The following is a 56,411-nucleotide window of genomic DNA, read 5'->3' on the forward strand; positions in this document are numbered from 1 at the left end:
GCAGGGGGGACCCTGTGGGAGAGTAGGACGCCGCCGAACAATTATTCCGGGAAAGCCCCGTGCCCTTGTGGCACGGGGCTTTTCTGCGTTCCGGGACCGCCCGTCCGTACCCCTGTGCACCGGCGCTCGGATGCTGAGGGTAGGGTCAGGGGGCATCATCGGCACGTTCTTCACATGGAGGCCCCCGGGTGGAGGTCCAGGAGACTCGAGTTCAGACGGACCGAGTACTCACCATCCCCAACATCCTCAGCATGGCTCGTCTCGTCGGCGTACCGCTCTTCCTGTGGCTGATTCTTCGCCCCGTGTTCGGTGGGCCCAACAGTGATGGCTGGGCCCTGCTGGTTCTGATGCTGAGTGGAGTCAGTGACTACCTCGACGGCAAGCTCGCGCGTCGATGGAACCAGATCAGCAGCCTCGGCCGGCTCCTGGACCCGGCCGCCGACCGGCTCTACATTCTGTCGACCCTCGTCGGGCTCACCTGGCGGGAGGTCCTGCCTCTCTGGCTCACCGCGGCGCTCCTGGCCCGTGAGCTGATGCTGCTCGTCATGGTAGGAATCCTGCGCCGGCACGGCTATCCGCCGCCGCAGGTGAACTTCCTCGGGAAAGCTGCAACCTTCAATCTGATGTACGCCTTCCCCTTGTTGCTGCTCAGCGACGGAAGTGGTTGGCTGGCTTCGCTGGGCACCATTTTCGGATGGGCGTTCGCTGGATGGGGTACAACCCTCTATTGGTGGGCAGGGATCCTCTACGTGGTCCAAGTCCGCCGTCTGGTCAAGGCGGATGAAGTAGCCGATTAGCTCGTTGTTGTGGAGCCGTGCAGTGTCGCCGGCCCGCACCGGATGCTGTAGTTTGCCCCGACGGGTGAAGTCGGCTAGACCGTCGTCTCTCAAGGAGGACGTTTCCGACATGAAGGCCGTCGTGATGGCAGGCGGTGAAGGCACCCGCCTTCGCCCCATGACCTCAAGCATGCCCAAGCCGCTCCTGCCCGTGGCCAATCGGCCGATCATGGAGCATGTGCTGAGGCTGCTCAAACGGCATGGGCTCAACGAGACAGTCGTTACCGTCCAGTTCCTCGCCTCCCTCGTCAAGAATTACTTCGGCGACGGCGAAGAACTCGGGATGGAGCTCAGCTATGCCAACGAGGAGAAGCCACTCGGTACCGCGGGAAGCGTCAAGAACGCCGAAGAAGCCCTGAAGGACGACACCTTCCTGGTCATTTCCGGCGACGCCCTCACCGACTTCGATCTCACGGATCTCATCGCCTTCCACAAGGAGAAGGGCGCACTCGTCACGGTGTGCCTGACCCGGGTCCCGAATCCCCTTGAGTTCGGGATCACGATCGTGGACGAAGAAGGAAAGGTGGAGCGCTTCCTGGAGAAGCCCACCTGGGGCCAGGTCTTCTCGGACACGGTGAACACGGGCATCTACGTCATGGAGCCCGAGGTCTTCGACTACGTCCAGGCCGACACCTCCGTGGACTGGTCCGGTGACGTGTTCCCCCAGCTCATGAAGGAAGGCAAGCTGATCTGCGGCTATATCGCAGAGGGCTACTGGGAGGACGTGGGCACGCACGAGAGCTACGTGAAGGCCCAGGCCGACGTCCTCGAGCGCAAGGTCGACGTGGAGCTGGACGGCTTCGAGATCTCGCCCGGCGTCTGGGTGGCCGAAGGAGCCGAGGTCCATCCCGACGCGGTTCTGCGGGGGCCGCTCTACATCGGTGACTACGCGAAGATCGAGGCCGGCGCCGAGATCCGCGAGCACACCGTGATCGGTTCCAACGTCGTCGTGAAGTCCGGTGCCTTCCTGCACCGTGCAGTCGTGCACGACAACGTGTACATCGGCGAGCACAGCAACCTCCGCGGCTGCGTGATCGGCAAGAACACCGACATCATGCGGGCGTCGCGCATCGAGGACGGCGCCGTGATCGGCGACGAGTGCCTGGTCGGCGAAGAATCGATCATCCAGGGCAACGTCCGGGTCTACCCGTTCAAGACCATCGAAGCCGGCGCGTTCGTGAACACCTCGGTCATCTGGGAGTCGCGCGGACAGGCGCATCTCTTCGGTGCCCGCGGCGTCACGGGGATCCTGAACGTCGAGATCACCCCGGAGCTCGCCGTCCGGCTCGCCGGCGCCTACGCGACGACGCTGAAGAAGGGCGCGACGGTCACGACCGCCCGTGACCACTCCCGTGGTGCACGTGCCCTCAAGAGAGCCGTCATCTCGGCGCTCCAGGCCAGCGCCATCGACGTCCGCGACCTGGAGAACGTGCCGCTGCCGGTCGCACGTCAGCAGACGGCGCGCGGCAGCGCCGGCGGCATCATGATCCGTACGTCTCCGGGAGTGCCCGACTCGGTCGACATCATGTTCTTCGACGAACGGGGAGCCGATCTCTCCCAGGCACGTCAGAAGAAGCTGGACCGCGTCTACGCCCGGCAGGAGTTCCGCAGGGCCTTCCCCGGCGAGATCGGGGACCTCCACTTCCCGTCGAGTGTCTTCGACTCCTACACGGGCTCCCTGCTGCGCAACGTCGACACGAGCGGCATCGCCGACGCGGGCCTCAAGGTGGTCGTGGACGCCTCCAACGGCAGTGCCGGGCTCGTACTGCCGAGCCTGCTCGGACGCCTCGGTGTGGACGCCCTGACGATCAATCCCGGGCTCGACGAGTCCCGGCCCACCGAGTCCGCCGAGTCGCGGCGGGCAGGCCTGGTGCGCCTCGGCGAGATCGTGTCGTCCGCGCGGGCGGCCTTCGGTGTGCGGTTCGACCCGGTCGGCGAACGGCTGTCCCTGGTCGACGAGCGGGGCCGCATCATCGAGGACGACAGGGCCCTGCTGGTCATGCTCGACCTCGTGGCCGCCGAGCGCAGGAGCGGACGGGTCGCCCTGCCGGTGACGACGACCCGGGTCGCCGAACAGGTCGCGGCCTACCACGGCACGCAGGTGGAGTGGACGACCACGTCCCCCGACGACCTGACACGGGTCGGGCGCGAGGACGCAACCATCTTCGGCGGCGACGGCCGCGGCGGATTCATCGTCCCCGAGTTCAGCAGCGTCTTCGACGGTGCGGCGGCCTTCGTGAGGCTCATCGGCCTTGTGGCCAGGACACAGCTCACCCTCAGCCAGATCGACGCCCGTATCCCGCGCGCCCATGTGCTGCGCCGCGACCTCGCCACCCCGTGGGCGGTCAAGGGGCTCGTCATGCGCCGCGTCGTGGAGGCGGCGGGCGACCGCAGCGTGGACACCACGGACGGAGTCCGCGTGGTCGAGACGGACGGCCGCTGGGTCATGGTGCTGCCGGACCGGGCGGAGGCGGTCACCCACCTGTGGGCGGAGGGACCCGACGACGCCTCGGCACAGGCGCTGCTCGACGAGTGGGCGGCGGTCGTGGACAGCGCGGGGGACTGAGCAGGTGACCGCTGTCCCGGAAGCCGTGTTCCGCGGGCTTCCGGGACAGCGGTGGGCCCATTCGGCGGCAGCAGGCATGACGTGCGACGATGTGCGGCATGTCGCAGCCGCCCCCCGATCGGAGTAGCGCTCCGCCGCGTCCTCGCCCCGACGCGTCCATGTCGCTGCTGACCACGGTGATGGAACACAGCCTCGACGAGGGATACGCCGAGGCCTCGGCGCGCCGCAGGTCCGAAGGCAGCGAGGGACTGCCACGCACCCTGAAGGCGAAGCTGGGCCTTGCCGCAGGTCTGGTGCTGGCCGCGCTCGTCGTGACGCTCGGCGCGGCGGAGGCGCAGGTGGCTGCCCCGGTCGTCGCCAAGGAGCGCGAGGAGCTCATCGACCGCGTGAACGCGGAGACCTCCACGGCGGACACGCTCCAGGCCGAGGTCGACGCACTGCGCAAGGACGTCGGCGAGCGGCAGCTCAAGGCTCTGGAGAAGCACGGCGGGGATCAGGGCGCCTTGGTGGCCCTGCTGTCCGGTGCGACCCCCGTCGAGGGTCCCGGCATCAAGCTCGTGGTGGACGACGCGGAGGACACCGACCAGGGCGGTGGCGGGCCGCGTGAGTCCACCGGCTTCGCCGACACCGGGCGGGTGCGCGACCGGGACATGCAGCGCGTGGTCAACGGTCTGTGGCAGTCGGGAGCCGAGGCCGTGGCCATCAACGGGCAGCGGCTGACGGCTCTCTCGGCGATCCGCGCCGCGGGCGACGCCATACTGGTCGACAACAGACCGCTCGTGCCGCCGTACACGGTGCTTGCGGTGGGGGACGGGAAAAGGCTCGCCACGGCGTTCGAGGACAGTGCGGACGGCCAGTACCTCCAGGCGCTGCACGAGAGCTTCGACATCCGCACCAGCATCTCCGAGCAGGAGAAGGTGCGCCTTCCGGCCGCGCCCAGCCTGATCGTACGTACAGCAGAGCCTCAGGCCGCAGACACGGGCAGTGGTGCGGCAGACACAGGGAAGGGCACATCGTGATCGCCGTACTGGGCCTCGTCGTGGGAGTCGTGGTCGGACTGTTGGTCCGGCCCGAAGTGCCGGCGGTGGTCGAGCCCTACCTGCCGATCGCCGTGGTGGCCGCGCTGGACGCCGTCTTCGGCGGTCTGCGGGCCATGCTCGACGGGATCTTCGTGGACAAGGTGTTCGTCGTGTCGTTCCTGTCGAACGTCGTGGTGGCCGCCCTCATCGTCTTCCTCGGCGACAAGCTGGGCGTCGGAGCCCAGCTCTCCACCGGTGTGGTGGTCGTGCTCGGCATCCGGATCTTCTCCAACGCGGCAGCCATCCGGCGCCACGTCTTCCGGGCGTGAGGCCGATGAACAACGGACCGAACCCGAGCAGCGGACACGGCCCCGGCAACGGGGAGCGCCCCGGTGCGCTCCCCGCCGAGGCGCCCGTACCGGCGCCGCCCCCTCCCGCCCCGGACGAGAGGGTCTCCGGCCGTCAGAGGCTGCGTGCCGGCCTGTGGCCCCCGAGGGTGAGCAGAGCTCAACTCATCGTGGCGCTCCTGCTGTTCGTCCTCGGCCTGGGGCTGGCGATCCAGGTCAGGTCGAACAGCGACAACAGCGCCCTACGCGGTGCCCGCCAGGAGGACCTGGTCCGCATCCTCGACGAACTCGACAACCGCACCGAGCGTCTCGAGGACGAGAAGCAGCGCCTCGACGACCAGCGCACGGAGCTGGAGAACAGCTCCGACCAGGCCGAGGAGGCCCGGAAACAGACGCTCGAGAAGGAGCGCCAGCTCGGTATCCTTGCAGGAACCGTCGCGGCGCACGGTCCGGGTATCACGCTGACCATCAGTGACCCGGGCGGTGCCGTCGAGGCCGACATGCTCCTCGACACCATCCAGGAGCTTCGGGCCGCGGGCGCGGAGGCGATCGAGGTCGACGGCGTACGTGTCGTGGCCGACACGTACTTCTCCGGAGACGGGGGAGAGTTGAGAGTGGACGGCCGGAAGATCGAGGCTCCGTACGAGTTCAAGGTCATCGGCAAGCCGCAGGACCTGGAACCGGCTCTGAACATCCCGGGCGGGGTGGTGCAGACGCTGGAGAAGGAGCAGGCCACGGCGGAGGTGGCGCGTGCCGACGACATCGTCGTGGACGCCTTGCGGCCGGCGGAACAGCCTGATTACGCTCGGTCGTCGTCGCGGTGAGACGGCGGTGTGAAGGGCTCGCAGGACACGGGCACCGGGTTGCGGGGGGTCGGCGCAACGGATCGGTGACGCGTGGTGGAAACTGTCGGGTGGATACGGACGTTGTGAGGATGTCCGGGTCGGCAGGTGTGTTCGTTCAGGGTTCGTCCTGCCCCACGGGCGGGTCTATTTCGGTCAAGGGGAAACGCCCGTGAAGTTGTTTGCGAAGTTGTTCGGAAAGAGCGCCCGCGAGGACAGCAACAGCGCTGCCCGCCACCGCGCCCCGCGTCAGGGCCAGGGTGTCGACGAGCAGGGCTCGGAGCGCCCGCTCTTCCGCGATGAGGTGCAGGGATCCGCCGGTGGGACCGGCGCGTCGTCTGTTGACCCTGGAGGTGCAGGCCGCATAGGTTTCGAGGAACCATCGACCTCGAGTACGGGTGGAGGGTTCGCCCCCGCTCCGGAGGGCTCGTCCATGCCGGTTTGTACGAGGTGCGGGCATCAGAATGCCGAGGCCAGCCGCTTCTGCTCCAACTGCGGCGCGCCGCTGAGGGGCGGAGTTCCCGAGCGTGCCGCGGAGACGACCTCGACCATCTCGATCTCCGGTATCGAGGCGTACGAGGCCGAGGCGACCGGCCAGACGGCCGTCCCGTCGCTCTCCCCGGAGGCACAGGCCGCGGTCGACGCCCTGCCCGCCGGGTCCGCACTGCTGGTGGTCCGCCGCGGCCCGAACTCCGGCAGCCGATTCCTGCTCGACGGCGACCTGACGACGGCCGGCCGTCACCCGCAGAGCGACATCTTCCTCGACGACGTGACCGTGTCGCGGCGTCATGTGGAGTTCCACAGGGGCCCGGACGGTAGTTTCACCGTGGGTGATGTCGGCAGCCTCAACGGAACCTACGTCAACCGCGAGCGCATCGATTCCGTCGCGCTGACCAACGGCGACGAAGTCCAGATCGGGAAGTACCGACTGGTCTTCTACGCGAGCCAGCGGGGCGTGTGACCCTTCCCCGGACTCGTCCGGGGGGACCCCCAGGAAGGTCCATGCTGCGAACACCGACAGGCGGTGCCGGTCACGGCACCGCCGCCGCGGGCGAGCGCGCGATGAGCATCGGCACGGTGCTGCTCGAGCTGCGCGACGAGTTTCCCGAAGTGACGATCTCCAAGATCCGTTTCCTGGAGGCGGAGGGGCTCATCGAGCCCCAGCGGACGCCCTCGGGATACCGCAAGTTCAGCCCTGCCGACGTCGAGCGGCTGGCGCAGGTGCTGCGCATGCAGCGGGACCACTACCTGCCGCTCAAGGTCATCCGTGAGCACCTCGAGGCGCTGGCGCGCGGTGAGCAGGCGGCCCTGCCGTCCGCAGGCGGGCAGGGCGACCCGGCCGATCCTCACCGGGACCAGGAGCCCGGTGGGGCCACAGCGGCCCGTATCGGGCGCTCCGAGCTCCTCGCCGCCACCGAGGCGACGGAGGAGCAGCTCGACGAGTGGGAGTCGTACGGGCTGATCGTGCCCGCCGCCGGGGGCAGCTACGACGCCGAGGCCGTGACGGTGGCGCGGCTCGTGGCGGACCTGGGCCGTTTCGGCCTGGAGCCCCGGCACCTGCGCGCGGTCAAGGCGGCCGCGGAGCGGGAGGCAGGGCTGGTCGAGCAGGTGGTCGCGCCCTTGCGGCGGCACCGGAACCCGCAGACCAGAGCCCATGCGGAGGCCACTGCGAAGGAGCTCGCGGAGCTGTCCGTCCGCCTCCATGCCGCACTCGTCCAGACGGCCCTGAAGGTCAGTTTCCACTGACCTTGGAGGAGCCCGACTATCCAAACATGGCGGGCACGTCCTAGGGTTGCTGTGTGAACGAGCTCGACGTTGTGGGTGTCCGGGTGGAAATGCCCTCCAACCAACCGATCGTGCTCCTGCGTGAAGTGGGAGGCGACCGGTACCTCCCTATTTGGATCGGTCCTGGCGAGGCGACCGCGATCGCCTTCGCCCAGCAGGGCATGGCTCCGGCCAGGCCGCTGACCCATGATCTCTTCAAGGATGTGCTCGAGGCCGTCGGCCAGGAGCTCACCGAGGTCCGGATCACGGACCTCAGAGAAGGGGTTTTCTACGCGGAGCTGGTCTTCGCCAGCGGGGTCGAGGTGAGCGCGAGGCCGTCCGACGCCATAGCGCTCGCCCTGCGCACCGGCACGCCGATCTACGGCAGTGACGGGGTGCTCGACGACGCCGGTATCGCCATCCCGGACGAGCAGGAGGACGAGGTGGAGAAGTTCCGCGAGTTCCTCGACCAGATCTCGCCGGAGGACTTCGGCACGAACAGCCAGTGACCGCCGTGGGGGCGGTGTCAGCGCATCCGACAAGCCGTTCCCGGATTTCAGTCACGGGAAACCACCCTCAGGGTGATTATCACTCGGCGTGCCGAGTGTGGCGATCGTTGACGCACCCCTGGTGACTGCCTACCTTCGAGATGGCAGGTCAAGGACGGAGGTCGGCGTGAGAATCAGCGGCGACGGTACGGCTGCGGGTGGGCCGTACCGGCAGCACGGCAGTGCGGCCGACCACTCCATCAGACAGCCGGTTCAGCCGGCGGTGGTGGCAGCGGACGGTGCGGCAGAGTCAGGGGACATCGGCTACCGGGGGCCCACCGCGTGCGCGGCTGCCGGTATCACCTACCGACAGCTCGACTACTGGGCGCGTACGGGGCTGGTGGAGCCGAGCGTACGTCCCGCCTACGGGTCGGGCACGCAGCGTCTCTACAGCTTCCGGGACGTGGTTCTGCTCAAGATCGTCAAGCGGTTCCTGGACACGGGGGTCGCCCTCCAGAACATCCGCACGACGGTGCAGCACCTCAGGGCCCGTGGCTTCACGGATCTGGAGCGGATGACCCTGATGAGTGACGGGGCGACGGTCTACGAGTGCTCCTCGCCGGACGAGGTCGTGAGTCTGCTCCAGGGCGGCCAAGGCGTCTTCGGCATCGCGGTGGGGGTCGTCTGGCGCGACGTCGACGCCGCGCTGTCCCAGCTCCACGGAGAGCGTGTCGACACGGGGGAGACGCTGATCGGTCACAACCCCGCGGACGAACTGGCGCGACGACGCAATCGGGCGGGCTGAGCCCCCGGCGGAGCGGTGCGGCGCGGGCGCCGGGCGGGCCGGATGTCAGTGGCATGAGGCACCATCGGTCCGTGTGAGAGCCGCGCCCACCATTCTGCATCTGGACATGGATGCCTTCTACGCCTCTGCAGAGCAGGCGGCGAAGCCCAGCCTGCGTGGCAAACCCGTGGTGGTGGGCGGCCTGGGCATGCGCGGAGTGGTCGCCACCGCGTCGTACGAGGCGAGGCGGCTGGGTGTGCATTCGGCGATGCCGATGGGTCAGGCGCGGCGTCTCGCGCCCAACGCCGCGTACCTGGTCCCGCGTTTCGCGCTCTACCGCACGGTGAGCGACCAGGTGATGGAGCTCCTGGGGCGGCTCTCACCCCTCGTCGAGCCGCTCAGCCTGGACGAGGCGTTCGTCGATCTGGAGGCCGGCGGGGTCGCCGACGACGCCGAGTCCGCCCGCGCCGTCGGCGGGCAGCTGCGCACCGTGATCAGAGCCGTCACCGGCCTCAGCGGCTCCGTCGGGCTGGCCGGCTCCAAGATGCTGGCCAAGATCGCCTCCGAGGAGGCCAAGCCGGACGGCCTGCTGCTGATCGAACCCGGTACCGAGCGGGAGCTCCTGGCGCCCATGCCGGTGCGGATCCTCCCGGGTGTGGGGCCGGCCACCGGCGACCACCTGCGGCGTGCGGGCATGACCCTCGTCAGTCACCTGGCGGAGGCGGGCGAGGCCGAGCTGGTGCGGCTGCTGGGCAAGGCGCACGGCGTCGCGCTGCACCGCATGGCGCGGGGCTACGACGACCGTCCCGTGGTCGCCGAGAGGGACGCCAAGTCCGTGTCGGTCGAGGACACCTTCGACGTGGACCTGCACGACCGTGTGCGGGTCAGGTCGGAGGTCGAGCGGCTCGCGGACCGGTGCGTGCGGCGGCTGCGGGACGCGGGACGGTCCGGGCGCACCGTGGTCCTCAAGGTGCGCCGCTACGACTTCTCGACGCTCACCAGGTCGGAGACCCTGCGCGGCCCCACCGACGACCCCGCGGTGGTCCGGGAGGCCGCCGCACGGCTCCTGGAGGCCGTGGACACGACCGGCGGGGTCCGGCTGCTCGGAGTGGGCGTCACGGGGCTGGCGGACTTCACGCAGGAGGACCTGTTCGCACAGGCCGCCGAAGCCGAGCACGCCGCGGAGGAGTCCGCGGCCGACGCCCCGGACGAACACGACGACACGGCGGAGAAGGCCGCCGACCGGGGCCCACGGGAGAGCGGCGAGCCGCCGTCGTCGCGGCGCTGGCCGGCCGGGCACGACGTACGGCACGAGGTCCACGGGCACGGCTGGGTGCAGGGCAGCGGTGTCGGCCGGGTCACCGTGCGCTTCGAGGAACCGTGGACGGGCCCCGGCCGGGTGCGTACGTTCCGCATCGACGACCCGCAGCTGCGGCCGGCCGACCCGCTTCCCCTGGTGCGGGATCCGGTGGACTACTCCTCGTGGCCGGCCAGCTTGCCGAAGTCCCTGTCGGGGGCGGGACCGGCGGAGGGGGAGGAGTCCAGTCCGTAGTGCCGGTAGAGCTGCAGCTCCTGCTCGGGCGAGAGGTGGCGGCCCACCCCGAAGTCCGGTGCGTCCTTGATCAGGCCGCGGTCGAAGGGGATCCGCAGCGCCCCGTCCACGAATTCGCTCGGCTCCAGCGGGACGAACGCGTCCCGGGTGAAGAGTCCGGTACGCACGGCGGCCCATTCGGGAACCCCGGTCGCATCGTCGAGATAGACCTCGTCGACCGTACCGATCTTGGCACCACGACGGTCGAAGGCCTTGCGGCCGATCAGGCTGCGCGGATCGATGTCGGTCTGCACGGTGCCTCCCACTGGTCACAACTGCATCAGGTGGTCGCGACTGCTCCACAGGGTCTACGAAAGGCCAGATCCGGACCGTCGGCCACTCGAGAAGGCCCGCGGTGACCCCGCTGGTAGGCTGGAACCGGCTGCTGACCCTGTGCGGGAGAGTCCTCCGGAGAGATCCGGGGGCGCCGAAGGAGCAACTCCTCCCCGGAATCTCTCAGGCCCCCGTACCGCACGGACGAGGTCACTCTGGAAAGCAGGTCGGGATCCGTACGGCACAGGTCGTCGCGGGTACCGCCCTCACCGACGGTGAAAGCCGGTACGCCCGAGGGCGCGCCGGTGAAGCTCTCAGGTCGAGATGACAGAGGGGGAGGCCGTTCGGGCAGCCACGCCGTGGCGCCCCTCGCAGGTCGTGGCAGACCAGGAGGCCTCCATCATGACCCCCCGTCGCACTCCGCTCTCCCAGCTGGAGCAGGGCATTCCGTTCGAGCAGCGCCACATCGGTCCCGACGCCGGGGCGCAGGCCAAGATGCTCGCCCAGGTCGGTTACGGCTCCCTCGACGAGCTCACCGCCGCCGCGGTGCCCGACGTGATCAGGAGCGCCGAGGCGCTGAACCTGCCCGAGGCGCGCACCGAGGCCGAGGTGCTGGCCGAGCTGCGGAGCCTCGCCGACCGCAACCAGGTGCTCGCACCGATGATCGGCCTGGGCTACTACGGCACGTTCACGCCGCCGGTGATCCTGCGCAACGTCATGGAGAACCCCGCCTGGTACACGGCCTACACGCCGTACCAGCCGGAGATCTCCCAGGGGCGGCTCGAGGCCCTCCTGAACTTCCAGACGATGGTCGCCGACCTCACCGGGCTGCCCACCTCGGGCGCCTCGCTCCTCGACGAGGGCACGGCCGCCGCCGAGGCCATGGCGCTGGCGCGCCGCGTCGGCAAGGTGAAGAACGGTGTCTTCCTCGTCGACGCCGACACCCTGCCGCAGACCATCGCCGTGATCGAGACCCGCGCCGAGCCGACCGGTGTCGAGGTGGTCGTCGCCGACCTCTCCGAGGGCATCCCGGCCGAGATCGCCGGACGCGGCGTCTTCGGAGTGCTGCTCCAGTACCCCGGCGCCTCCGGCGCCGTGCGCGACATCAGGCCCGTCATCGAGCAGGCGCACGAGCTGGGCGCGATCGTCTCCGTCGCGGCCGACCTGCTGGCCCTGACGCTGCTGACCTCGCCCGGCGAGCTGGGCGCGGACATCGCCGTCGGCACGACGCAGCGCTTCGGCGTCCCGATGGGCTTCGGCGGGCCGCACGCCGGCTTCATGGCCGTGCGCGAGAAGTTCGCCCGCAGCCTGCCCGGCCGGCTCGTCGGCGTGTCCGTCGACGCCGACGGCAACAAGGCCTACCGTCTGGCGCTGCAGACCCGTGAGCAGCACATCCGCCGCGAGAAGGCCACCAGCAACATCTGCACCGCCCAGGTGCTGCTCGCCGTCATGGCCGGCATGTACGCCGTCTACCACGGCCCCGACGGGCTGCGGACGATCGCCGGGCGCACCCACCGGTTCGCCGCCCTCCTCGCCGAGGGGCTGCGGGCCTCCGGCGCCGAGGTCGTGCACGGCGCGTACTTCGACACCCTCACCGTCCGTGTGCCGGGCAAGGCCGCGCAGGTGGTCGCCGACGCACGCGAGCGCGGGGTGAACCTCCGCCTCGTCGACGCCGACCAGGTCTCCGTCGCCTGTGACGAGACCACGACCCGTGCCCGGATCGCGGCCGTCTGGGCGGCCTTCGGGGCCGGCGGCGACATCGAGGCGCTGGACGCCGAGACCGCCGACGCGCTGCCCGAGGGACTGCTGCGCACCGACATGGTCCTCACCCACCCGGTCTTCCACCAGCACCGTTCCGAGACGGCGATGCTCCGCTACCTGCGCAAGCTCGCCGACCGTGACTACGCGCTGGACCGCGGCATGATCCCCCTCGGCTCCTGCACCATGAAGCTCAACGCGACCGCCGAGATGGAATCGATCACCTGGCCCGAATTCGGCGCCCTGCACCCCTTCGCGCCCGCCGAGCAGGCACAGGGCTTCCTCACCCTCATCCGTGAGCTGGAGGAGCGCCTCGCCGAGGTCACCGGCTACGACGCCGTCTCCATCCAGCCCAACGCCGGCTCGCAGGGCGAGTTCGCCGGGCTGCTGGCCGTGCGCGCCTACCACCGGGCGAACGGCGACCACGGCCGCACCGTCTGCCTGATCCCGTCCTCCGCGCACGGCACCAACGCCGCCAGCGCGGTGATGGCCGGCATGAAGGTCGTCGTCGTGCAGACCGCTGACGACGGCGAGGTCGACATCGAGGATCTCCGGGCCAAGATCGCGAAGCACCGCGACGAGCTCGCGGTCCTCATGATCACCTACCCCTCGACGCACGGTGTCTTCGAGGAGCACGTCGCCGACATCTGCGGTGAGGTGCACGAGGCCGGCGGCCAGGTGTACGTGGACGGTGCCAACCTCAACGCGCTGGTCGGTCTCGCCAAGCCGGGTCACTTCGGCGGCGACGTCTCCCACCTGAACCTGCACAAGACCTTCTGCATCCCGCACGGCGGCGGCGGGCCCGGCGTCGGCCCGGTCGGTGTGCGCGCCCACCTGGCGCCGTACCTCCCCAACCACCCGCTCCAGCCCGCGGCTGGCCCGGAGACGGGTGTCGGCCCGATCTCGGCCGCCCCGTGGGGTTCGGCAGGCATCCTGCCGATCTCGTGGGCCTACGTACGCCTGATGGGTGGCGAGGGCCTGAAGCGCGCGACGCAGGTCGCCGTACTCGCGGCCAACTACATCGCCAAGCGCCTCGAACCGCACTTCCCGATCCTGTACAACGGCCCGGCCGGTCTGGTCGCGCACGAGTGCATCGTGGACCTGCGGCCGATCTCGAAGGCGACCGGCGTCAGCATCGACGACATCGCCAAGCGGCTGATCGACTACGGCTTCCACTCACCGACCATGTCCTTCCCGGTCGCGGGGACGCTGATGATCGAGCCGACCGAGAGCGAGGACCTCGCCGAGCTGGACCGGTTCTGCGACACGATGATCGCCATCCGCGGCGAGATCGACAAGGTCGCCTCAGGCGAGTGGGGCGCGGACGACAACCCACTGCGCAACGCCCCGCACACGGCCGCAGCCCTCGGCGGCGAGTGGACCCACGCCTACAGCCGTGAAGAGGCGGTCTTCCCGGCCGGTGTCACGCCCTCGGACAAGTACTGGCCGCCGGTGCGCCGCATCGACGGTGCGTTCGGCGACCGCAACCTGGTCTGCTCCTGCCCCCCGCTGGACGCGTACGACCAGTAGGCACGCGCAGACGCGTCGGGGCCGGTGCGGAGAAGCTCTCCGGGCCGGCCCCCGTGTTCCGTCCGACGTGGTCAGGCGGCCTTCATCACCAGACCGCTCTTCAGCGGGCGGTGCGGGGCGATGATCTGCCCGTTCGGGAGCAGCTCGCCGGTGTCCTCGAAGAGCAGGACACCGTTGCACAGGAGGCTCCAGCCCTGTTCCGGGTGGTGAGCCGTCAGGCGTGCGGCCTCCCGGTCGTTGGAGTCGGCGGTCGGGCAGGGTGGCTGGTGCTGGCACATGGATGGGTTCTTTCGCTGCGTCGAGTCGAGTGTCCTGCGGTCGGACGGGGTGTTCATGGCCGCCCCCGTATCAGTCGGTCCGTTCCCAGTGTTGCCCTACGGGCGTCTCTCCGCAGGGATTTCGCGGCAGCTGCTGTTCCTCTCCCATGACGCATCACCCGGCCGGACGGTTCGATCCAACTGCACTGTCCGTTCGGATGGTTAGGGGTGACCTGACCGGACTAGTCCGGACGGGTAAGGACGCGCCCCCGCCGAGGAGCTCGGCGGGGGCGGTGGGAGCGGAGGCGTCAGGCGGGCGACCCGAGGAGCCCCGGGACCTCGGGGAGGTCCGGAAGGGGCGCCGGGGTGAGACGCAGGTTCATGACCGGGAGCAGGTCCGCGACCCGGTGGGGCCGGTGGGCCGTGATGCCCGGAGGGGCCGGCGCCAGAGGCACCAGGACGTCCGTCGGCGCGAGCGCCCCGCCGCCGGCGTCGGCCTCGGTGTCGTGGTGCAGCCACAGGGTGAGCATGTACAGCCCGGGCACGGACAGCAGCCGCGGCTGGTAGGGCGTCGTCGTCGACTCCGCCTGACGCAGGGCCAGTTCGGTGGAGATGATGTACGGACCCTCGAAGAAGTGCGAGAAGGTCCAGCCGTCCGCGGTGAGCATGGTGTCCGCGGCGGCCACGGCGCGTTCGCCGCTGCGGATCAGGAAGCGCCAGCCGGCGAGGCGGGTGCGGGGTGCGGCGTCGTTCGGCACGATCCGGTCCAGTACATGGACGGGAAGCGGGAGTTCGGGGCTCAGCGATCCCTGGACGGACCGGAGGGCGGGCGTATGGGCCTCGCGGACTGCGGTGGGAGAACCGAGTGCCGCGAGAACGCTGCGCAGTGCGGGCGCGGGGGCCGGAGAAACATGCAGCGGCATGGTGGGTTGCCTCTCACTTCGGAGACACGGTGGTGCGTGGGCGGGTGCAGACGGCGCTGTCGGCGTGCGGGGCCAGAGGAAGGCCGGTGACGGGGCGGACGGGCCGATGCGTCAACTCTCTGCCTCGTTCGCAGAGTTTATACGACAAATGTTCACACGGTGTTTCGGCTAGCCGTCCCGCGTATTGCGCACAAGGTGGATCTGAGCCTTTGAATTGCGAGGTTCCTGTGGATTCGGGCCGCTCGCAACCCCTGTCGCCAGGAACTTTCCCGATGCGGCGGTAGGCTCAAACGCATCGGTGTTTCCGCGGCGCAACTCCGTCATGCAAACTGCATATGCCCCATGCCTTCGGAATGTGCCTCCGGCGTCGGTCGTCAGACTACTGGGTATCCGAGGGGTGCGGGGGCGTTACGGATCATCTCGTCGGGGCATTATCGATCGTGATACGAGCGGCCTGGGCCGCGGGCCGCCCACTCGAGGAGGGACCCTTCGATGGGCGAGAAGATCGTGGCGGGTGCGTTCGCCCCGTCCGATCGGCAGGCGTACCGCGAGAAGCTGACCCGGTGCCTGACCGGGCTGGAGAGGCTCCTGTCGGAGCGGAGGTTCGATCGGCCCAGAAATCTCATGGGCCTCGAGATCGAGCTGAATCTCGCGGGTTCGGACGGCATGCCGAGGATGCGGAATGCGGAGGTGCTCCAGCGCATCGCCAGCCGGGATTTCCAGACGGAACTGGGGATGTTCAACCTGGAGGTAAACATTCTTCCTCACCGGCTGAGCGGCCGGGTATTCGATCAGCTGGCGGAGGAGCTCCGCACCGGGCTCGCCTATGCCCACCGGAAGGCTGCGGAGGTCGACGCGGGGATCGTGATGATCGGCATCCTGCCGACCCTCGGGCGGGACGACGTGGTTTCGGCGAACCTGTCGGACGTCGATCGATACACGCTCCTCAACGATCAAATGGCCGCCGAGCGCGGCGAGGAATTCGCCCTTGATATCGAAGGCGTCGAGCGACTGGTCTCGACCTCTGCCTCCATTGCCCCGGAATCAGCGTGCACGTCGGTCCAGTTGCACCTTCAGGTGACGCCCGACCGGTTCGCCGACGTCTGGAACGCCGCGCAGGCCATCGCCTCCGTGCAGATCGCCCTCGGGGCCAACTCCCCCTTCCTGTTCGGCAAGGAGTTGTGGCGCGAGTCGAGGCCACCGCTGTTCCAGCAGGCCACCGACGTACGCCCGCCCGAGCTGCGGAATCAGGGGGTTCGTCCCCGGACGTGGTTCGGGGAGCGGTGGATCGGTTCGGCGTACGAGCTCTTCGAGGAGAACCTGCGCTACTACCCGCCCCTGCTGCCGATCTGCGACGAGGAGGACCCCCTGCGGGTCCTCGACGAGGGCGGGGTGCCGTCCCTGGCGGAGCTCGTCCTGCACAACGGCACGGTCTACCGGTGGAACCGGCCGGTCTACGGGCTGGCCGACGGCGTCCCCCACCTGCGGGTGGAGAACCGGGTCCTGCCGGCCGGTCCCACGGTCGTCGACGTCATCGCCAACGCCGCCTTCTACTACGGGCTGGTCCGCGCGCTCGCCGACGATTCCCGGCCGGTGTGGTCGAAACTGCCCTTCGAGGCGGCGGAGGAGAACTTCGACGCCGCCTGTCGCCACGGGATCGAGGCCGAGCTGCTCTGGCCGCGCCCCGGCCGGTCGGGCGGTGTGGCGAAGGTGCCCGCCGTCAAGCTCGTACGGGACGAACTGCTCCCACTCGCGGCGGCGGGGCTCGACGCATGGAACATCGAGCCCTCGGACCGCGACCGCTACCTCGGCGTCATCGAGGAGCGCTGCAGGCTCCGGGTGAACGGCGCCTCCTGGCAGGTCGACACCTATCACCGGGCCCTGGAGGCGGGCCTCGAGCGGGAGGGCGCGCTTGCGGCCACCACACGGCGCTACGGCGAACTGATGCAGGTGGGTGAACCGGTGCACACCTGGCCGGTGGGCTTCCCCGCGCCCTGAGGGGGAGATCCGCCCGGTGTCCCGCCTCCCCGACGCCGTCAGGCAAGCTATGACGACGCATGGCTGACGGCAGAAGTACAGGTGGAGGCGGGGCGCGTGGCTGAATCCATTCCTCACGAGGGGGTGCCCCGGCGGATCCTCCGCTCGGAGACGCTGCTCGTACTGGCTCTCTCGCTCGGAGCCAGCGGGGTGTCCGCCCTGATCAGCTTCATCGGGTCGCTGACGAAACCGGGGGGCCTCAAGGACCAGGCCGCGACGCTGAACGGGTCGTACGCCCCCGGGCGCCCGTGGCTGGACCTGGCGTGGCAGCTGTTCGGCATCGCCACGGCGCTCGTGCCGGTCGCGCTGGTGGCCCACCTGCTCCTCCGGGAGGGAGCCGGCCTGCGGACCCTCGGTCTCGACCGCACCCGGCCGTGGCCCGACCTCGGCCGGGGCGCCCTGGTGGCGGCGGGGATCGGCAGCGCGGGACTGGCGTTCTACCTCGCGGCGCGCGGCGGGGGATTCAACCTGACGGTCGTTCCCGAGTCGCTGCCCGAGGTGTGGTGGAAGTTCCCCGTCCTGATCCTCTCCGCGTTGCAGAACTCGCTCGTCGAGGAAGTCATCGTCGTGGGCTACCTGCTGCGACGGCTGGGGCAGCTGGGGTGGACGCCGATGGCCGCCCTGGTCGCCAGCTCCGTGCTGCGGGGCTCCTACCACCTGTACCAGGGGATCGGCGGTTTCCTCGGGAACATGGTCATGGGCGTCGTCTTCGTGCTGCTGTACAGGCGCTGGGGGCGGGTCGGACCACTGGTCGTCGCGCACGCCCTGCTCGACATCGGGGCGTTCGTCGGCTACGCGCTGCTCGCCGGGAAGGTGGGCTGGCTGCCCACCCCGTGAGGCCGCAGCCCCGTGCCGCCGCCCCGTGCGGGCCCCGCCCACGGGGCGGTCCGCGCCGTATACCCCCCGCGGGGTGGCGGCTCCCGCGCGCTCAGAGCCCCGCGAGCAGCTCTCCGTCGATGACCGTGACGGCACTGCCGGCCAACAGCGTGCGCTCGCCGCGCAGCTCGACACGGACCAGGCCCGAGCGGGCCGAGGCCTGGAGGCCGGTGAGGCTCTCGCGGCCGGATCTGGCGGCCCAGAAGGGGGCCAGCGCGGTGTGGGCGCTGCCGGTCACGGGGTCCTCGTCGATGCCGACTCCGGGGAAGAAGCCCCGCGAGACGAAGTCGTACCCGCAGGCGGGGTCCGCGGCAGCCGCCGTGGCGATCACGCCACGGCGGGAGCAGGCGGTGAGCGCGCGGAAGTCCGGCCGGAGGGCACGCACGGTGGCCTCGTCGGGCAGCTCCACGAGCAGGTCGCCGAGCCGTTCTCCCGTGTCGTGGACGGAGAGGGGCGACGCGCCGAGTGCTTCCGCCAGCCCGGCCGGGGCCGTGACGGGTGTCAGCGGGGCTGTCGGGAAGTCCAGCGTCAGGGTGCCGTCCTCGTGCGCCGTGGTGCGCAGGACGCCGGACCGGCTCGCGAACCGCACCGTGCCGCTCGCGACGCCCGTGGTGTGAAGGACATGGGCGGTGGCCAGGGTCGCGTGCCCGCAGAGGTCGACCTCGGTGGCCGGGGTGAACCAGCGCAGAGCCCAGTCGGCCTCACCGCCCGGCGGCAGTGGATGCGCGAAGGCGGTCTCCGCGAGGTTGACCTCGGAGGCGATGAGCTGGAGGCGGTCCGCTCCGGGGAAGCCGCCGGAGTCCAGCAGCACGACTCCGGCGGGGTTGCCTGAGAAGGGGCGGTCGGTGAACGCGTCGACGATACGGATCTTCATGGGCCGACCGTAGGCGGGCGGTCCCGCGCGGTCCAAGGCCAATTCCGCATGGGCGGCCCCGAGCGGGAGAAGCCCCGTACGCGCCGCGGCCACGGGTACGGGAACGGGTGTCCTGTGCCGACGGCCCCTGACCGGTGGCCGGCGAAGTCCGGTCGCGGGGTGGCCGCTGCCCAGTCCCTCGACCAGGCTTCCTGTTCAGCGTGCTCCAGCCCGCCTGTCGAGACGATGGGCCAGGCTGCGACCATCCTCGGATGCGAGAGATCGACGAACTTGTCCACGTGGACGATCCGGCGTGGCCGGAGCTTCGAGAGATGGTTTCGGCGGGTCCTGCCCCCGTTCAGGTGCTGCCTGCCGATGTCGACGAGGGCCGCCGGAGTCTTCTGCAGATGCAGGTCACGGCGCGATCGACGCTGGGGGCCCTGGCGTTGAACACCGGCGGCCTGCTCGTGGACAACGGGTGGGTACGTGTGTTCGGCGGGGTTCGGTCATGGACGGAGGCCTCCCGAGTCTGGCGCAGGTCAACCGTTTCCCCGCAGACTTCGACCCCGCCTGGCATCCCGGGGCAGGTCTGATCGTCGGCCACGACGTCGTCGGCGGGGTCTTCGCGCTGAACGCCGGCGATCCTGCGGCCGCGGGCCGGCCGGGGGCACCTGGGCAGATGACGTACTTCGCTCCCGACACCCTTGAGTGGGAAGCCATGGAAACGGGCCACTCCGGATGGGTCTCCTGGCTGCTCTCGGGCCGGTCGGAGACCTTCTACGAAGGGCTGCGATGGCCTGGCTGGCGTGAGGAGGCTGCGGCCCTGGACCTCCGGCAGGGCATCTCCGTGTACCCGTTCCTCTGGTCCGAGGAGGCCCGTGCCGATCTCGCGGCGACGAGCCGGCGGCCCGTGCCGATGCGCGAGGTCATCGGCGTCGCGGCGGACTTCGCCCGGCAGACGGGACCGTCTGATCCTGGGTTCCTCGGCGACGTGTGACCGGTTCGCCGCAGCTCGTCCATGTCGGCAGCGAAGGGCTGCTTCCCGGGCGAGTGCCGCCCTCCGCGCCGGGGCACCGGGGGCGGGTGTCCGCGCCGGGACCCACCCGGCTCCGGTAGCCGAGGGCCCGGCCGCTGCTCGGGCTGTCGGCGGGCGGTGTGTGACCGGCACGGCCGCTCCCGGGGCCGTGGCGTGGTGCAGGGGGCGATGGCGGGCCGGCCGTGCCCGACCATGTGCTCTCCCGCAGCGCTTCTCCACGGCCTCCGGGAAGGTCTTCAGGAGCGAAGCCGGAGGCGTGGCCTCCGCGTCGGAGCGTGGACGTCTGGAAGGCCTCGGCCCCGATCAGCTCCATCGACGGCGCTCCTGGGCAGGCCCGTCCGGCACCGACCGGTGTCACAGCCGGTGCCGTCGCCGAGAGGGCTCTGCACAGCTGTCCGCCCGGCCCGGCCCGATCTCCGAGCGTCCTCCGGTCGGCAGTCAGGCGTCGGCGCGACGTACGACGTAGTCAGGGGCCGTGTGACGACATGCATCCCACCCGTCGCGCCGGGTGCGACAGGAGCCTTTGAGAGGCGGTCCCGAGCCGCTGCACCTCCGGATCCCGTGCAGCAGGACCGGGGGGATCCCGTTCCGGCCACGGCTCGTCCGCCACCTGGTCGCCGTCGTCGCGGCCCGGTACCGGAGGCTCCCGCCGTCCTTCGCCCACCGGAATCGGCGAACAGGCTCGATGTCGCCCGAAGCGAGGGCTCCAGGACTTCCCGGGCGGCCGTAGGCGGTGACCTGTGGCGTCGCGGAACACCGGCTGCCGGTACGCCCACCCTGTCCCGACCGCACCGGTCTGCGCACGCCCAGCCTTGCCAGGCGATAGTTTCCGATATATCGTTGAGGCATCGCGACAGTTCGAAGAAGAGTCGCGTGACCCACGATGACGAGAGGAGCGCAGTCATGCGTTCACATGGATACGACCACGAATGCGGCCCCGGGCGCCGAGGCGCCGGCAGGGGAGACTTCCAGGGCGGCCGTGCCGCTTTCGGGCCGTTCGGACCGCCCTTCGGAGGCGGGCCCTTCGGCGGCGGACGCGGCCGGGGAGGCGGCCGGGGGAGGGCGAGGCGCGGTGACGTACGCGCGTCGATCCTCGCCCTGCTCAAGGACCGGCCGATGCACGGGTACGAGATGATCCAGGAGATCGGCGAGCGCAGCGGCGGGGCCTGGAAGCCCAGCCCCGGCTCGGTGTACCCCACCCTCCAGCTGCTGGAGGACGAGGGTCTGATCGTCAGCGCCAGTGAAGGCGGCAAGAAGTTGTTCACCCTGACCGACCACGGCCGCGACGAGGCCGAGTCCGGCCCCGAGGCTCCCTGGGAGGAAGCGGGGCGCGGGGTCGACTGGGAGGGCGTCAACGAGATCCGGCAGGCCGGATTCGGTCTGATGGAGGCGTTCGGCCAGGTCTGGAAGACCGGCTCGGCCGACCAGCGGCAGAAGGCTCTCACGGTGATCAACGACGCCCGTAAGAAGCTGTACCTGATCCTCGCAGACGAGCACTGAGCCGTGCCGTACACGCAAGCTGAGAAGGGCCCCGTCCGCGGGGCCCTTCTTCCGTCCACCCCCGCGCCGTCGTGGCGTCCGTCTCGGGGTCCCTCTCATCCCCAGGGATGAGAGGGACCCGTGCCGTGCCCGCCTTTCGCGGGATGAGGGATGGGCCGCGCCGGGGATGTGTTCGCTCGCGGGGGCTGATGGGGTGGAGGGGTGCAATTCCGGACATCGAAGATCCCCGAACAAGCCACGCCGGCCCACCCCTGGGCCGGTGCCGGGCTCAGTGACGCGATGATCGCGGTGACGACCGGTGCGCGCAGGCGGGCGGTGCGCGACGGGGACCGCCAGGTGGACACCGCCCATCTCCTGCACTCACTCGTCGAGTCCGACCCCGAGGTGCGGGAGGTTTTCGACGGCGGACCGCAACTGGCCAGGGTGCTCGGGTATCTCGTGCAGCGCAGCATCGGCTACGGCCTCCGCTGGCAGGGGACCCAGGAGGGCTCGGGAGGCTTCCCCGCCGTGCGGGAGCCCGGGGGTGAGGGGTGGTCACCCTCCGCGGAGGCGGCGCTGGACCGCGCGGTCGGCGGTGCGCTCCTGCGCGGGGAGCGCCACGCGGGCGGGCTCGACCTGCTGGCGGCGCTGGTCGCGGATCCCCGGTGCCGTGCGGTCGAGGTTCTGGAGCGGGCCGGTGTGGCGACGGGTCCGCTGGGCGCCCGTGCGGCGGAACGGGCAGCCGCCGAGGGCGCCCAGGAGTGATCTTGAACACCCGGCGGACAGGTGTGACGGGGGTGACGCTCCTGACGCCTGCTGCCATGATGTGCCGATGCACGCGTCAAAGAGGAGAAGTGCCGGTCTGGGCCTGGCCCTTGCCTCGGCCTTCGCATTCGGTGGTTCCGGGGTGGCGGCCAAGCCGCTGATCGAGGCGGGGCTGGACCCGCTGCAGGTGGTGTGGCTGCGCGTGACCGGCGCCGCCCTCGTGATGCTGCCGGTCGCCTGGCGCCACCGGAGCCTGGTGAGGGAGCGGCCCGTTCTGCTGGCCGGCTTCGGACTGTTCGCCGTGGCCGGGGTGCAGGCCTTCTACTTCGCGTCGATCTCCCGCATCCCGGTCGGCGTCGCCCTGCTCATCGAGTATCTGGCCCCCGCACTGGTCCTCGGCTGGGTGCGGTTCGTGCAGCGTCGGCCCGTCACCCGCGCCGCGGCCGTCGGTGTGGTGCTGGCGGTGGGCGGACTCGCCTGCGTCGTCGAGGTGTGGGCGGGCCTGACCTTCGATGCGGTGGGGCTGTTGCTCGCCCTCGGGGCCGCATGCTGTCAGGTGGGTTACTTCGTCCTCTCGGACCAGGGTGCCGGACACGGGGGCGCCGCCGACGCCGCACCCCCGCATCCCGTGGGGGTGATCGCGTACGGACTTCTGGCCGGAGCCGCCGTGCTCACGGTGGTGGCCAGGCCGTGGGGCATGGAGTGGGCGGTGCTGGGCGGGAGCGCGGAGATGGACGGGCACCCTGTCCCCGCGTGGCTCCTGCTCGGCTGGATCGTGCTGCTCGCGACCGTGCTGGCCTACGTGACCGGCGTGGTGTCCGTGCGGCTTCTCTCGCCGCAGGTCGCGGGCGTGGTGGCGTGCCTCGAAGCGGTCATCGCGACCGTGCTCGCCTGGGTGCTGCTGGGCGAACACCTCTCAGCACCGCAGCTGGTGGGTGGGGGCGTGGTGCTGGTGGGCGCCTTCATCGCCCAGTCCTCCGCCCCCCGGCCGCCCTCGGGCCCGGTGGCGTCGGGTCCCGCCGTATCCGCCGCCGGTGCGTCGGGACCGTACGAGCCGGCCGGGGCCGGGGGAGAGTTGTCCCGCCCTCCGGGGCCGTCGTAGGGTGTCGATCATGCCGCAGACCGTACTTCCGCCTCCCGCCGCCTAGCGCGAGGCGGCCACTCCGGACGAAGACCTGGCTCGGGTACGCCCCGAGCGGTTCGTCGCTGCCCGCGCGCGGAGCCGAGCGACCGACCACCCCTTCTTCCTTCTCCGGAGCGTCACATGTCCCACCCCGAATCCGCGCTGCCCGTCGGGCGGAGCCTGCTCTACCTCGTCGTCGCCGGACTTGCCTGGGGGACGGCGGGTGCCGCCGCCTCCCTGCTCTTCCGGATCAGTGATCTCGGGCCTCTCGCAATGTCCTTCTGGCGCTGTGTCGGCGGCCTCGTCCTGCTGGTCGGGGCGCTCGCGCTGCGCCCCCGCCGCCCCCGCACCGCCACCGAGCCGCGTCGCCGCCGGCTGGTGCGCATCCTGGGAACCGGCATCGGTCTCACCGTCTTCCAGAGCGCCTACTTCGCGGCGGTGGAGTCGACGGGGCTCGCCGTCGGAACCGTGGTCACGCTGGGCGCGGGTCCCGTCCTCATCGCGGTCGGCGCGCGGCTGACGATGGGGGAGCGGCTGGGCAAGGGCGGGCTGCTCGCCGTGGCCGGCGCCCTGACCGGCCTCGCGGTGCTGGTGCTCGGCGGTGAGCCGGCCGAGGTGCGGCCCGCCGGGCTGCTCCTGGCCGTGCTGTCCGCCGCGGGGTACGCCGCCATCACCCTGCTGACCCGCCGCCTGGGCAGGGACGGCGCGGCGGGCGACTCCCTCTCCACCAGCGCGTGGGCGTTCGGCATCGGGGCCGTGGGGCTGCTGCCCATGGCGGCGGCCGAAGGGCTCGTGCCGCACACGGCCGAGGCGGGCCAGGTGCTGGGGCTGATGATCTACGTGGCGGCGGTGCCGACCGCGCTCGCCTATGCGCTCTACTTCGCGGGGGCCGCGGCGGTCCGTTCCGCGACCGTGTCCGTGATCATGCTGCTGGAGCCGGTGAGCGCCGCCGTCATCGCGGTGACCGTGCTGCGCGAGCGGCTCACGACGGCCACCGTCATCGGCACGCTGCTCCTGCTCACCGCCGTGGCGGGGCTGGCCTTCGCGGAGACCCGCGGAGCGGCTACGGCCCGCAGGCGGCGTGCGGCCCTGCCCGTCTGACCCCTCGGGGCAGGAGGGCGGGCCGCTGCTCGCCACCGCCGGTCAGAGCGCGGTGAGGTAGTCCGGCACCTGGACCGAGGGGTCCAGGTCGTCGGACGGCACCGGCGCGGCGTATCCCCGCGTCACCGGGACCACGCCGGCCCAGTGCGGAAGGGCGAGGTCCTCCGGGTCGTCGTTCGGGCCGCCGGTGCGGATCTTGGCGGAGACCTCGTCGAGGTCCAGGCGGATCACTGCGGTCGCAGCGAGTTCCTTGGCGTCGGCGGGACGTGAGTCCTCCGACCGCCCCGGCACGACCTGGTCGACGATGGCGTCGAGTGCGATGCGCCGTTCCTCCGGGTCGGTCACCGTACGGGCCGTGCCGTGGACCATCACCGAGCGGTAGTTCAGCGAGTGGTGGAAAGCGGAACGGGCCAGCACGAGGCCGTCCACGTGCGTCACGGTCAGGCAGACGGCGAGGCCCGGGTCCGCCGCGCCCGTCTCGCGCAGCGGACGCGATCCGGTCGAGCCGTGCACGTACAACCGTTGCCCGATCCGGCCGAAGAGCGTCGGGAGGACGACGGGTGCTCCGTCGCGGACGAAGCCCAGATGGCAGACGTAGGCCGCGTCGAGTATCGAGTGGACCGTCTCGTGGTCGTACGAGGCGCGCTGCCTGGCGCGGCTCGGGACCGTGCGTTCCGTCGGCTCGTAGGCGGCACCCGGGGCGGGGGCGGTGCTGTCGGGTGTGACGGTGTCCGGCATTGCGTCCTCCATTGCACTAGTGCATAATAATGTTTGTGCTAGGAGAGTATCGGATCAGTGGGCGGCGTGCATCCGAGATCGCCGCGAGTGTGGAGGGCGGGGTCGCTGCAGGCGACCTCGCTCCCGGCCATGTGCTGCCGCCCATGAGGGAGTTGGCGGAACGCCTCGGCGTCAATCCCAACACCGTGGCGGCCGCCTACCGGACGCTTCGCGAGCGCGGAGTGATCGAGACGGCGGGGCGGCGGGGGAGCAGGGTGAGGTCGCGCCCCGCGAGTACGGCGCGTGGCTCACTCCGGGTGGAGGCCCTGCCCGGCGTGCGCGACCTCGGTGACGGCAACCCCGACCCCGCCCTGCTGCCCGCCCTGGGGGAGGCGCTTGCGGCGGCTGCGGCGGACCACGACCGAGGGCCCAGCCTCTACGGGGACGCCGCGGTCGTCCCCCGGCTCGAGGAGCTCGCCCGGGCGGGCCTGGACGCCGACGGCGTCCCCGCCGGGCCCGTGGCGGTCACCTCCGGTTCCCTCGATGCGATCGAGCGTGTGCTCGCCGCACACCTCAGGCCCGGAGACGCGGTGGCGGTCGAGGACCCGGGCTGGGCGGCCCTGCTGGACCTCGTTCCGGCGCTGGGTATGCGCGTGGTGCCCGTGGCTCTGGACGAGGACGGCCCCTTGCCCGGGGAGGTGGAGCGGGCACTGCGCGCGGGGGCCAGGGCTCTGGTGGTCACCGACCGGGCGCAGAACCCGACCGGGGCGACGGTGGGAAGCCGCAGGGCCGAGGAACTGCGGGCCGTTCTGCAGGAGCACCCCGGGGTGCTCCTGATCGAGGACGACCACGGTCACGCCATCGTCGACCTGCCGGTGCATCCCCTCGCGGGGGTGACCGAGCACTGGGCCTTCGTGCGGTCCGCCTCCAAGGCGTACGGGCCCGACCTGCGGCTCGCCGTACTCACCGGGGACGCGCTGACCGTCGACCGGGTGACAGGGCGTCAGCAGCTGGGACCCGGCTGGGTCAGCGGACTTCTGCAGCGGACCGTGGCCCGGCTCTGGGAGGCGGGTGCCGTCGACGTACCGGGGGTGGCGCGCTCCTACGGGCAGCGCCGGGACGCGCTCGTGCGGGCACTGGAGCGCCGGGGGATCACGGCGTACGGGCGGACCGGGATGAACGTGTGGGTGCCGGTGGGCGACGAGACCGGGGCCGTCGCCCGGCTGCTGCAGGCGGGCTGGGCGGTGGCCCCCGGGGCGCGGTTCCGGATCGCTTCACCCCAGGGCATTCGCCTCACCGTTTCCTCGCTGTCCGCCGCGGACGTCGAGCCCCTGGCGGACGCGGTGGCGGAGGCGGTCCCGCCGGCCCGCCCGGTCAGTCACGGCTGACCCGGCCGCTCCCGGCGATGCGGCGCGACGCGCCGGCGGAGCCGCGGGCCCGGCTCCCCGTGAGTGCGGCGCCGGCGAGGATGACCAGGGCGCCCACGGGGGTGTTCCAGTTCAGCCGCTCGCCGAGCAGCAGCACTCCTGCCGCCGTGGCGATCACCGGGATGAAGTAGGTGACCATCTGGGCCGTCGTCGGCCCGACCTCCTGGACGAGGCTGTACTGGAGGAGGACGGCGAGGCCGGTTCCGAGCGCCCCCAGAGCGATGACGGCGAGGGTGGGCAGCACCGGGAAGCGTGCGGGCGCGCTGGTGAAGGCCGGTACGACCAGGCCCAGTTGCAGCGTTCCGAGGAAGAGCTGACTGCCGGTCAGTGTGAGGGTGGACGCGCCGGTGCCGGCCAGGGTGCGGCGGACGTAGATCCAGCCGACCGGGTAGCTGAGCGAGGCGAGCAGGGCCATCGCGGTGCCGGTCACGTCCAGCCCCGAGAAGCCCTGCCATGCACCCAGCACGGTCAGTACGCCGATGAATCCCAGGCCGAGTCCGGCGACGCGGCGGCGGGTCGGCCGGTCCTCGGAGAGCGCCACGAGGGAGAGTGCCATGCCCCACAGCGGGGAGGTCGCGTTGCAGATCCCGGCGAGCGTCGACGGGATGGTCAGCTCGGCGTACGCGAAGAGCGAGAACGGCAGCGCGTTGAGGAAGAACGCGGCGACGAAAAGGTGCCCCCAGGTCCGGCCGGAGCGGGGCAGCCGTTCCCGGCGCACCGCCATCGCGACGGCGAGCACCGCCGTCCCGGACAGGAGCCGGCCGAAGGTCACCTGGAACGGGGCGTACCCCTCGGTTCCGACCTTGATCAGCAGGAAACTGAAACCCCAGATGAGCGACAGCGCGGCGAAGCGGACGCGCCAGTCCAGGGCGTGTCCGGGCGCCTGTGGTCCAGGGCGTGAGGTGTCGCGGAGGGGCAGGCTTCTCGGTGCGGCGGGAGCGCTCATGTGACCACCATGGCGAGCCGTATCGCGTAGGACAAGTGAAAGTTTCTGGGGTTCCAGGCGTAGCATTGCTTACATGTTGAATCTGGAGCGCCTGCGGACGCTGGATGCCTTCGCCCGCCACGGTTCGGTGAGCGGGGCCGCCGACGGCCTCCATGTCACCACCTCGGCCGTCTCCCAGCAGATGGCCAAACTGGAGCGCGAGGTGGGGCAGCAGCTCCTGGCCAGGAACGGCCGGGGGGTCCGTCTCACCGACGCGGGCCGGCTGCTCGCGGACCACGCGGCGAAGATCCTCTCCCAGGTCGAGGTCGCCCAGGCCGACATCGAGGCCCAGCGGGGGCAGGTGGTGGGTGAGGTCCGCCTCGCGGCCTTCCCGACGGCCGCCCGGGGGCTGTTCCCCGCAGCCCTCGCCGCACTCCGCTCCGAACACCCGGAACTCAAGGTCCGTACAACCGAGTTGGAGCCGGAGAGTGGAATCCGCGCGGTGCTGCGGGGGGACGCCGACCTCGCAGTGGTGCTCGACTGGAGCAACAAGCGACTGCCCGTTCCCGGAGGGCTGGCCAAGGCCGAACTCCTCGACGACGCACCGGACATCGCCATGCCCTCGGATCATCCTCTCGCGGGCAGGAGCGAGGTGGACATCGAGGACTTCGCCGACGACGAATGGGTGTCGTGGCCGGAGGGTGAATTCTGTTACGACTGGCTGATGTTCACCCTGCGGTCCAAGGGGGTCGAGCCCCGGATCGCGCATCTCGCGGGCGAGCACCACACCCAACTCGCGCTGATTGCAGCGGGGTTCGGTGTCTGCGTAGCGCCTCGGCTCGGGCGGGGGCCGGTGCCGGATGGTGTGCGCCTCGTGCCCGTGCGGCAGCCCATGCGTCGGCACGTCCACGCGGTGTGGCGTGCGGACGCGGACCGGAGACCGTCGATCAGAGCCGCCGTGGACGCCCTGATCTCCGCGGGCGGGGCTCTGCACGCGCCGCTGCCGGGGTGATCCCCGGAACGCCGGTGGCGGGCAGGGACTCCCTGCCCGCCACCGCCCTTTCGGGTCCCCGTCGTGGTGCTCCGCAGGGGTCCGCCGGATCTCAGGCGCCGCTCGGTCGGCCGGCCTTGCCCGAGCCGACCGGAGTGCCGTCACCGGCGACGGAAGCGGCGGAAGGGGCTCGCTCGGGCTCCGGTACCGGCTCCGGCTCCGGCTCGAAGGCGATCTCGCCGTCCAGCACCTTGCGCATGCGGTGCTGGTCGAGGGCGCCCTCCCACTTGGACACCGCGAAGACGGCCACGCAATTGCCCAGGAGGTTGGTGGCGACACGCATCGTGTCCATGATGCGGTCCACTCCGAGGAGGAGGGCCACGGCGCCGGCGGGGATCACGCCCAGGGCCGACGCCGTGGCGGAGAGCGCCAGGAAGGCCGAACCGGGCACCCCGGCCATCCCCTTGCTGGTCAGCATCAGTACGACGACCACCGTCACCTGTTGACCGAGCGTCAGGTCGACTCCCACGGCCTGGGCGATGAACAGCGTGCCGATGGAGAGGTAGATCGACGCTCCGTCGAGGTTGAACGAGTACCCGGTCGGCAGGACGAGCCCGACGGCATCCTCGCGGCACCCGGCCTGGCGCAGCTTCTGCATCATGCGAGGCATCACGGCCTCGCTGGACGCCGTGCCCAGAGCCAGCAGCATCTCCTCGCGGGTGTAGCGCACGAACTTCCACAGGCTGACTCCGGTGAACGCCTTGAGGGCCAGGCCGAGGAGGACCAGGAACAGGACGGCCACGGCGTAGCAGACGGCGATGAGCTTGCCGTACGTCGACAGCGCGCCCAGCCCGTACTCGCCGACCAGATGCGCGGTCGCGCCGAAGACGGCCAGCGGGGCCAGCTTCATGACGAAGCCGACCACGGCGAAGACGACCTCCTGGGCCTGCTCGATCGCGGGCAGGATCGCCGGCACCTTGGCCTGGCCCAGGTGGAGCAGGGCCGCGCCCACCAGACAGGCGAGGACGAGGACCTGCAGCAGAGAGTTCTCCGCGAACGCGCCCACGGCGCTGTCCGGCAGTGAGTGGAGGATGAACTCCGAGGTCGACGGCAGCGAGCCACCGCCGGTCTTCTCGTCCACGGCCGACGCGTCGAGCGACGCCGGGTCCACGTCCATCCCGCTGCCCGGTGACACGAGGTTGCCCGCCAGGAGACCGACGGCGAGCGCGACGGTCGTCGCGACCTCGAACCAGATCAGCGCCTTGAGGCCGATGCGGCCGAACGCCTTGAGGTCCCCCGCCTTGGCGATGCCGGCGATCACCACACAGAAGACGAGTGGGGCGATCATGGCCTTGATCAGTCGGACGAACCCGTCGCCGAGGGGCTGTACGGCGGATCCCACGTGGGGCCACAGCCGTCCGACGACGACACCCAGCAGCAGGGCGAGAGCGACTTGCGCGAACAGGGACGTACGGAGGAAACGGGCGATGCGTCGGGCCAGTGACGGGCTGGCGTCCGGCATGAGAGCACTCTCCAGACTGGAACCATTCCACAATGTGGAACTCAACTTCCGTGAACTGTCCGCCACTATGACTGCCGGCGCATCACAACGGAAGGTACGTGCGGAGGCGTAGATCTTTTTTGGTGATAACTACAAGGCACGACGACGGCGTTGGCGAAGCCGGTCCCCGGAGCCCGCACGAGCTCTGCGCGCAGCACGGCCGAGGGCCGCCGCGCCCGGGAGAGGGACCGGCGGCCCGGCGCACACGAGCTCGCCCGGCAGGTGGCGTCGAGGGGATGGCCGCTCACGTGCCGCGGGACTCCCCGGGCGGCAGCTGCTGCGGGCATGCGCAAGGTCTCCACAGCGGGCGGCAGTTCTCCGGCTGCCGGCCGGGGCGCGTCAGCGCGGCCCTGACAGCTTGCGGAAGTCCCAGGACCTGACGGTCAGGGGTGTGAGCCGGAGCCACCCGTGCCGCTCGTCGTGCGGCAGGGAGTCCAGGCCGAAGTACTTCGCCGCGAACATCCGCTCCGGCACGTCCAGTTCGGAGCAGTCCGCGCCCGTGCGGGGGACCTCGCCGACGAAGCGGACCTCGCCGGCGAGCTCCACCCCGCGCAGCTCGCCGTACTCGGACCCGTCGTCCACCACCACGGCGGCCCTCGGATTTCGGCGGAGCTGCGCCCAGCGCAGACTGCGGGTGAGGGAGTAGAGCCAGAGGGAGGTGCCGTCCCAGACGAACCACAGGGCGGCGACGTGCGGCATGCCGTCGGAGGAGACCGTGGCCACCCGGCAGGTGCGCTGTTCCGCGAGGTAGGCGTCCCGTTCCGCGTCGGTCATCATGATCCGACGGCCACGGCGCTGGGCAGCGGTCACGGTACGCCCTTCTTGCGGTTCGGCCGGTTCCGGGCATCATGGAGGCTCATCCGCGCTCACGCAACGGCCCGCCCGGGCACCCGCACCGGATGTCACACGGGAGTTCAGGCCAGGGTGATGGAGTCGCCCTCCACCAGGATCTTCTTCTCCGGCAGTGGCATCGTCGCCGGTCCGCCCGTCGCCTCGCCGGTCGCGGCGTCGAACGTGCTGTTGTGGCACGGGCAGGTGATGACGCCGTCGGCGATCCCCTTCACCGAGCACCCCTGATGGGTGCACTTCGACGAGAACGCCTTGAACCGGCCGGCCGTCGGCTGGGTGACCACCACCCCCTGGTCGGCGAAGACCATCCCCCCGCCCTCAGGGATGTCGGAGGTCCGGGCGAGCGCGGTGCCGCCGTTCGCACCGTCCCCCTCACCGGCCGGTCCGGCCGAGTCCGGACCGCCGGAGTCATCGGCCCCGCCGCACGCGGTGAGGACGGTGACCAGCCCCGCCGCACCCGCTGCGACGACGGTACGGCGTCCCAGACGGGCCCGGATCTCCTGCGATGCGCTCATGCCGGCATTCCCTTCATCGGATACGAGACGTCAGGTGAGGATGACATCAGGTGTGGGTACGGATCCGCGCGGCCGGGCGTTCACCCGCGAGGCGAGTCCTTCCGGCCGGGCCGGTCCAGCAGCAGGCCGAGGTCCACGGCATCGGCCATCGCGCGGGTGCCCGCGTCGTTGGGGTGCAGGCCGTCCCCGCTGTGTGGTCGGGGTCCATCGACAGCGGGTCGTCGGCCGACGCGGTGGCCGCCGCGAAGTCGACCACTCCGTCGAAGGCGCCGGAGTGCCAAATCCAGTCGTTGACCGTCGTCCAGGTCGCCTGCCGTTCCGGAGTCCAGACGAACGAGCCGCGGAACGGCAGCAGCGTTCCGCCGAGGACCGGGACCCCCTTCGCGTGCGCCTTCCCGATGAACGTGCGGTACCCGGCGACGATGTCCGCGGCGGACGTCAGGCGGGCGGGACCCGTCACGGCCGTGATCCATCACGGCCGTGACCGTACAGGCGGGACAGGCGGCGGCCGGTGCGCGGGGCTGCGCCGGCCGCCGAGGGCCCGCTCCGCTCAACCGTGCAGTCGCACCGGAAGCGACTGCACGCTGTTGCCCACGAAGGAGGCGTGGCGCGGCAGTGCGGCCTCGGGAAGGGCGAGACCGAGGTCGGGGAAGCGTCCGAACAGCTGGGAGAGAGCGGTGGTGGCCTCCATCCGGGCCAGCGGGGCGCCCAAGCAGTAGTGGGCGCCGTGGCCGAGCGAGAGGTGGCGGGCACCGCCGTCCCGGGTGATGTCGAAGCGGTCGGCGTCGGCCCCGTGGGCCGTCGTGTCACGGCCCGCGGCGGAGTAACCGGCCAGCACCGGGGTGCCCTTGGGGATCACGGTGCCGCCGACCGGCAGATCGCGGGTCGGGTAGCGGAACGGGAAGTAGCTGACCGGGCTGTCCCAGCGCAGCGTCTCCTCCACCACGTCGGCCCAGGTCGCCTCGCCCGACCGTACGAGGGCGAGCTGGTCCCGATGGGTGCAGAGCGCCCGCACGGCGTTGGTGATCAGGTTGAGCGTCGTCTCGTGACCGGCGATGATCGTGAGCATCAGCGTGCCGATCAGCTCGTGCGGACCCAGCCGGTCGCCGTCGGCCTCCCTGGCCGCGATCAGCGCGCTGACGAGATCGTCCCCCGGTTCCTGCGTCCGGGCGGCCGCGACCGCGCTGAGCACCTCGACCATCTCCCGGTTGGCTGCCGTGGACTCCGCCGGTCCGATGTCGGTCGCCACGATGCGGTTGGACAGCTGGTGCAGCCGGTCGTGGTGTGCCGCGTCCACGCCCAGCAGTTCGCAGATGACGCCCATGGGGAGGGGGAGGGCGAAGTGCGTCCGCAGATCGGCGACACCGTCACCGGCGGCCGCCGCCCGGTCGAGGCCGTCCAGGAGCGAGGCCGTCAACGCCTCGATGCGCGGGCGCAACTCCTCCACGCGGCGCGGGGTGAAGGCCTTGCTCACCAGGGAGCGCAGCCGGCGGTGGTCCTCGCCGTCGGCGGTCGTCATCCCCTGCACGGTGGCGAACGTCCTGAGCGGCCAGCCGTCGGGGATCCCGCCTGCCTGGAGGGCTGCGAAATGCCGCGCATCCTTGGCGACGTCGGGATGCGCGAGGAACTCTCTCAGCGCGTCGTGTCCCAGCACGGCCACGCCCTCCACGTCCCCGGGGAGGAGGACGGAGGCCACGGCTCCCTGGGCCAGCAGACGGGCGTTGGCCGCGTGCGGACAGCCCCCGGACGGATCCATGCGGTGGGGGACGCCGGGGGAGGAGGGTGCCGGTGACGTGATCAACTGGGCTCCAGACCGAAGGACGGGCAAGGGCGTGCCGAGCAGGCCCGGCGCCGTGGTGCGTGGCCCCGGCCGTGCGGGCCGCAGGACGCCAGGAGACACCGGTGGTCCGGTCCTGGACCGGACCACCACGGCGGCCTCGAACCGGCGGCATCCCGGATGCGGCGGTCGTGCCGTGCCGTCGAGGGTGCGTCGAACTCCATTGAGGGAAAGGGGACATGGGAAGCCTAGACCAGCGAGCCCGGTCCGGCCGGAAACCGGCGAAGTCCACTGTCGAGGCGCGTGGACGGCCGACCGCCGGGCCGGGGGCACCGGCGGAGCCGGACGTGTCCGGGGAGCGGCGTACAGGCGCGTGACGACTGCGCGCCCCCGCCACGGCGAAGCGGCCCCGCCCGGGGAGGGCGGAGCCGCTTCGCTGAGAGGATCGTGCGGGTCAGGCGTGGCGACGGTTGCCCGTGACGACGCGGTACAGCACGAGGAGGATGAGCGAGCCGACGATGGCGGCGATCCAGGTGGAGAGGTCGAAGAAGCCGTCGATGGAGTCGACGCCGAAGATGACCTTGCCGAGCCAGCCGCCGAGCAGGCCGCCCGCGATACCGATGAGCATCGTGATGACGATGCCGCCCGGGTCCTTGCCCGGCATGAGTGCCTTGGCGATGAGGCCGGCGAGCAACCCGATGAAGATCCAAGCAATGATGCCCATGATGCCTCTCCTACCTGGTGATATAAAGACGCTGTCAAGGACCGTGTTTACCGTGACGGCGCTTTCAAACGCAGATCGTTCGGTCTCTTGTGCGAGAGGGGGCGGGGGGCCGGCCCGGTCGGCCGACGCGGTCCCCGTGCCTCCGTGGAGCTGCCCATGGTCCGTGGATCTCCAGGCGGTCGCGCCGTATAGCCTGGCGAAATGCTGACAGAAGTCACCGCGACCCGCTACGTCACGCCCCTGCGTGAGGGCGGCTCGCTCCCCGGGATCGTCGAGGCCGACGACCTCGGTACGTACGTCATGAAGTTCACCGGAGCCGGGCAGGGGCGCAAGACCCTGGTCGCGGAGGTCATCTGCGGGGAGCTCGGCCGGAGGCTGGGGCTGCGGGTGCCCGAGCTGGTGACCATCCAGCTCGACCCCGTCATCGGGCTCGCCGAGCCCGATCAGGAGGTGCAGGAGCTCCTCAAGGCCAGCGCGGGGCTGAACCTCGGGATGGACTTCCTTCCCGGTTCGCTCGGATTCGACCCGCTCGCCTACGAGGTCGGCGCTGCGGAGGCCGGAAGGGTCGTCTGGTTCGACGCGCTGATCAACAACGTGGACCGGTCGTGGCGGAACCCCAACATGCTCGTCTGGCACGGTGAGCCCTGGCTGATCGACCACGGGGCCACCATGATCTGGCACCACAACTGGCCGGGCGCACAGGCCTCCGCGGCGAAGCCGTACAACGCCTCCGACCACGTCCTCGCACCGTTCGGGCCGGACATCGCCGCCGCGGCCGCCGAGCTCGCCCCGCTGGTCACGGAGGAACTCCTCACCGAGGTGGCCGCGGAGGTGCCCGACGAGTGGCTGGCCGGCGAGCCGGGGTTCGCGACCACGGACCAGTTGCGCCGTGCCTATGTGGAGCCGCTGCTGGCGCGTGCCGGGAGCATCCACGAGCGCATCGTCATGGAGGGGCCCACCAAGCCCCGGCCCTCCCAGGCCCCCGGATGGCTCACCGAGCGCCTGGCCCCCCGGCCGCGCTCCACCGAGAAGGACCGCGACGCCCCGGCCGGCGCCGGGCGGGACGACAAGGACGGCGGCCGATGAGCAAGCGCGATGTCTTCGAGTACGCGGTCCTGCGCGTCGTCCCCCGCGTCGAGCGCGGTGAGTGCTTCAACGCGGGTGTGCTGGTCTACTGCCGGGCCAAGTCGTTCGTCGCGGCCCGCACCCACCTGGACGAGCACAAGCTCAAGGCGCTGGATCCGCAGGCCGACGTGCTCGGTGTTCAGGCGGCGCTGCGGGCCGTCGAAGGCGTCTGCGGCGGCGGCGAGGCGGCGGGCCAGGCCGCCGGTGACGACGCCGGCCGGCGCTTCCGCTGGCTGATCGCGCCCCGGTCCACGGTCGTCCAGCCGGGCGTCGTGCACAGCGGTCTGACCGCGGACCCGGCCGCCGAGGTGGAGCGCCTGCTGGACCTGCTCGTGCGCTGACCCGGGCGCCGGAGCCGCCGCGACGGAGGTGCGGGGCGGCGGCTCCGTCCGGTGTGACATGCGCCCGCGCCCCCGTGTGCCGTTGACACCGGGTGCCAGGGCTTCTAGCGTCTCGTCTGCTGAAGGTACTAAGCGGTTGCTCAGTTATCGGGAACTTCCTGACGTCCGCTGAGCCGCGATCCAAGGGCGAGGAGAACCAAGCATGTCCACCACCGAGCAGCGCGTCGCCATCGTGACGGGAGCGGCACGGGGCATCGGCGCCGCCACCGCCGTACGCCTGGCGGCCGAGGGCCGCGCCGTCGCCGTACTCGACCTCGACGAGGCGGCGTGCAAGGACACGGTCGAGAAGATCACCACCGCCGGGGGCAAGGCCCTCGCCGTCGGCTGCGACGTCTCGGACAGCGCCCAGGTGGAGGCGGCCGTCGCGCGCGTCGCCGCCGAGCTCGGCGCCCCGACGATCCTCGTCAACAACGCCGGGGTGCTCCGTGACAACCTGCTCTTCAAGATGAGCGAGTCCGACTGGGACCTTGTGATGAACGTCCACCTCAAGGGCGCGTTCCTGATGGCCAAGGCCGTCCAGTCGCACATGGTGGAGGCCAAGTTCGGCCGCATCGTCTCGCTCTCGTCCTCCTCGGCGCTGGGCAACCGCGGCCAGGCGAACTACTCGGCGGTCAAGGCCGGTCTCCAGGGCTTCACGAAGACGCTTGCCAAGGAGCTCGGCAAGTTCGGCGTGACCGCCAACGCCGTCGCCCCCGGGTTCATCGTCACCGAGATGACCGCCCAGACGGCGGCGCGCGTCGGCATGGGCTTCGAGGAGTTCCAGGCCGCCGCCGCGACGCAGATCCCCGTGCAGCGCGTGGGGCGCCCCGAGGACATCGCCAACGCGATCGCCTTCTTCACCGGCGAGGACGCGGGCTTCGTCTCCGGCCAGGTCATGTACGTCGCCGGCGGACCGCTCAACTGACCCCGGAAGGGCAACGGACACCATGACTGTGCAGGACAGTGGCAAGGTCGCGCTCATCACGGGCGCGAGCCGGGGCATCGGCTACGGCATCGCCGAGGCGCTCGTCGCCCGGGGTGACCGCGTCGTCATCACGGGACGCGGCGAGGACGCCCTGAAGGAGGCCGTCGAGAAGCTCGGCGCCGACCGGGCCGTCGGGATCGCGGGCAAGGCGCACGACGAGGCGCATCAGGCCGCGGCCGTCGAACGTGCGATGGACGCGTTCGGCCGGGTCGACTACCTGGTCAACAACGCCGGCACCAACCCCGTCTTCGGCCCGATGGCGGAGCTCGACCTCAACGTCGCCCGCAAGGTCTACGAGACCAACGTGATCTCGGCGCTCGGCTTCGCCCAGCAGACCTGGAAGGCATGGCAGCGGGAGAACGGCGGGGCGATCGTCAACATCGCCTCGGTCGCGGGTGTCTCCGCGTCGCCGTTCATCGGTGCCTACGGTATGAGCAAGGCCGCCATGGTCAACCTGACCCTCCAGCTGGCGCACGAGTTCGCGCCGGTCGTGCGGGTCAACGCGATCGCCCCGGCGGTGGTGAAGACCAAGTTCGCGGAGGCCCTGTACGAGGGCCGGGAGGCCGAGGCCGCGGCCGCCTATCCGCTGGGCCGGCTCGGCGTCCCGCAGGACATCGGCGGTGCCGCGGCGTTCCTCACGTCGGCGCAGTCCGACTGGGTCACGGGCCAGACCCTCGTGGTCGACGGCGGTATCTTCCTGAACGCCGGCGTGGCCTGAGAGGGACTGCGCCACTTTGGCCCTGATTGACGCAAGTGCCTCGCCGGGCCAGCGGATTGCTCCGGCGAGGCGCTGCGGTATGGTCTGCCGACCCAAGGCTGATCGAGGAGCGTGCGCGTGTTCTACCGGGCCAGTCTGCAGACTGTTGCAGCCCTTGCTTCCCTTTCTCTGCTGACCGGCTGCGGCCTGCTGTCCGACAGCAGTTCGGAAACGGACCAGAAGATATCCGTCGGAACGACGAGTTCGCCCTCGACCCTGGATCCGGCCGCCGCGTGGGACGGCTCCTGGGAGCTGATGAGGAACGTCTTCCAGACCCTGGTGAGCTTCCCGACCGGCAGCACCAGCCCCGAGCCGGACGCGGCGAAGGAATGCCGGTTCACCGACGCCACCAGCATGGCCTACCGGTGCACCCTGCGATCCGGCCTGAAGTTCTCCAACGGCGAGAAGATCGACGCCGAGACCGTGAAGTACTCCATCGACCGGATCACGAAGATCAAGGTCAAGGGCGGCCCGGCCGGCCTGCTCGGCTCTCTCGACCGGGTGGAGACCAAGGGCGAGGACACGGTCATCTTCCACCTCGCCAAGGCGGACGCGACCTTCCCGTTCATCCTGGCCACTCCCGCGATGTCGATCGTTCCCCCCGGTGAGTACCCGGCGGACAGCGTCCGCGACGACGGCAAGGTCACGGGTTCGGGGCCTTACGTGCTGGACTCGTACGAGCCCGGCAAGCAGGCCGAGCTGACGAAGAACCCCAGCTACAAGGGGTTCGCCGACCGGAAAAACACCGCGGTCACGATCCGCTACTTCGACGACTCCGCCCCCATGGTCGAGGCGCTGAAGAAGAAGGAGATCGACGCCACCTACCGAGGCCTGACCGCCGAGGAGGTCATCGGCCTCGAGGACAACAAGAAGGACAACAACGGTCTGCAGATCGTCGAGTCCGTCGGCGCCGACATCCGCTTCCTCGTCTTCAACCCCAAGGACCCCGCCGCGGGGAAGCTCGCCGTCCGGCAGGCCATCGCCCAGCTGGTGAACCGCGACGCCCTCGTCGCGAAGGTCTACCGGGGCACCGCCGAGCCGCTCTACTCCATGGTCCCGAAGGGCATCGCCGGCCACACCACCAGCTTCTTCGACTCCTTCGGCGACCCGGACGTGGCCAAGGCGAGGACGATCCTCTCCGACGCCGGGATCACCGCGCCCGTCAAGATGACCTTCTGGTACACGACCGACCGCTACGGCTCCTCCACGGCGCCCGAGTTCGCCGAGCTGAAGCGCCAGCTCGAGGCGTCGGGCCTCTTCCGGATCACCCTGAAGAGCGCGCCGTGGAAGTCCTTTCAGGAGGGCTTCACCCAGGGCGAGTACCCCGTCTTCGGGCGCGGCTGGTTCCCCGACTTCCCGGACCCGGACAACTTCATCGCTCCCTTCGTGGGCCAGGAGAGCGTCACCGGCACCCCGTACCTGACGAACGAGATCACCCAGGAACTGCTGCCGTCCTCCCGCAAGGAGAGCGACCGCGGTGCCGTCTCCGACCAGTTCAAGCGGGCCCAGGAGATCCTCGTCAAGGACGTGCGGCTGCTGCCCCTGTGGCAGGGCAAGCTCTATGTCGCGGCCGGTGAGGACATCGGCGGCGGAGAGCGCGCGCTCGACCCGCAGACGGTCATGCAGATGTGGGAGCTGTACCGGAAGACCAGCTGGTAGGAGGGCGGCGGCAGGACCGGCGATCCGTTGTCAGTGGCCCCCGGTAGGTTCTGTGAGGAAGAACCGATCGCTTACCGGAGGTTGTGCACGTGACCGACACCGACCTGCTGCCCGAGTCCTGGCGCGGCGTCCTCGGCGAAGAGCTGCAGAAGCCCTACTTCAAGGAGCTCACCGACTTCGTCGAGGAGGAGCGGGCCAGGGGGCCGGTGTACCCGCCGCGCGATCAGGTCTTCGCCGCCCTGGAGGCCACGCCCTACGACCGGGTGAAGGTCCTCGTCCTGGGCCAGGACCCCTACCACGGCGAGGGCCAGGGCCACGGCCTGTGCTTCTCGGTCAGGCCGGGCGTCAGGACGCCCCCCTCCCTGCGGAACATCTACAAGGAGATGAACGACGAGCTCGGCCTGCCGGTCCCGGACAACGGTTACCTGATGCCGTGGGCCGAGCAGGGCGTCCTCCTGCTCAACGCGGTGCTCACGGTCCGCGGCGGCGAGGCGAACTCGCACAAGGGCAAGGGCTGGGAGAAGGTCACCGACGCGGTGATCCGCGCGGTGGCCGAGCGGCCCGACCCGGCCGTCTTCGTGCTCTGGGGCAACTACGCCCAGAAGAAGATCCCGCTGATCGACCAGGACCGCCATGTGGTGGTCAAGGGCGCGCACCCGTCCCCGCTCTCCGCGAAGAAGTGGTTCGGCTCGCGCCCCTTCACCCAGATCAACGAGGCCGTGGCGGCGCAGGGCCACGAGCCCATCGACTGGCGTATCCCGGACCTGGGCCGGGAGGTGGCACGGCCGGCCGCGGGGGCCCGCGCCTGAGCCGGATTGCCGGTGGCTGCGGCTAGCGTCGGAGCCACCGGAACAGGCCGGACGTGGATCAGGGAGACCTCTGACGTGGAGCAGCGGGAAGTGCCGGGGGACGTCGTCATGACCAGGATCGGCCAGGCGATCATGCTGCTCCACGCGGGGGACCGTGAAGAGGCCAGGAACCGCTTCGGGGCCATCTGGTCGGAGATCGGCGAGTCCGGCGAAGCCCTGCACCGCTGCACCCTCGCGCACTACATGGCGGACACCCAGGACGAGCCCGAGGACGAACTCGCCTGGGACCTGCGGGCGTTGACGGCGGCCGAAAGTCTGGCCGTCGAGGCGGCCGAGGACCGGGCGGCACCACACCAGGACACCGGTGCGGTCCGTGCCTTCTTCCCCGCGCTGCATCTCAGCCTGGCGGCGGACTACCTGAAGCTCCAGCGCTTCGGGGCGGCCCGGATCCATCTGGACCGGGCCTGGGACGCCGCCGGCGTGGTGGAGGGGGACGGCTACGGCGGTGCGGTCCGCGACGGAATCCGGCGGATGGAGCAGCGCCTGCGGCGGAGCGTGGCGGGGGAGTGAGGCTGCCCGGCCTCCGAGGGACGCCGCCGGTCATTCGCCGGTGGCGCCGTCGACCCGCTCTCTTACGAGGTCGGCGTGCCCGTTGTGCCGGGCGTACTCCTCGATCATGTGCGTGTAGATCCAGCGGAGGCTGAAGGGCTTGCCCTGTCCGCCCACGCCCACGGACGGACTGCCGAGCTCGAACGCCGCGGCGTTCTCCCGGGCCTTCGCGATCTCCTCCAGCCAGGTGGTCCTGGCCTCCTCCCAGGTGTCCGCCTCGGTGACGTGGAACTCCCCGTCCGGGTCCTCGTCCGTCCCGTAGATCAACGGGAGCTCCTCGCCGGCCAGCACCTTTCGGAACCAGCCGCGCTCGTTCTCGGCGAGGTGCCGTACGAGGCCGAGGAGGGTGAACTCCGACGGCGGCACGGATGGCTCCCGCAGCTGGGCGTCGGTCAGGCCCTCGCACTTCATCGCCGGAGTAGTCCAGCCAACCCTCGAGCATCTGCCGCTCGGCAGCGTCGACGGCGGGTTCGGAGCGCACTTCTGCGGTGACCTCTTCCGTGGTCATCCGGTCATCCTGGCGCGTCGTTGATCACCGGGCGCCCGCATTGTGCTTCCCGCGGGTCAGACGCCGCCGAGCATCCCCCGCAGCAACTCGGTGCAGCTCCGGCGCAGTTCTGCCTCGGCCGGTACGGCCCGGTGGTAGGAACCCGCGGCGCAGGCGAACATCATGCCTTCCGCCCAGGCCACGACCGAGAGCGCGTGCCGCTCCGGTTCGGACGATCCGGCCGCGGTCATCAGTGCCACCAGCGGGGCGCGGAACCGCTCGCCCGCACTGTCGTAGAACGCCCGCAGACCGGGCCGCCGGGTGGCCTCCAGGGCCAGTTCGTAACGGCAGATCAGGAGCTCGGTGCCGCTGGTCAAGTACCGGTGCAACGCGCGCGCCAGTCCCTCGGCGACCCGCGCCGGGTCACCGCTCGCGAGCCATTCCCCGGGGGCGAGCACCCGCGCCTCCCGCTCGGCGAGCCGGCGTACCGCAGCTTCCAGCAGGGCCTCCCGGGTGCGGGCGTGGTTGGACGTCGACCCCTGCGGGAGCCCGGCCCGCTCGTCCACGCCCCGGTGGGTCAGGCCCCTCATCCCGCGCTCGGCGAGAAGGGCGAGCGCGGAGTCGGCGATCAGGTCGGTGCGGGAAGGGGGAGGCCCGGGCGGGGTGGCGTGCGCGGATGCGGGACGTGTCGGCATGGAGTCAATCTACCGCTCGAACTACACCTGTAGTACGGTGGAGCTCGCGTACTACAGATGTAGTTGACGGGAGGGTTCCATCATGACGACGTCCCATGTGGTGGTCATCGGGAGTGGGATCGGGGGACTCACGGCCGCCGTGGCCCTGCACCGGAGCGGGTGGGAGGTCACCGTGCTGGAGCGCTCGCCCTCGCTGGAGCCCGTCGGTGCGGGGATCAGCCTCGCCCCCAACGCCCAGCGCGCCCTCGACGTGATCGGACTCGGCGACGCGGTCAGGGACCTCGCGGCCTGGCAGGGCGACGGAGGCATGCGCACACCGTCCGGGCGCTGGCTCGCCCGCACCGACAGCGCTGCCGCGGCCGCGCGGTTCGGGGGGCCGCTCGTCCTGCTGCCCCGCTCGGCACTGGTCGAGCTGCTGGGCGCCGGACTTCCCGGCGCGGCGGTACGGACGGGCACGTCGGCGCTGCTCGTGGACGCGGGCCACGCGGGCGGGCGCCGGGCCGTGGTCAGGACGCCCTCCGGGGACATCGAGGCCGATCTGGTGGTCGGCGCCGACGGAATCGGTTCCGGAGTCCGCGCCGCGCTCTTTCCTTGTCATCCCGGGCCGTCGTACAGCGGATTCACCACATGGCGTGTCCTCGCCCCCGCTGCCGGCAGGCCGTTCGCCTCGCACGAGACATGGGGCCGGGGGTCGCTGTGGGGCAGCCATCCGATGAAGGACGGCCGGATCTACGCGTACGCCGCCGCCACGGCCCCGGCCGGGGAGGTAGCCGCCGACGAGAGGGCCGAACTGCTGCGCAGGTTCGGGGACTGGCACCATCCGGTGCCGGAGATCATCGACGCCGTCGAGCCCGGTCAGGTCCTGCGGCGCGACGTGCACCAGATGACCGTCCCCCTGCCGGCGTTCCACGGGGGCCGCACCGTGCTGGTGGGCGATGCCGCGCACGCCATGGCTCCCACGCTGGGCCAGGGCGGCAACCAGGCCATCGAGGACGCGGTCGTGCTCGCCCACCACCTGGCACCGGGGGCGGACCTGGGGGCGGGGGCCGCCGCCTACAGCGCGGTCCGGCAACCCCGCACCACCTCCATCGTCCGCAAGGCGGCGCGCATCTCCCGGATGATGCAGCTCTCCGCCCGCCCCGCCGTGGTCCTCCGCGCCGGGCTGATGTCCGCGGCCTCCCGTCTCGGCCCCGGGCTCGTCCTGCGCACCTTCGACGGCATCGCGGACTGGGAGCCGCCACAGCGCACGTATGCTGCCGTGGCCAGGGAAGGACAGCGGACACGGCCGTGACGAGCCCCTGGCCGAGGCGACAGGGAGAACTTCGTGAAGGTCGGCTGCATCGGACTCGGCGACATCGCGCAGAAGGCGTATCTGCCGGTACTGACGGCCCTGCCCGGCGTGGAGCTGCATCTGCAGACCCGTACCCCGGCCACGCTGGCCGCCGTGGCCGGCGCCCACCGGATCCCCGCGGAGCAGTGCCACGAGGATCTCGGTTCGCTCCTGGCCCAGGGGCTGGACGCCGCGTTCGTGCACGCGCCGACCGCGGCGCACGCGGAGATCGTGGGGCGGCTGCTGGAGGCGGGTGTCCCCACCTTTGTCGACAAGCCGCTCTCCTATGAACTCGCCGACGCCGAGCGGCTGGTGGCCCTCGCCGAGGAGCGCGGCGTCAGCCTCGCCGTCGGCTTCAACCGCAGGCTCGCACCGTCGTACGCGCAATGTGTGGAGCACCCGCGCGAGCTGATCCTCCTGCAGAAGAACCGGGTGGGACTGCCCGAGGACCCGCGCACCATGGTCCTCGACGACTTCATCCACGTCGTCGACACCCTGCGCTTCCTGGTCCCCGGGCCCGTGTCGGGCATCGTCGTGCGCGCGCGGATCGCCGAGGGGCTGATGCACCACGTGGTGCTCCAGCTGTCGGGCGACGGGTTCACCGCCATCGGCATGATGAACCGGCTCAACGGGTCGACCGAGGAGATCCTCGAAGTCTCCGGGCAGGACAGCAAGCGGCAGGTGCTCAACCTCTCGGACGTCGTCGACCACAAGGGCCAGCCGACCCTGCGGCGACGCGGCGACTGGGTCCCGGTGGCCCGTCAGCGCGGGATCGAACAGAGCGTGCTGTCCTTCCTGGACGCGGTCCGGGCGGGAGAGGTGCTCAGCGCCCGGGACGCCCTGGAGACCCACCGGCTGTGCGAGCGGGTGGTCCAGGACGCGTCGGAGCAGGCGTCCTGAGGGACCGCAGACCCGCGGCACCGAAGAAGACGGCCAGCACCGCCAGCGCGCCGTAGACCGGCCAGGCACCCAGCCGGACGTAGAGGGTGGTGCCCTGCGCGAGCGGAACGTCGAACACGGCTGCTCCGCTCGCGTCCGTCCCCAGCGGCGCTCCCACCCGCTCGCCGTGCGGGCCGTACACCGCTGAGACCCCCGTGAGCGTGGCGTGCACCATCGGGCGGCCCGACTCGGCGGCCCTCAGCGCCCCCAGCGAGGCGTGCTGCTCGGGGGCCCAGCTGTGCTGGAACGTCGAGGTGGACGACTGGGCGACCAGCAGCTGGGCACCCTCCTTCGCCAGGTGCCTGCTCATGTCGGGGAACGCCGACTCGAAGCAGACCAGGGGACCCACCCGCAGTCCGTCCGGAAGATCCATCACCACCGGGCTGCTGCCGCGCAGCCGGTCCTCGCCCGCCGCTTTGCCCACCGACGTCGCCCATCCGAGCAGGGCACGCGCCGGCACGTACTCACCGAACGGGACCAGCCGCATCTTGTCGTAACGGTCACCGGTCGGGCCGTCCGGGCCCACGAGGACCGCCGACTTGAAGATCCCGGAGTGGTCAGGACCGTCCGTGCGCCGCGCGTCCATGTTGACCAGCACATCGGCCCCGACCAGACGGGACAGGGCGGCGAGCCGGTCCGCCGTCCCGGGGCTCCGCGACAGATCCACGCCCACGCTGCTCTCGCCCCACACGACCAGGTCCACGTCCTGGCCCGCCAGACCGCGCGTCAGCTCCTCGCTCCGCGCGAAGCGGCGCTCGACACTGCCGGGCCCTTCGACCACGCCGGGCTGCACGACGGCGACACGGACCGAGCCGGTCTCCTCGGGCCGCGGCGCCCACAGCGCCGTCGCGCCCACGCCCATCGCGCCCACGACCAGGCACACCACCACGGCCCGGCGCGCCGCGCTGACGCCGATCAGCAGGGCGACCAGGGTGTTCACTGCCACCACGCCGAAGCTGACCAGCCACACACCGCCCACGGACGCGGTGCGCAACGCGAGCGGCACGTCCCACTGGCTGGCTCCCAGCAGCCCCCAGGGCCCGCCGAGACCTTCCCAGGAGCGGACGAGTTCGATCATCAGCCAGCCGGACGGCACCACCGCGACGGCGACGACGGAGAGCCGGGCTGACGGTGATCCGCCGAGCAGCCGGGCCACCAGAACACCCCAGGGAGCCCACAGCAGTCCGAGGAGCGCCGCGAGCAGGAGGATGAACACGTGCAGACTCGGCATCAGCCAGTGGTGCACGGCGAGCATGAAGCCCGTTCCGCCGAGCCAGCCGTCGACGGCCGCGCGCCGGGTCGTGCCCGACGACCGGATCAGCAGCAGCCAGGGCACCAGGGCGGCGTAAGCGAACCACCAGAGCGACGGGGCGGGAAACGCCAGGGCGGGCAGCGCGCCCGCGCACAGCGCCGCCGCGCCGCGCCCGGTCCGGGAACGCAGCAGCCGTGCGTACGGCCGTGCGCCGCCCGCCCCGGCTGCGTCGTCGGGAATCCGCCCGCCCCGCATCGGCATGCGTGTCCTCCTCGCCGGTGGTCCGCCTGATCCCAGTGTGGTCCAGAAGATCAGGAGCGCACAGGGGGCGTGCCGCGGCCACCGGGAGCGTTCCCCGGCTCCGGTGCCCGCTCGATGCCGTCCGCGGGCGTAGAACGCCGGATCCCGTGCGGTGGGTCCCCGGGTCCGCCGGCCCGCGTGGGGGGTGCGGCGGCTCGCACGCGCGCAGGCCGCCGGTCGGGCCACCGACGCGCTCCCGCCGGTCCCGGCCGGCGCCGGGACCGGCGGGCGCACGGCGGAACCGGCACGCCGAGGCCGACGCGGGGGCCGTGGCCCCGCTCCCGCCGGTCAGGTGGGCACGACGGCCACCGGCCCGAGAGCATGCGTCACCGTCGTCTGCGCGACAGGGGAGAGGCCGAGGCCGAGCGACTCGCCGCCCCGGCGCCGCCCGACCACCGTCAGCGCGGCGGTGGCCGACGCCGTGACCAGCGTGCGTGAGGCCGAGCCCCGGACCGGTTCGCGCACGACCTCCACACCCGGGTACGTCCCGCGCCGGCCCGCGGTGAGTTCGGCGAGCGCCCGGTCGGCGGCGTCCGCCGCCGCGCGGCTGTCGAACACCGGGCCGCCGGACAGCATCGAGGAGAACATCGTCCATCCGTGGACGAGCCGCAGCCGAGCCCCCGGTCTGGAGGCGGCGGCCTCGAACGCGTGGTCGAGGACCTCTCCACCGCTGTCGTCGGCGGCCACCCCCACGACGACGTCCGGGAAGGCGTCCGCGGCCTCCGCCTCGCTCTCGTCCGTCCGGCCGGTGTGGACGACGACGACCGGGCACTGCGCCATCGACGCCGTGGCCAGGCTGTTGGAGCCGATCATCAGGGAGCGGAATCCGCCGAGGCCGCGGGATCCGACGACCACCGTCGAGGCGTCACGGCTGAGCGAGACCAGCGCCGCCGAGGGGAAGTCCAGCGGCGCCAGGGTCGAGGTGGGCAGTCCGGGGGCGGCCCGGGAGGCCCGCAGCATCGCCTGCGCCAGCAGTTCCTCCGCCTCCCGCAGCCCCTGTTCCTCCTCCGCCCGCCGGCCCTGCGGCCGGACGTGCACGACCAGCAGTGGCAGCCCCCGGCGCACGGCCTCCTCGACAGCCCAGTCGAGCGCCTCCCAGCCGTGCGCGGAACCGTCCACGGCGGCGATCACAGGAAGGTCTTGGGCGGTCATGCCGGCCTCCAGGGTGGTCGGAGCGCTGTTCCGGGCCGGATCGGACCCGCCCGGAACAGCGATTGTCGCCCGGTTGCGCGCCGGGCGCCCGACGGGCCTCACCGGCGGACCCGGGCCGCTGTGCAGGGGACGTAACCACGCTTGATCGTCCGGCGTGACACCCGGGAAACGGACGTTTCGTACCGTCGCGGTGTCACCGTTCCCCAGGAGAGGCCGTCCATGACCGTGCCGAATGCGCAGCCGGACACTCCCGACCGGGTGCGGACGGTCTGCTCGTACTGCGGTGTCGGCTGCGGCATGGTCCTCGACATCGGCAGCGGCCCCGACGGGCGGCGCACCGTCCTGAAGGCCACCGGTGACAAGGAGCACCCCACCAACCGCGGGCGGCTCTGCACCAAGGGAGCGACGAGCGCCGACATGCTCGCCGCTCCCGGCCGGCTGACGACGGCCCTGGTGCGGGCGGACCGCAGCGAGGAGCCGATGCCGTCGCCCATGGACGCGGCCGTCAAGGAGACCGCGCGCCGGCTGCGGGCGATCGTCGACGAGCACGGGCCCGACGCGCTCGCCCTGTACGTCTCGGGGCAGATGACGCTGGAGGCGCAGTACCTCGCCAACAAGCTGGCCAAGGGCTTCGTCCGCACCAGCTGGATCGAGTCGAACTCCCGGCTCTGCATGGCGAGCGCGGGCAGCGGCTACAAGCTCTCGCTCGGCGCCGACGGACCGCCCGGCTCGTACGAGGACTTCGAGCACGCCGACGCCTTCCTCGTCATCGGCTCCAACATGGCGGACTGCCACCCCATCCTCTTCCTCCGCCTCATGGAGCGGGTGAAGGCCGGTGCCAGGCTCATCGTGGTCGACCCCCGGCGCAACGCCACCGCGGAGAAGGCCGACCTGTTCCTGCAGATACGGCCCGGCACCGACCTGGCCCTGCTCAACGGCCTGATGCACCTCCTCGTGGAGAACGGCCACACCGACCCCGGGTTCATCGCCGAACACACCGAGGGCTGGGAGGCGATGCCCGGCTTCCTGCGGGAGTACACACCCGCCGCGGTCGCGGGGACCACCGGGATCCCCGAGGCGGACATCCGCCTGGCCGCCCGCTGGATCGGCGAGGCCGGGGAGTGGATGAGCTGCTGGACCATGGGGCTCAACCAGAGCACCCACGGCACCTGGAACACCAACGCCCTGATCAACCTCCACCTGGCCACCGGAGCCCTCTGCCGCCCGGGCAGCGGTCCCTTCTCGCTCACGGGCCAGCCCAACGCCATGGGCGGCCGGGAGATGGGCTACATGGGCCCGGGCCTTCCCGGCCAGCGCGCCTTGCAGTCCGACGCCGACCGCGCCTTCGTCGAGGACCTGTGGGGCATCGCCTCCGGAACCCTGCGCACGGACGCGGCAGGCGTCGGGACCGTCGACATGTTCCGCCGGATGTCCGACGGCGGGATCAAGGCGTGCTGGATCATCTGCACCAACCCGGTGGCGTCGGTGGCCAACCGGCGGACCGTCATCGAGGGGCTGGAGGCGGCGGAGTTCGTCGTCACCCAGGACGTGTTCGCCGACACCGAGACCAACGCGTACGCCGATGTCTCCCTGCCCGCCGCGCTGTGGGGTGAGGCCGAGGGCGTCATGATCAACTCCGAGCGGAACCTCACACTCGCACGACAGGCCGCCGAACCGCCGGGCGAGGCCTGGCCGGACTGGCGGATCATCGCGCGGATCGCCTGCGAGATGGGGTACGAGGAGGCCTTCGGCTACAGCAGCGCCGAAGAGGTCTTCGAAGAGATCAAGCGGGCCCACAACCCCAAGACCGGCTACGACCTGCGCGGGGTGAGCTACGAGCGACTGCGCCGCACCCCCGTCCAGTGGCCGAGCGCATCGCCGGACGGCCCCGACCGCAACCCGGTGCGCTACCTCAACGACGGCGTCAGCCGGACCCGGACCGTGCGCCCCGACGGCAGCGTGCCCCGGCTGGCGTTCCCGACGGCGAGCGGCCGCGCGGTGTTCTTCGCCCGCCCGCACATGCCCGCGGCGGAGATGCCCGACGACGACTTCCCCTTCGTGCTCAACACGGGCCGGCTGCAGCACCAGTGGCACACACTGACGAAGACCGGGAAGGTCGCCAAGCTCAACAAGCTGAACCCCGGGCCCTTCGTGGAGATCAACCCGCAGGACGCGGAGGCGCTCTCGATCATCGAGGGCGACCCGGTCGAGGTCGCCTCACGCCGCGGCCGGGCCGTGCTCCCGGCCGTCGTGACCGACCGGGTGCGTGCCGGGGACTGCTTCGCACCGTTCCACTGGAACGACCTCTTCGGCGAGTACCTCAGCGTCAACGCCGTCACCAACGACGCGGTCGACCCGGTCTCCTTCCAGCCCGAGTTCAAGGTCTGCGCCGTGACGCTGACGAAGGTCGCCGCGGTCGTACCCGCACCGGCAGCGCCTCCCGCCGTCGTGACCGTCCCGGCACCCGCGGAAGGCCCTCCATCCCTGACCGGCCCGGCACCTCCGGCAGCCCCCGCCGCCCTCGCCGGCGTGTTCGGCATCGCGGACACGGCCCCGCCCGTCCTGGCCGAGCACGAGCGCCGCTATCTGTCCGGCTTCCTCGCGGGGATCGGCACGGGGACCGGAGGCACGCCCGTACTCCCGGCGAGCGCGCCGTTCGCGCCGGACCACGCCCTCTGGGTCAACGGGGTGCTGGCCGGCATGTTCTCCCGTCTTCCGGTGGCCGCGGCAGATGAGCCCGCCGGGACGGCACAGGCTCCCGACGCCGAATCCTCCGCACCCGCAGGGCGGCAGGTCGTGGTCCTGTGGGCGTCGCAGACCGGCAACGCCGAGGAGGTCGCCACGGCCGTGGCACGACGACTGGCCGACGAGGGCCGCGCGGCGACGCTCCTCGGGATGGACGACAGCCGTCCGGAGAGCATCCCGCCCACCGCCGACCTGCTCGTCGTCACCAGCACCTTCGGCGACGGGGACGCACCGGACAACGGTTCCGGTTTCTGGGAGTCGCTCAACGCGCCCGGAACACCCCGGCTGGAGGGCGTGCGGTACGCCGTGCTCGCCCTCGGCGACTCCTCGTACGACGACTTCTGCGGGCACGGCAGACGGCTCGACGAACGCTTCGGAGAGCTGGGCGCCGTGCGGCTCGTCCCCCGGACGGACTGCGAACCGGACTACGAGGAGCCGGCCGGGCAGTGGCTCGACGAGGTGTTCGCGGCACTGGGCACCACGGCCGCCGCCGCGGCCCCCACCGTCGCCGTACCCGTACCACCGTCCGTCCCCACCCCCTCCACCACGGACCGTTCGGCCAGGACGGCGACCGGACGCCTCGTGGGCAACAAGCTGCTCAGCCTCCCCGGCGCGGCCAAGGAGGTGCGGCAGTTCACCTTCGACACGCGTGACAGCCCCGTGCCCCTCACCTACGAGGCGGGTGACGCACTCGGCGTGGAGGCGCTCAACTGCCCCGCGCTCGTGTCCGAGTGGCTGGCCGTCACCGGACTGGACCCCGCGGACCCCGTCGACGTGCCGGGCACCGGCACCGTGCCCCTGGACGAAGCACTCCACCGCCACCTGGACATCGCCCGGATCACCCCCGCGCTGCTGCGCCTGGTCGCCGAACGCACCCACGACCGGGCCCTCAAGAAGCTGCTGCGCCCCGACAACAAGGGCGAGCTCGCACAGTGGACCTGGGGCAGACAGGCGGTCGACGTGATCGCCGAACACTCCGTCCGCGCCACCGCAGCCGAATGGACCGCGGCCCTGACCCGCCTCCGGCCCCGGCTCTACTCCATATCCTCCAGCCCCCTCGCCGACCCCGGCCTCGTACGGCTCACCGTCTCCGTGGTCCGCTACGAGAACCGTCACGGCGCCGTGCGCAAGGGGGTGGCCTCCACCTTCCTGGCCGACGCGGAGGAGGGCCGCCCCGTCCCGCTCTTCGTCCAGCGTGCCCCGCACTTCCGCCCGCCCGCCGACCCGGCGACCCCCATGGTGATGGTCGGCCCCGGTACCGGCGTGGCCCCGTTCGTCGGATTCCTCGACGAACGGAGGGCTCTCGGCCACCGGGCCGCCAACTGGCTGTTCTTCGGCGAGCAGCGCCGGGCCAGCGACTTCTACTACGAGGAGGAGCTCGCCGCGCTGCGCAGCGAAGGCACCCTGACCCGGCTGGACACCGCCTTCTCCCGGGACCAGCGGGCCAAGGTCTACGTCCAGGACCGGATGCGGGAGCACGGAGCGCAGCTGTGGTCCTGGCTCCAGGACGGCGCCCACTTCTATGTCTGCGGCGACGCCTCCCGGATGGCGAAGGACGTGGACCGGACCCTGCGCGAGATCGCCGTGGCCCACGGCGGACTCCAGGAGGACGCCGCCGCCGCGTACGTCAAGCAGCTCGCCGCGGACAAGCGCTACGTACGCGACGTGTACTGAGGAGCTCAGCTCCCGGAGACCGCCGAGGTGAAGGCCGGGAGACAGGCGGACTCGTGGCCCTCGGCCGTCGGGTGGACGTTCGTGCTGCTGATCCAGGCGTCGCTCGTGCAGATCTCGTGCCCGGCGAAGGCCGGCCGGCCGTCCGCGAAGGCGAATCCGGCCGCCCGGGCACGGTCCGCGATGGTCTCGTCGAGCAGGTCCGAGCCGTCGTTGAGCGCCGAGCGCTTGGCGGAGCTGAGCCCGCCGAGGCAGAGGCCGCCCTCCTCGTAGAGGTGCGGGTAGCCCATGATCACGACCTCGGCACGAGGCGCGCGAGCGCGTACGGCCGCGTAGAGGCCGTCCAGCTCGTCCGGCAGTTCGTTCACCACGTACTCCCCGGCCGTCTCCAGCGCCCGCTCGCACGCCGACCGGGTGGAGTACTGACAGTTGAGCATGGTCGAGGCGAACCCGGAGTCGTTGCCCCCGATGCTCAGGCTCACCAGGGTGGTGTCCTCGTCCAGTTCTCCCAGCTGGTCGCTCAGCACGTCGGGGATCTTCGCACCGCCGCACGCGGCGAAGGTGAACGACGCCGGGTCGTTGGCATCGGCCCAGAGCGAGGGGTAGGCGTTACGGCTCCGTGTGCACGCGACGTCGGAGTAACTGCCGGCGCCGGTGCCCGAGGCGTACGAGTCGCCGAGGGCCACGTAGGCCACCCCGGCCGCCGCGGTCGAGGAGGCGGAGGCGGGGACGGCGACCGAGGCGAGCGCGAGGACCGGTACGGCGGCACCGGCCGCGCGGGGCAGGGACATGGGTTCTCCGTGAGGTGGGAGGGGAAGGCGGCCGTCGTGTGGGACCGACGGCCGTGGACCACGCCCAACTTCCCGACCCCGCGCCGCCGCGTCATCGGCGAAATGACTGACTCCCGGACCGGGACGGTCCGGGAGTCAGGGGGGCAGCGTCCTTCTCAGCCCGCGGACTCGCCCGCGTGCGGGCTCAGCACACCGGCCCCGATCAGGACGAACAGCAGGATGCCCAGGAGGACGCGGTAGATGACGAACGGCATGAAGCTCTTCGTCGTGATGAACTTCATGAACCAGGCGATGACCGCGTAGCCGACGGCGAACGCGATGATCGTGGCGAAGATCGTCGGTCCCCAGGAGACGTGGCCCTCGCCCGCGTCCTTGAGCTCGAACACACCCGACGCGAGCACCGCGGGGATCGCCAGGAGGAAGGAGTAGCGGGCCGCCGCCTCACGGGTGTAGCCCATCAGGAGGCCACCGCTGATCGTGGCACCGGAGCGCGAGACGCCGGGGACCAAAGCCATCGCCTGGCAGAAACCGAAGATCAGACCGTCCTTGACGCCCAGTTCCTTGAGCGACTTGCGCTCCTTGATCGCCCGGTGCTTGCCGCCGGTCTCGTCGCGGGCCGCGAGCCGGTCCGCGACGCCGAGGACGATGCCCAGCACGATCAGGGTCGTCGCGATCAGGCGGAGGTCGCGGAAGGGGCCCTCGATCTGGTCCTTGAAGGCCAGACCGAGGACGCCGATCGGAAGGGAACCGATGATGACCAGCCAGCCCATCTGGGCGTCATGGTCGCTCCGCATCGCTGAATTGGTCAGCGACCGGAACCAGGCAGAGACGATCCGGGCGATGTCCTTGCGGAAGTAGATGAGGACCGCGGCCTCCGTGCCGATCTGTGTGATCGCGGTGAACGCGGCGCCCGGGTCGTGCCAGCCCGCGAAGGCCGCGGTCAGCCGCAGATGCGCGCTGGAGGAGATCGGCAGGAACTCGGTCAGTCCCTGAACGAGGCCCAGGACGAATGATTCGAACCAGCTCATGGGGCTTAGGCCATCCCGGAGGTACTCATGCAACGGCCGACGGACGTGTGGGCCGTCGGCAGCGTGCGGATGCGGTCAGAAAGGGGGACGGGACGCCACGGCCCCGGACATCCTCTGTCGGTTGCGCGCAGCGTATCGCCTGCAGGTGAACGGAGTGCCGCCTGCCCCTGGCTACGCCGCGCCGCCCCCCTCGGGCGACGGCGTACCGCCGGCCCTGCCGAGCCGGTGCCGCCTGCGCCAGGCCACCAGGGCCGCACCCGCGCCGGACAGCACGATGAAGCCCATCGCGGCCAGGAACACCGGCGAGGTCGGCGAGGAGGCCGAGCTGCCCGCGATCACGTACGCGGCGGTGTTCGGGATCGAGCCGAGCCCGGTGGCCAGGAGGAACGGCGGGTAGCCCATGCGGGAGGTCGCCGCGCAGTAGTTGGCCGCGGCGAACGGCACCCCGGGGAAGAGCCGCAGCGCCAGCATGGACCTGAAGCCGTGCCGGCTCAGCAGCCCGTCCGCCGCCTTGAGGTACTTTCCGCGCAACAGGGTCCGGAGCGCGTCCTGGCCCAGCACCCTGCCGAGCAGGAAGGAGACACCGGCGCCGAGGACGGTGCCGGCCAGGGCCGCAGCGAGACCTGCCTGCGCACCGAACAGCGCGCCGGCCGCCAGATTGAGCAGCGGGCGTGGCACGAAGGCCACGGTGCACACGCCGTACGCGAGCCCGAACAGCATCGCCGCGCCGGAACCGGTGAGTTGGGCCGGCCAGCCGGAGGCGAGCAGCCGCTGTGGTTCGAACAGCAGCATGGTGACGGCGGCGGCCAGCAGGACCACCACGAGCAGGGAGAACCGGGACCAGGGGGAGAGCAGCGCCCTCGTACAGCGCACTGCGAAGCCACTGGAGGGCCGTGTTGCGGGGACGGGGTCGAACATCTGGGGAGCGTAACCGAAACAGGTGTGTGATCGCCGTAATGTCCGGGCGACGGGTGGCTGTACGGCAGGCGGCTGTTCATCCTGCGCCTCGGCGTCGGACGGTGGGTGACGTAGACGGGAGGGCTGCGTCGGCCGTGTTCGTACGAGGTGATCGCTGATGCCGCGTAACCCGGCCTGACAGGCCGTTCCCAGCCCAGCATGGAAAGGCCGCGATGCCCGCGTCTCGTCCGGCTCCGGCTCACTGACACGGGACGTGCTCCGCAGGAACCGGTCGAGGCAGACCGGAGGTTGATGGAGGAGCAGGTCACTGCGGACCTCACCGAGACCGAACGCGAGCATCTCTTGTGCGCGCCGGCGAAGATCCATCGGTCGGCGGGCAAGCTGCTGAGCGGGCCCCCTGACGGCGTCGACCCGGCCAACACCTGACATCTCCGCGTCCTCTCTGCCCGGCTGGATCCGACACGTACGAGAGTGAACCCCTGTCCACCGGTGGCTTCCGCCTCCCGAGGACGCCTGGACCGTGCGCGTGGCCCCTCACCGCCCCGAAATCCGTGATCCAGGGTCCACGCGGGCTCCGAGCTCCGAGGCGGCGCACAGATTTCACGGACGGTCAGGATGCCTGCACGTACACCCGGGTCCTGTGGGCGTTCTGCTCCAGGACGTGGTTCTCCATCCACCGGACTTCGCTCCGGGGTCTGCGCGCGACACAGGGCGGGCAGACCCCGGCCCGGCGGACGCCCTTCTCGCTCCGGGGCTCGGCGAAGGGACGGCGGAGACACGTGCGAGCCACCGAACTGCTGTCGGGCGACCGGGCCCGCGTAGCCACCCGCCCTCCGCGAACCCGTCCGCGCGCCGGGTGGGTGCGGCCCGTGCAGGAAAACCATTCGACGCCGGCGTACCGCTCCGCCATGATCAGGGGCATGTTCCGGTACGCCTTCCTCGCAGCGCAGTCCGCAGTCGCGGACACGCCGAAGGCTGCCGTGAGCCCTGCGACCGCTGTCGCAGCAGCAGCACTCGACGCAGCGTTCACCGCTGCCGCGGCGCCCTTCGGCGGCGCCCGAAGCTGACCCTCCCCCGACCGTCCGGCGGACCCCGCAAGGGGAGGGTCGGCGGGGCCCTGGGGTCTTCTCTCTCAGCTTCGAACACCAAGGAACGAGCCATGCCCAAGACGGCATACGTGCGCACCAAGCCGCACCTGAACATCGGCACCATGGGCCACGTCGACCACGGCAAGACCACCCTGACCGCCGCCATCACCAAGGTGCTGAGCGACCGCGGCAGCGGCACCTTCGTGCCGTTCGACCGGATCGACCGGGCCCCCGAGGAGGCGCAGCGCGGCATCACCATCAACATCGCGCACGTCGAGTACGAGACCGACACCCGCCACTACGCGCACGTCGACATGCCCGGACACGCGGACTACATCAAGAACATGGTCACCGGGGCGGCGCAGCTCGACGGGGCGATCCTCGTGGTGTCCGCGCTCGACGGCATCATGCCGCAGACCGCGGAGCACGTCCTGCTGGCCCGTCAGGTCGGTGTCGACCACATCGTCGTCGCCCTCAACAAGGCCGACGCGGGCGACCCCGAGCTCACCGACCTGGTCGAGCTGGAGGTCCGCGAGCTGCTCACCGCGCACGGCTACGGCGGCGACACCGTGCCCGTCGTACGGGTGTCGGGGCTCGGCGCGCTGCAGGGCGACCCACGCTGGACCGCGTCCGTCGAGGGGCTGCTGGACGCCGTCGACACGTACGTACCGATGCCGGTGCGCTACACCGACGCGCCGTTCCTCCTGTCCGTGGAGAACGTGCTCACCATCACGGGCCGCGGCACCGTCGTCACCGGAGCCGTGGAACGCGGCACGGTGCGCGTCGGGGACCGCGTCTCGGTGCTCGGCGCGGACGTCGAGACGGTCGTCACCGGCCTGGAGACCTTCGGGAAGCCGATGGAGTCCGCGGAGGCCGGCGACAACGTCGCGCTGCTGCTGCGCGGGGTGGAGCGCGACCGGGTCCGCCGCGGGCACGTGGTCGCGGCCCCGGGCAGCGTCACTCCGAGCCGGCGGTTCACCGCGCAGGTCTACGTCCTGTCGGCGCGCGAGGGGGGCCGGACCACTCCGGTCGCCACGGGGTACCGCCCGCAGTTCTACATCCGTACGGCGGACGTGGTCGGGGACGTGGACCTCGGCGAGGCGGCGGTGGCCAGGCCCGGTGACACGGTCACGATGACCGTCGAGCTCGGCCGTGACGTGCCGCTGGAGTCCGGTCTCGGCTTCGCGATCCGCGAAGGCGGCCGGACGGTCGGCGCCGGCACGGTCACCGGCCTGCTCTGACGGTGGAGCGCGGCCCGCCCTCCCGACCCCGGGAGGGCGGGCCGCGCCCTCTGCGGCAGACTGGTGCCCATGGCAGACACAGCTCTCGTACTGGGCGCCGGAGGCATCACCGGCACCGCCTGGGAAAGCGGAATCCTGCACGGGCTCGCCAAGGCGGGCGTCGACCTCTCCACGGCGGATCTGATCGTGGGGAGTTCCGCGGGTGCGGTCGTCGGGGCGAGGCTCGCCTTCGGACCTGCGGGCGTCGGCGACCTCTACGAGCGACAGCTCGCGACCCCGGAGGACGAGAAGGGGGCGGCGGGCCGGCTCGGCCCCGTCACCGTCCTGCGTTACGCGAGAGCGGTGCTCTCCTCCCGAACGCCCGACGAGTACGGCCGGAGACTCGGGGCCCTGGCCCGCGACAGCCGGCCCGCGGCGACGGCGGAGGAACGGCGGGAGATGATCGCGAGCTGGCTTCCGTCGTCCGAATGGCCCGAACGGCACCTTCTGATCACGGCCGTCGACGCGTCCACCGGGGCGCTGCACACCTTCGACAAGGCGGGGCCGGTCCCGCTCGCCGACGCCGTCACCGCCAGCTGTGCGGTCCCCGCGGTCTGGCCCGTCGTCGACGCCGGAGGCGGAAGCTGGATCGACGGAGGCGTGCACTCCCCGGCCAACGCCCACCTCGCCTCCGGATACCGGCGGGTCGTCGTGATCGCCCCCACGGCCAGTGGCAA

The 56,411-nt window shown here is 71.3% G+C and carries 50 protein-coding genes, 2 pseudogenes and 1 riboswitch (1 of these 53 running past the window's edge); of the genes and pseudogenes, 33 read left to right on the forward strand and 19 right to left on the reverse strand.

The window, feature by feature from the left end:
* Window positions 1-188 precede the first annotated feature (188 nt).
* The 10 genes from ACFC51_RS33545 (at window position 189) to ACFC51_RS33590 (ending at window position 10,198) form a co-directional block, all read left to right on the forward strand.
* Entirely contained in the window at window positions 189-797 is a 609-nt protein-coding gene (locus ACFC51_RS33545; protein WP_329226466.1) for a CDP-alcohol phosphatidyltransferase family protein, read from the forward strand.
* 109 nt (window positions 798-906) lie between these two features.
* Window positions 907-3,402: a sugar phosphate nucleotidyltransferase gene (locus tag ACFC51_RS33550; RefSeq protein ID WP_376375367.1), complete on the forward strand. Its 2,496-nt coding sequence runs from the start codon at window positions 907-909 to the stop codon at window positions 3,400-3,402.
* A gap of 98 nt (window positions 3,403-3,500) precedes the next feature.
* A complete protein-coding gene (locus ACFC51_RS33555) occupies window positions 3,501-4,421 on the forward strand; it encodes a DUF881 domain-containing protein (protein ID WP_376375364.1) in 921 nt (306 codons plus the stop codon).
* Entirely contained in the window at window positions 4,418-4,750 is a 333-nt protein-coding gene (locus ACFC51_RS33560) for a small basic family protein (protein WP_003970459.1), read from the forward strand. Before ACFC51_RS33555 ends, ACFC51_RS33560 begins: the two co-directional genes overlap by 4 nt.
* A 5-nt stretch (window positions 4,751-4,755) precedes the next feature.
* On the forward strand, window positions 4,756-5,592 hold the full coding sequence (locus tag ACFC51_RS33565) for a DUF881 domain-containing protein (RefSeq protein WP_376375361.1): 837 nt from the start codon (window positions 4,756-4,758) through the stop codon (window positions 5,590-5,592).
* Between the two features lie 190 nt (window positions 5,593-5,782).
* On the forward strand, window positions 5,783-6,571 hold the full coding sequence (locus tag ACFC51_RS33570) for an FHA domain-containing protein (RefSeq protein WP_376532536.1): 789 nt from the start codon (window positions 5,783-5,785) through the stop codon (window positions 6,569-6,571).
* Between the two features lie 41 nt (window positions 6,572-6,612).
* On the forward strand, window positions 6,613-7,356 hold the full coding sequence (locus ACFC51_RS33575) for a MerR family transcriptional regulator (protein ID WP_376375355.1): 744 nt from the start codon (window positions 6,613-6,615) through the stop codon (window positions 7,354-7,356).
* A 53-nt stretch (window positions 7,357-7,409) separates the two neighbouring features.
* A complete protein-coding gene (locus ACFC51_RS33580; RefSeq protein ID WP_006123076.1) occupies window positions 7,410-7,883 on the forward strand; it encodes a bifunctional nuclease family protein in 474 nt (157 codons plus the stop codon).
* A 166-nt stretch (window positions 7,884-8,049) separates the two neighbouring features.
* Window positions 8,050-8,667, forward strand: coding sequence for a MerR family transcriptional regulator (locus ACFC51_RS33585; RefSeq protein WP_376375352.1), 618 nt, complete (start codon window positions 8,050-8,052; stop codon window positions 8,665-8,667).
* A gap of 73 nt (window positions 8,668-8,740) precedes the next feature.
* Window positions 8,741-10,198, forward strand: coding sequence for a DNA polymerase IV (locus ACFC51_RS33590; RefSeq protein WP_376532538.1), 1,458 nt, complete (start codon window positions 8,741-8,743; stop codon window positions 10,196-10,198).
* Here the strand turns inward: ACFC51_RS33590 and ACFC51_RS33595 are convergent.
* A complete protein-coding gene (locus ACFC51_RS33595) occupies window positions 10,120-10,491 on the reverse strand; it encodes a PRC-barrel domain-containing protein (protein ID WP_376375347.1) in 372 nt (123 codons plus the stop codon). The two genes, ACFC51_RS33590 and ACFC51_RS33595, sit on opposite strands and share 79 nt — an antisense overlap.
* A gap of 132 nt (window positions 10,492-10,623) precedes the next feature.
* A riboswitch (glycine riboswitch) is annotated at window positions 10,624-10,719 on the forward strand.
* 193 nt (window positions 10,720-10,912) lie between these two features.
* Here ACFC51_RS33595 and gcvP point away from each other — a divergent pair.
* Window positions 10,913-13,798, forward strand: coding sequence for an aminomethyl-transferring glycine dehydrogenase (gene gcvP / locus ACFC51_RS33600; protein ID WP_376532540.1), 2,886 nt, complete (start codon window positions 10,913-10,915; stop codon window positions 13,796-13,798).
* A 71-nt stretch (window positions 13,799-13,869) separates the two neighbouring features.
* Here gcvP and ACFC51_RS33605 read toward each other — a convergent pair whose 3' ends face one another.
* Both ACFC51_RS33605 and ACFC51_RS33610 read right to left on the reverse strand, forming a co-directional pair.
* Entirely contained in the window at window positions 13,870-14,076 is a 207-nt protein-coding gene (locus tag ACFC51_RS33605; protein ID WP_376375374.1) for a DUF5999 family protein, read from the reverse strand.
* Window positions 14,077-14,363: 287 nt separating this feature from the next.
* On the reverse strand, window positions 14,364-14,978 hold the full coding sequence (locus ACFC51_RS33610; protein ID WP_376375341.1) for a hypothetical protein: 615 nt from the start codon (window positions 14,976-14,978) through the stop codon (window positions 14,364-14,366).
* A 492-nt stretch (window positions 14,979-15,470) separates the two neighbouring features.
* Between ACFC51_RS33610 and ACFC51_RS33615 the strand changes: the two genes are divergently transcribed.
* Together ACFC51_RS33615 and ACFC51_RS33620 are read left to right on the forward strand one after the other, a co-directional pair.
* A complete protein-coding gene (locus tag ACFC51_RS33615) occupies window positions 15,471-16,976 on the forward strand; it encodes a glutamate-cysteine ligase family protein (RefSeq protein ID WP_376532542.1) in 1,506 nt (501 codons plus the stop codon).
* Window positions 16,977-17,072: 96 nt separating this feature from the next.
* Window positions 17,073-17,852, forward strand: coding sequence for a CPBP family intramembrane glutamic endopeptidase (locus ACFC51_RS33620; RefSeq protein ID WP_376375335.1), 780 nt, complete (start codon window positions 17,073-17,075; stop codon window positions 17,850-17,852).
* 91 nt (window positions 17,853-17,943) lie between these two features.
* Here the strand turns inward: ACFC51_RS33620 and ACFC51_RS33625 are convergent, their stop codons facing one another.
* The gene (locus ACFC51_RS33625; protein WP_376375334.1) at window positions 17,944-18,765 is read right to left on the reverse strand and encodes a PhzF family phenazine biosynthesis protein; all 822 of its coding nucleotides are present in this window, start codon (window positions 18,763-18,765) and stop codon (window positions 17,944-17,946) included.
* Window positions 18,766-19,076: 311 nt separating this feature from the next.
* Here ACFC51_RS33625 and ACFC51_RS33630 point away from each other — a divergent pair.
* From ACFC51_RS33630 to ACFC51_RS33650, 5 genes and pseudogenes are all read left to right on the forward strand, one after another.
* Window positions 19,077-19,741: pseudogene (locus tag ACFC51_RS33630) on the forward strand (DUF2625 family protein).
* A 942-nt stretch (window positions 19,742-20,683) separates the two neighbouring features.
* The gene (locus ACFC51_RS33635; protein ID WP_376375328.1) at window positions 20,684-21,280 is read left to right on the forward strand and encodes a PadR family transcriptional regulator; all 597 of its coding nucleotides are present in this window, start codon (window positions 20,684-20,686) and stop codon (window positions 21,278-21,280) included.
* Window positions 21,281-21,559: 279 nt separating this feature from the next.
* Window positions 21,560-22,024 (forward strand): Clp protease N-terminal domain-containing protein, encoded by a 465-nt coding sequence (locus ACFC51_RS33640; RefSeq protein WP_376532617.1) that lies wholly within the window; start codon window positions 21,560-21,562, stop codon window positions 22,022-22,024.
* 67 nt (window positions 22,025-22,091) lie between these two features.
* A complete protein-coding gene (locus tag ACFC51_RS33645) occupies window positions 22,092-23,126 on the forward strand; it encodes a DMT family transporter (protein ID WP_376532544.1) in 1,035 nt (344 codons plus the stop codon).
* Between the two features lie 162 nt (window positions 23,127-23,288).
* The gene (locus tag ACFC51_RS33650) at window positions 23,289-24,248 is read left to right on the forward strand and encodes a DMT family transporter (protein WP_376532546.1); all 960 of its coding nucleotides are present in this window, start codon (window positions 23,289-23,291) and stop codon (window positions 24,246-24,248) included.
* Window positions 24,249-24,290: 42 nt separating this feature from the next.
* On the opposite strand, the gene ACFC51_RS33655 is transcribed toward ACFC51_RS33650, so the two are convergent.
* Complete coding sequence (locus ACFC51_RS33655; protein WP_376375320.1) at window positions 24,291-24,986, reverse strand: pyridoxamine 5'-phosphate oxidase family protein; 696 nt, start codon at window positions 24,984-24,986, stop codon at window positions 24,291-24,293.
* 35 nt (window positions 24,987-25,021) lie between these two features.
* Between ACFC51_RS33655 and ACFC51_RS33660 the strand changes: the two genes are divergently transcribed.
* The gene (locus ACFC51_RS33660) at window positions 25,022-26,353 is read left to right on the forward strand and encodes an aminotransferase class I/II-fold pyridoxal phosphate-dependent enzyme (RefSeq protein WP_376532548.1); all 1,332 of its coding nucleotides are present in this window, start codon (window positions 25,022-25,024) and stop codon (window positions 26,351-26,353) included.
* Here the strand turns inward: ACFC51_RS33660 and ACFC51_RS33665 are convergent.
* On the reverse strand, window positions 26,340-27,338 hold the full coding sequence (locus ACFC51_RS33665) for a DMT family transporter (protein ID WP_376532549.1): 999 nt from the start codon (window positions 27,336-27,338) through the stop codon (window positions 26,340-26,342). The genes ACFC51_RS33660 and ACFC51_RS33665 overlap by 14 nt on opposite strands.
* A gap of 73 nt (window positions 27,339-27,411) precedes the next feature.
* Between ACFC51_RS33665 and ACFC51_RS33670 the strand changes: the two genes are divergently transcribed.
* Window positions 27,412-28,329: a LysR family transcriptional regulator gene (locus ACFC51_RS33670; RefSeq protein WP_376375312.1), complete on the forward strand. Its 918-nt coding sequence runs from the start codon at window positions 27,412-27,414 to the stop codon at window positions 28,327-28,329.
* Between the two features lie 91 nt (window positions 28,330-28,420).
* On the opposite strand, the gene ACFC51_RS33675 is transcribed toward ACFC51_RS33670, so the two are convergent.
* From ACFC51_RS33675 to ACFC51_RS33700, 6 genes are all read right to left on the reverse strand, one after another.
* A complete protein-coding gene (locus ACFC51_RS33675; protein WP_376375309.1) occupies window positions 28,421-29,830 on the reverse strand; it encodes a cation:dicarboxylate symporter family transporter in 1,410 nt (469 codons plus the stop codon).
* 378 nt (window positions 29,831-30,208) lie between these two features.
* Entirely contained in the window at window positions 30,209-30,679 is a 471-nt protein-coding gene (locus ACFC51_RS33680) for a pyridoxamine 5'-phosphate oxidase family protein (protein WP_376375307.1), read from the reverse strand.
* A gap of 104 nt (window positions 30,680-30,783) precedes the next feature.
* On the reverse strand, window positions 30,784-31,233 hold the full coding sequence (locus tag ACFC51_RS33685) for a Rieske (2Fe-2S) protein (RefSeq protein WP_376532551.1): 450 nt from the start codon (window positions 31,231-31,233) through the stop codon (window positions 30,784-30,786).
* Window positions 31,234-31,279: 46 nt separating this feature from the next.
* Window positions 31,280-31,693, reverse strand: a complete 414-nt coding sequence (locus ACFC51_RS33690; protein ID WP_376532553.1) for a hypothetical protein — start codon at window positions 31,691-31,693, stop codon at window positions 31,280-31,282.
* A gap of 90 nt (window positions 31,694-31,783) precedes the next feature.
* On the reverse strand, window positions 31,784-32,989 hold the full coding sequence (locus tag ACFC51_RS33695; RefSeq protein ID WP_376532619.1) for a cytochrome P450: 1,206 nt from the start codon (window positions 32,987-32,989) through the stop codon (window positions 31,784-31,786).
* Between the two features lie 475 nt (window positions 32,990-33,464).
* A complete protein-coding gene (locus ACFC51_RS33700) occupies window positions 33,465-33,734 on the reverse strand; it encodes a GlsB/YeaQ/YmgE family stress response membrane protein (protein ID WP_376375299.1) in 270 nt (89 codons plus the stop codon).
* A 201-nt stretch (window positions 33,735-33,935) separates the two neighbouring features.
* On the opposite strand from ACFC51_RS33700, the gene ACFC51_RS33705 reads away from it, so the two are divergent.
* From ACFC51_RS33705 to ACFC51_RS33735, 7 genes are all read left to right on the forward strand, one after another.
* Entirely contained in the window at window positions 33,936-34,820 is an 885-nt protein-coding gene (locus ACFC51_RS33705; protein ID WP_376375297.1) for a HipA family kinase, read from the forward strand.
* Window positions 34,817-35,200: a DUF3037 domain-containing protein gene (locus ACFC51_RS33710; RefSeq protein WP_376375294.1), complete on the forward strand. Its 384-nt coding sequence runs from the start codon at window positions 34,817-34,819 to the stop codon at window positions 35,198-35,200. Before ACFC51_RS33705 ends, ACFC51_RS33710 begins: the two co-directional genes overlap by 4 nt.
* Before the next feature lie 202 nt (window positions 35,201-35,402).
* The gene (gene fabG / locus ACFC51_RS33715) at window positions 35,403-36,164 is read left to right on the forward strand and encodes a 3-oxoacyl-ACP reductase FabG (protein ID WP_329226396.1); all 762 of its coding nucleotides are present in this window, start codon (window positions 35,403-35,405) and stop codon (window positions 36,162-36,164) included.
* A 22-nt stretch (window positions 36,165-36,186) separates the two neighbouring features.
* Window positions 36,187-36,942, forward strand: coding sequence for an SDR family oxidoreductase (locus tag ACFC51_RS33720; RefSeq protein WP_376375292.1), 756 nt, complete (start codon window positions 36,187-36,189; stop codon window positions 36,940-36,942).
* Between the two features lie 117 nt (window positions 36,943-37,059).
* A complete protein-coding gene (locus tag ACFC51_RS33725) occupies window positions 37,060-38,640 on the forward strand; it encodes an ABC transporter substrate-binding protein (protein WP_376375289.1) in 1,581 nt (526 codons plus the stop codon).
* Window positions 38,641-38,729: 89 nt separating this feature from the next.
* Window positions 38,730-39,449, forward strand: coding sequence for a uracil-DNA glycosylase (locus tag ACFC51_RS33730; protein WP_376375286.1), 720 nt, complete (start codon window positions 38,730-38,732; stop codon window positions 39,447-39,449).
* Between the two features lie 75 nt (window positions 39,450-39,524).
* Complete coding sequence (locus ACFC51_RS33735) at window positions 39,525-40,019, forward strand: hypothetical protein (RefSeq protein WP_376375284.1); 495 nt, start codon at window positions 39,525-39,527, stop codon at window positions 40,017-40,019.
* Window positions 40,020-40,049: 30 nt separating this feature from the next.
* Here ACFC51_RS33735 and ACFC51_RS33740 read toward each other — a convergent pair.
* A pseudogene (locus ACFC51_RS33740) lies at window positions 40,050-40,566 on the reverse strand (DinB family protein).
* Window positions 40,567-40,622: 56 nt separating this feature from the next.
* Window positions 40,623-41,240, reverse strand: coding sequence for a TetR/AcrR family transcriptional regulator (locus ACFC51_RS33745; RefSeq protein WP_376375278.1), 618 nt, complete (start codon window positions 41,238-41,240; stop codon window positions 40,623-40,625).
* 82 nt (window positions 41,241-41,322) lie between these two features.
* On the opposite strand from ACFC51_RS33745, the gene ACFC51_RS33750 reads away from it, so the two are divergent.
* Together ACFC51_RS33750 and ACFC51_RS33755 are read left to right on the forward strand one after the other, a co-directional pair.
* Window positions 41,323-42,531, forward strand: coding sequence for an FAD-dependent monooxygenase (locus ACFC51_RS33750; RefSeq protein ID WP_376532555.1), 1,209 nt, complete (start codon window positions 41,323-41,325; stop codon window positions 42,529-42,531).
* 33 nt (window positions 42,532-42,564) lie between these two features.
* Complete coding sequence (locus ACFC51_RS33755) at window positions 42,565-43,470, forward strand: Gfo/Idh/MocA family protein (RefSeq protein ID WP_376375272.1); 906 nt, start codon at window positions 42,565-42,567, stop codon at window positions 43,468-43,470.
* Here the strand turns inward: ACFC51_RS33755 and lnt are convergent.
* Both lnt and ACFC51_RS33765 read right to left on the reverse strand, forming a co-directional pair.
* Window positions 43,394-45,022 carry an apolipoprotein N-acyltransferase gene (gene lnt / locus ACFC51_RS33760; protein ID WP_376532557.1) on the reverse strand — a complete coding sequence of 543 codons (1,629 nt, stop codon included), beginning with the start codon at window positions 45,020-45,022 and terminating at the stop codon, window positions 43,394-43,396. The two genes, ACFC51_RS33755 and lnt, sit on opposite strands and share 77 nt — an antisense overlap.
* A gap of 327 nt (window positions 45,023-45,349) precedes the next feature.
* On the reverse strand, window positions 45,350-46,213 hold the full coding sequence (locus tag ACFC51_RS33765; RefSeq protein WP_376532559.1) for a universal stress protein: 864 nt from the start codon (window positions 46,211-46,213) through the stop codon (window positions 45,350-45,352).
* Between the two features lie 219 nt (window positions 46,214-46,432).
* Between ACFC51_RS33765 and ACFC51_RS33770 the strand changes: the two genes are divergently transcribed.
* On the forward strand, window positions 46,433-50,632 hold the full coding sequence (locus ACFC51_RS33770) for a molybdopterin-dependent oxidoreductase (RefSeq protein WP_376532561.1): 4,200 nt from the start codon (window positions 46,433-46,435) through the stop codon (window positions 50,630-50,632).
* A 5-nt stretch (window positions 50,633-50,637) separates the two neighbouring features.
* On the opposite strand, the gene ACFC51_RS33775 is transcribed toward ACFC51_RS33770, so the two are convergent.
* The 3 genes from ACFC51_RS33775 to ACFC51_RS33785 all read right to left on the reverse strand — a co-directional run bounded on the left by ACFC51_RS33775 (window position 50,638) and on the right by ACFC51_RS33785 (window position 53,366).
* Window positions 50,638-51,420 (reverse strand): SGNH/GDSL hydrolase family protein, encoded by a 783-nt coding sequence (locus tag ACFC51_RS33775; protein WP_376532563.1) that lies wholly within the window; start codon window positions 51,418-51,420, stop codon window positions 50,638-50,640.
* A gap of 155 nt (window positions 51,421-51,575) precedes the next feature.
* On the reverse strand, window positions 51,576-52,448 hold the full coding sequence (locus tag ACFC51_RS33780) for an undecaprenyl-diphosphate phosphatase (RefSeq protein WP_376375258.1): 873 nt from the start codon (window positions 52,446-52,448) through the stop codon (window positions 51,576-51,578).
* Window positions 52,449-52,619: 171 nt separating this feature from the next.
* Window positions 52,620-53,366 carry a TVP38/TMEM64 family protein gene (locus ACFC51_RS33785; RefSeq protein WP_376375255.1) on the reverse strand — a complete coding sequence of 249 codons (747 nt, stop codon included), beginning with the start codon at window positions 53,364-53,366 and terminating at the stop codon, window positions 52,620-52,622.
* Between the two features lie 291 nt (window positions 53,367-53,657).
* Here ACFC51_RS33785 and ACFC51_RS33790 point away from each other — a divergent pair, with 291 nt between their 5' ends.
* The 3 genes from ACFC51_RS33790 to ACFC51_RS33800 form a co-directional block, all read left to right on the forward strand.
* A complete protein-coding gene (locus ACFC51_RS33790) occupies window positions 53,658-53,792 on the forward strand; it encodes a hypothetical protein (RefSeq protein ID WP_376532565.1) in 135 nt (44 codons plus the stop codon).
* 733 nt (window positions 53,793-54,525) lie between these two features.
* A complete protein-coding gene (tuf, locus tag ACFC51_RS33795; protein ID WP_376375252.1) occupies window positions 54,526-55,695 on the forward strand; it encodes an elongation factor Tu in 1,170 nt (389 codons plus the stop codon).
* Window positions 55,696-55,764: 69 nt separating this feature from the next.
* A protein-coding gene (locus ACFC51_RS33800) for a patatin-like phospholipase family protein (protein ID WP_376532567.1) crosses the window boundary here: on the forward strand, window positions 55,765-56,411 show its 5' portion. The gene runs 205 nt beyond the window's last position; the window shows 647 of its 852 coding nt (coding positions 1-647); it begins with the start codon at window positions 55,765-55,767; its stop codon lies beyond the right edge, outside the window.

Source organism: Streptomyces sp. NPDC055962, assembly GCF_042270185.1.
Taxonomy (GTDB): Bacteria; Actinomycetota; Actinomycetes; order Streptomycetales; family Streptomycetaceae; genus Streptomyces.

What these genes read in the sequence shown, in the direction of transcription:
- ACFC51_RS33685 (WP_376532551.1), bottom strand. Translation starts at nt 31,233, where the DNA reads ATGAGCGCATCGCAGGAGATCCGGGCCCGTCTGGGACGCCGTACCGTC.
- gcvP (WP_376532540.1), top strand. Translation starts at nt 10,913, where the DNA reads ATGACCCCCCGTCGCACTCCGCTCTCCCAGCTGGAGCAGGGCATTCCG.
- tuf (WP_376375252.1), top strand. Translation starts at nt 54,526, where the DNA reads ATGCCCAAGACGGCATACGTGCGCACCAAGCCGCACCTGAACATCGGC.
- ACFC51_RS33710 (WP_376375294.1), top strand. Translation starts at nt 34,817, where the DNA reads ATGAGCAAGCGCGATGTCTTCGAGTACGCGGTCCTGCGCGTCGTCCCC.
- ACFC51_RS33655 (WP_376375320.1), bottom strand. Translation starts at nt 24,986, where the DNA reads ATGCCGGACACCGTCACACCCGACAGCACCGCCCCCGCCCCGGGTGCC.
- ACFC51_RS33775 (WP_376532563.1), bottom strand. Translation starts at nt 51,420, where the DNA reads ATGTCCCTGCCCCGCGCGGCCGGTGCCGCCGTACCGGTCCTCGCGCTC.
- ACFC51_RS33555 (WP_376375364.1), top strand. Translation starts at nt 3,501, where the DNA reads ATGTCGCAGCCGCCCCCCGATCGGAGTAGCGCTCCGCCGCGTCCTCGC.
- ACFC51_RS33695 (WP_376532619.1), bottom strand. Translation starts at nt 32,989, where the DNA reads ATGGATCCGTCCGGGGGCTGTCCGCACGCGGCCAACGCCCGTCTGCTG.
- ACFC51_RS33650 (WP_376532546.1), top strand. Translation starts at nt 23,289, where the DNA reads ATGTCCCACCCCGAATCCGCGCTGCCCGTCGGGCGGAGCCTGCTCTAC.
- fabG (WP_329226396.1), top strand. Translation starts at nt 35,403, where the DNA reads ATGTCCACCACCGAGCAGCGCGTCGCCATCGTGACGGGAGCGGCACGG.
- ACFC51_RS33550 (WP_376375367.1), top strand. Translation starts at nt 907, where the DNA reads ATGAAGGCCGTCGTGATGGCAGGCGGTGAAGGCACCCGCCTTCGCCCC.
- ACFC51_RS33790 (WP_376532565.1), top strand. Translation starts at nt 53,658, where the DNA reads ATGGAGGAGCAGGTCACTGCGGACCTCACCGAGACCGAACGCGAGCAT.
- ACFC51_RS33645 (WP_376532544.1), top strand. Translation starts at nt 22,092, where the DNA reads ATGCACGCGTCAAAGAGGAGAAGTGCCGGTCTGGGCCTGGCCCTTGCC.
- ACFC51_RS33750 (WP_376532555.1), top strand. Translation starts at nt 41,323, where the DNA reads ATGACGACGTCCCATGTGGTGGTCATCGGGAGTGGGATCGGGGGACTC.
- ACFC51_RS33665 (WP_376532549.1), bottom strand. Translation starts at nt 27,338, where the DNA reads ATGAGCGCTCCCGCCGCACCGAGAAGCCTGCCCCTCCGCGACACCTCA.
- ACFC51_RS33700 (WP_376375299.1), bottom strand. Translation starts at nt 33,734, where the DNA reads ATGGGCATCATTGCTTGGATCTTCATCGGGTTGCTCGCCGGCCTCATC.
- ACFC51_RS33720 (WP_376375292.1), top strand. Translation starts at nt 36,187, where the DNA reads ATGACTGTGCAGGACAGTGGCAAGGTCGCGCTCATCACGGGCGCGAGC.
- ACFC51_RS33575 (WP_376375355.1), top strand. Translation starts at nt 6,613, where the DNA reads ATGCTGCGAACACCGACAGGCGGTGCCGGTCACGGCACCGCCGCCGCG.
- ACFC51_RS33670 (WP_376375312.1), top strand. Translation starts at nt 27,412, where the DNA reads ATGTTGAATCTGGAGCGCCTGCGGACGCTGGATGCCTTCGCCCGCCAC.
- ACFC51_RS33635 (WP_376375328.1), top strand. Translation starts at nt 20,684, where the DNA reads ATGCGTTCACATGGATACGACCACGAATGCGGCCCCGGGCGCCGAGGC.
- ACFC51_RS33765 (WP_376532559.1), bottom strand. Translation starts at nt 46,213, where the DNA reads ATGACCGCCCAAGACCTTCCTGTGATCGCCGCCGTGGACGGTTCCGCG.
- ACFC51_RS33705 (WP_376375297.1), top strand. Translation starts at nt 33,936, where the DNA reads ATGCTGACAGAAGTCACCGCGACCCGCTACGTCACGCCCCTGCGTGAG.
- ACFC51_RS33785 (WP_376375255.1), bottom strand. Translation starts at nt 53,366, where the DNA reads ATGTTCGACCCCGTCCCCGCAACACGGCCCTCCAGTGGCTTCGCAGTG.
- ACFC51_RS33640 (WP_376532617.1), top strand. Translation starts at nt 21,560, where the DNA reads ATGATCGCGGTGACGACCGGTGCGCGCAGGCGGGCGGTGCGCGACGGG.
- ACFC51_RS33610 (WP_376375341.1), bottom strand. Translation starts at nt 14,978, where the DNA reads ATGCCGCTGCATGTTTCTCCGGCCCCCGCGCCCGCACTGCGCAGCGTT.
- ACFC51_RS33625 (WP_376375334.1), bottom strand. Translation starts at nt 18,765, where the DNA reads ATGAAGATCCGTATCGTCGACGCGTTCACCGACCGCCCCTTCTCAGGC.
- ACFC51_RS33565 (WP_376375361.1), top strand. Translation starts at nt 4,756, where the DNA reads ATGAACAACGGACCGAACCCGAGCAGCGGACACGGCCCCGGCAACGGG.
- ACFC51_RS33675 (WP_376375309.1), bottom strand. Translation starts at nt 29,830, where the DNA reads ATGCCGGACGCCAGCCCGTCACTGGCCCGACGCATCGCCCGTTTCCTC.
- ACFC51_RS33770 (WP_376532561.1), top strand. Translation starts at nt 46,433, where the DNA reads ATGACCGTGCCGAATGCGCAGCCGGACACTCCCGACCGGGTGCGGACG.
- ACFC51_RS33615 (WP_376532542.1), top strand. Translation starts at nt 15,471, where the DNA reads ATGGGCGAGAAGATCGTGGCGGGTGCGTTCGCCCCGTCCGATCGGCAG.
- lnt (WP_376532557.1), bottom strand. Translation starts at nt 45,022, where the DNA reads ATGCCGATGCGGGGCGGGCGGATTCCCGACGACGCAGCCGGGGCGGGC.
- ACFC51_RS33745 (WP_376375278.1), bottom strand. Translation starts at nt 41,240, where the DNA reads ATGCCGACACGTCCCGCATCCGCGCACGCCACCCCGCCCGGGCCTCCC.
- ACFC51_RS33780 (WP_376375258.1), bottom strand. Translation starts at nt 52,448, where the DNA reads ATGAGCTGGTTCGAATCATTCGTCCTGGGCCTCGTTCAGGGACTGACC.
- ACFC51_RS33605 (WP_376375374.1), bottom strand. Translation starts at nt 14,076, where the DNA reads ATGTGCCAGCACCAGCCACCCTGCCCGACCGCCGACTCCAACGACCGG.